57 protein-coding genes, 2 tRNA genes and 2 pseudogenes are annotated in these 55,019 nt (G+C 44.4%); 1 reads left to right on the forward strand and 60 read right to left on the reverse strand.

The window, feature by feature from the left end; translation table 11 throughout:
- Positions 1-256: 256 nt before the first annotated feature.
- The 47 genes and pseudogenes from lysS to metG all read right to left on the reverse strand — a co-directional run bounded on the left by lysS (position 257) and on the right by metG (position 44,723).
- Positions 257-1,756, reverse strand: coding sequence for a lysine--tRNA ligase (gene lysS / locus J7E26_RS14030; RefSeq protein WP_214804082.1), 1,500 nt, complete (start codon positions 1,754-1,756; stop codon positions 257-259).
- A gap of 90 nt (positions 1,757-1,846) precedes the next feature.
- On the reverse strand, positions 1,847-2,848 hold the full coding sequence (dusB, locus tag J7E26_RS14035) for a tRNA dihydrouridine synthase DusB (RefSeq protein WP_214804081.1): 1,002 nt from the start codon (positions 2,846-2,848) through the stop codon (positions 1,847-1,849).
- Complete coding sequence (locus tag J7E26_RS14040; RefSeq protein ID WP_214804080.1) at positions 2,848-3,075, reverse strand: helix-turn-helix domain-containing protein; 228 nt, start codon at positions 3,073-3,075, stop codon at positions 2,848-2,850. Before J7E26_RS14040 ends, dusB begins: the two co-directional genes overlap by 1 nt.
- On the reverse strand, positions 3,027-3,530 hold the full coding sequence (folK, locus tag J7E26_RS14045; protein ID WP_214813575.1) for a 2-amino-4-hydroxy-6-hydroxymethyldihydropteridine diphosphokinase: 504 nt from the start codon (positions 3,528-3,530) through the stop codon (positions 3,027-3,029). Before folK ends, J7E26_RS14040 begins: the two co-directional genes overlap by 49 nt.
- Positions 3,527-3,889, reverse strand: a complete 363-nt coding sequence (folB, locus tag J7E26_RS14050; RefSeq protein WP_214804078.1) for a dihydroneopterin aldolase — start codon at positions 3,887-3,889, stop codon at positions 3,527-3,529. Before folB ends, folK begins: the two co-directional genes overlap by 4 nt.
- Positions 3,882-4,739: a dihydropteroate synthase gene (folP, locus tag J7E26_RS14055; RefSeq protein WP_214804077.1), complete on the reverse strand. Its 858-nt coding sequence runs from the start codon at positions 4,737-4,739 to the stop codon at positions 3,882-3,884. The genes folB and folP overlap by 8 nt, the downstream gene beginning before the upstream one ends.
- Before the next feature lie 16 nt (positions 4,740-4,755).
- Complete coding sequence (gene pabC, locus J7E26_RS14060) at positions 4,756-5,604, reverse strand: aminodeoxychorismate lyase (protein ID WP_214804076.1); 849 nt, start codon at positions 5,602-5,604, stop codon at positions 4,756-4,758.
- Positions 5,601-6,188, reverse strand: a complete 588-nt coding sequence (gene pabA, locus J7E26_RS14065; RefSeq protein WP_214804075.1) for an aminodeoxychorismate/anthranilate synthase component II — start codon at positions 6,186-6,188, stop codon at positions 5,601-5,603. The genes pabC and pabA overlap by 4 nt, the downstream gene beginning before the upstream one ends.
- Positions 6,189-6,199: 11 nt before the next feature.
- Positions 6,200-7,615 carry an aminodeoxychorismate synthase, component I gene (gene pabB, locus J7E26_RS14070; protein ID WP_214804074.1) on the reverse strand — a complete coding sequence of 472 codons (1,416 nt, stop codon included), beginning with the start codon at positions 7,613-7,615 and terminating at the stop codon, positions 6,200-6,202.
- Positions 7,616-7,782: 167 nt separating this feature from the next.
- Positions 7,783-8,709: a cysteine synthase A gene (cysK, locus tag J7E26_RS14075; RefSeq protein WP_214804073.1), complete on the reverse strand. Its 927-nt coding sequence runs from the start codon at positions 8,707-8,709 to the stop codon at positions 7,783-7,785.
- A 75-nt stretch (positions 8,710-8,784) separates the two neighbouring features.
- Positions 8,785-9,675, reverse strand: a complete 891-nt coding sequence (locus J7E26_RS14080; RefSeq protein WP_214804072.1) for a peptidyl-prolyl cis-trans isomerase — start codon at positions 9,673-9,675, stop codon at positions 8,785-8,787.
- Positions 9,676-9,721: 46 nt separating this feature from the next.
- A complete protein-coding gene (gene hslO, locus J7E26_RS14085) occupies positions 9,722-10,597 on the reverse strand; it encodes an Hsp33 family molecular chaperone HslO (RefSeq protein WP_214804071.1) in 876 nt (291 codons plus the stop codon).
- A gap of 9 nt (positions 10,598-10,606) precedes the next feature.
- A complete protein-coding gene (locus tag J7E26_RS14090; RefSeq protein WP_214804070.1) occupies positions 10,607-11,383 on the reverse strand; it encodes a type III pantothenate kinase in 777 nt (258 codons plus the stop codon).
- A 149-nt stretch (positions 11,384-11,532) separates the two neighbouring features.
- Positions 11,533-13,452 carry an ATP-dependent zinc metalloprotease FtsH gene (gene ftsH, locus J7E26_RS14095; protein ID WP_214804069.1) on the reverse strand — a complete coding sequence of 640 codons (1,920 nt, stop codon included), beginning with the start codon at positions 13,450-13,452 and terminating at the stop codon, positions 11,533-11,535.
- Between the two features lie 97 nt (positions 13,453-13,549).
- Positions 13,550-14,089, reverse strand: a complete 540-nt coding sequence (gene hpt, locus J7E26_RS14100; protein WP_214804085.1) for a hypoxanthine phosphoribosyltransferase — start codon at positions 14,087-14,089, stop codon at positions 13,550-13,552.
- A 12-nt stretch (positions 14,090-14,101) separates the two neighbouring features.
- A pseudogene (gene tilS / locus J7E26_RS14105) lies at positions 14,102-15,505 on the reverse strand (tRNA lysidine(34) synthetase TilS); the annotation flags it as partial.
- Positions 15,506-15,609: 104 nt separating this feature from the next.
- Positions 15,610-16,611 carry a protein kinase domain-containing protein gene (locus tag J7E26_RS14110; protein ID WP_214804068.1) on the reverse strand — a complete coding sequence of 334 codons (1,002 nt, stop codon included), beginning with the start codon at positions 16,609-16,611 and terminating at the stop codon, positions 15,610-15,612.
- The gene (locus J7E26_RS14115) at positions 16,577-17,314 is read right to left on the reverse strand and encodes a vWA domain-containing protein (RefSeq protein WP_214804067.1); all 738 of its coding nucleotides are present in this window, start codon (positions 17,312-17,314) and stop codon (positions 16,577-16,579) included. Before J7E26_RS14115 ends, J7E26_RS14110 begins: the two co-directional genes overlap by 35 nt.
- Positions 17,315-17,381: 67 nt before the next feature.
- A complete protein-coding gene (spoIIE, locus tag J7E26_RS14120) occupies positions 17,382-19,871 on the reverse strand; it encodes a stage II sporulation protein E (RefSeq protein WP_214813577.1) in 2,490 nt (829 codons plus the stop codon).
- 209 nt (positions 19,872-20,080) lie between these two features.
- Positions 20,081-20,152, reverse strand: a tRNA-Glu gene (locus J7E26_RS14125).
- A 9-nt stretch (positions 20,153-20,161) separates the two neighbouring features.
- Positions 20,162-20,238, reverse strand: a tRNA-Met gene (locus J7E26_RS14130).
- A gap of 160 nt (positions 20,239-20,398) precedes the next feature.
- Entirely contained in the window at positions 20,399-20,785 is a 387-nt protein-coding gene (locus tag J7E26_RS14135) for a S1 domain-containing RNA-binding protein (RefSeq protein ID WP_004264630.1), read from the reverse strand.
- Between the two features lie 80 nt (positions 20,786-20,865).
- Positions 20,866-21,243 carry a cell division protein DivIC gene (divIC, locus tag J7E26_RS14140; protein WP_214804065.1) on the reverse strand — a complete coding sequence of 126 codons (378 nt, stop codon included), beginning with the start codon at positions 21,241-21,243 and terminating at the stop codon, positions 20,866-20,868.
- 17 nt (positions 21,244-21,260) lie between these two features.
- The gene (yabQ, locus tag J7E26_RS14145) at positions 21,261-21,896 is read right to left on the reverse strand and encodes a spore cortex biosynthesis protein YabQ (protein WP_214813580.1); all 636 of its coding nucleotides are present in this window, start codon (positions 21,894-21,896) and stop codon (positions 21,261-21,263) included.
- The gene (yabP, locus tag J7E26_RS14150; protein ID WP_004264638.1) at positions 21,893-22,195 is read right to left on the reverse strand and encodes a sporulation protein YabP; all 303 of its coding nucleotides are present in this window, start codon (positions 22,193-22,195) and stop codon (positions 21,893-21,895) included. Before yabP ends, yabQ begins: the two co-directional genes overlap by 4 nt.
- Positions 22,196-22,273: 78 nt before the next feature.
- Positions 22,274-22,534, reverse strand: a complete 261-nt coding sequence (locus J7E26_RS14155; protein ID WP_061521564.1) for an RNA-binding S4 domain-containing protein — start codon at positions 22,532-22,534, stop codon at positions 22,274-22,276.
- A 1-nt stretch (position 22,535) separates the two neighbouring features.
- On the reverse strand, positions 22,536-24,011 hold the full coding sequence (gene yabN, locus J7E26_RS14160) for a bifunctional methyltransferase/pyrophosphohydrolase YabN (RefSeq protein ID WP_214813583.1): 1,476 nt from the start codon (positions 24,009-24,011) through the stop codon (positions 22,536-22,538).
- Positions 24,001-25,581, reverse strand: a complete 1,581-nt coding sequence (locus J7E26_RS14165; RefSeq protein ID WP_214813585.1) for a putative polysaccharide biosynthesis protein — start codon at positions 25,579-25,581, stop codon at positions 24,001-24,003. Before J7E26_RS14165 ends, yabN begins: the two co-directional genes overlap by 11 nt.
- Before the next feature lie 162 nt (positions 25,582-25,743).
- Entirely contained in the window at positions 25,744-26,280 is a 537-nt protein-coding gene (spoVT, locus tag J7E26_RS14170) for a stage V sporulation protein T (protein ID WP_214804061.1), read from the reverse strand.
- A gap of 136 nt (positions 26,281-26,416) precedes the next feature.
- Positions 26,417-29,950 carry a transcription-repair coupling factor gene (gene mfd / locus J7E26_RS14175; RefSeq protein ID WP_214813587.1) on the reverse strand — a complete coding sequence of 1,178 codons (3,534 nt, stop codon included), beginning with the start codon at positions 29,948-29,950 and terminating at the stop codon, positions 26,417-26,419.
- Between the two features lie 70 nt (positions 29,951-30,020).
- Positions 30,021-30,251 (reverse strand): anti-sigma-F factor Fin, encoded by a 231-nt coding sequence (fin, locus tag J7E26_RS14180; RefSeq protein WP_214804059.1) that lies wholly within the window; start codon positions 30,249-30,251, stop codon positions 30,021-30,023.
- Positions 30,252-30,311: 60 nt separating this feature from the next.
- Positions 30,312-30,878, reverse strand: a complete 567-nt coding sequence (pth, locus tag J7E26_RS14185) for an aminoacyl-tRNA hydrolase (protein ID WP_061521558.1) — start codon at positions 30,876-30,878, stop codon at positions 30,312-30,314.
- 86 nt (positions 30,879-30,964) lie between these two features.
- Positions 30,965-31,573: a 50S ribosomal protein L25/general stress protein Ctc gene (locus J7E26_RS14190; RefSeq protein ID WP_214804058.1), complete on the reverse strand. Its 609-nt coding sequence runs from the start codon at positions 31,571-31,573 to the stop codon at positions 30,965-30,967.
- A gap of 84 nt (positions 31,574-31,657) precedes the next feature.
- The gene (locus J7E26_RS14195) at positions 31,658-32,611 is read right to left on the reverse strand and encodes a ribose-phosphate diphosphokinase (protein ID WP_214804057.1); all 954 of its coding nucleotides are present in this window, start codon (positions 32,609-32,611) and stop codon (positions 31,658-31,660) included.
- Positions 32,612-32,632: 21 nt separating this feature from the next.
- Entirely contained in the window at positions 32,633-34,003 is a 1,371-nt protein-coding gene (gene glmU, locus J7E26_RS14200) for a bifunctional UDP-N-acetylglucosamine diphosphorylase/glucosamine-1-phosphate N-acetyltransferase GlmU (RefSeq protein ID WP_214804056.1), read from the reverse strand.
- A 190-nt stretch (positions 34,004-34,193) separates the two neighbouring features.
- A complete protein-coding gene (gene spoVG, locus J7E26_RS14205; protein WP_004264660.1) occupies positions 34,194-34,487 on the reverse strand; it encodes a septation regulator SpoVG in 294 nt (97 codons plus the stop codon).
- Between the two features lie 197 nt (positions 34,488-34,684).
- The gene (ridA, locus tag J7E26_RS14210; RefSeq protein WP_214804055.1) at positions 34,685-35,062 is read right to left on the reverse strand and encodes a 2-iminobutanoate/2-iminopropanoate deaminase; all 378 of its coding nucleotides are present in this window, start codon (positions 35,060-35,062) and stop codon (positions 34,685-34,687) included.
- A complete protein-coding gene (gene purR / locus J7E26_RS14215; RefSeq protein ID WP_214804054.1) occupies positions 35,059-35,916 on the reverse strand; it encodes a pur operon repressor in 858 nt (285 codons plus the stop codon). The genes ridA and purR overlap by 4 nt, the downstream gene beginning before the upstream one ends.
- Positions 35,917-35,971: 55 nt before the next feature.
- Complete coding sequence (gene ispE / locus J7E26_RS14220) at positions 35,972-36,841, reverse strand: 4-(cytidine 5'-diphospho)-2-C-methyl-D-erythritol kinase (RefSeq protein WP_214804084.1); 870 nt, start codon at positions 36,839-36,841, stop codon at positions 35,972-35,974.
- Positions 36,842-36,985: 144 nt separating this feature from the next.
- A complete protein-coding gene (locus tag J7E26_RS14225; protein WP_011996172.1) occupies positions 36,986-37,174 on the reverse strand; it encodes a small, acid-soluble spore protein, alpha/beta type in 189 nt (62 codons plus the stop codon).
- A gap of 164 nt (positions 37,175-37,338) precedes the next feature.
- Positions 37,339-37,599: a biofilm formation stimulator Veg gene (veg, locus tag J7E26_RS14230; RefSeq protein ID WP_024123616.1), complete on the reverse strand. Its 261-nt coding sequence runs from the start codon at positions 37,597-37,599 to the stop codon at positions 37,339-37,341.
- A gap of 212 nt (positions 37,600-37,811) precedes the next feature.
- Positions 37,812-38,684 carry a sporulation peptidase YabG gene (yabG, locus tag J7E26_RS14235; RefSeq protein WP_214804053.1) on the reverse strand — a complete coding sequence of 291 codons (873 nt, stop codon included), beginning with the start codon at positions 38,682-38,684 and terminating at the stop codon, positions 37,812-37,814.
- A 173-nt stretch (positions 38,685-38,857) separates the two neighbouring features.
- The gene (gene rsmA / locus J7E26_RS14240) at positions 38,858-39,739 is read right to left on the reverse strand and encodes a 16S rRNA (adenine(1518)-N(6)/adenine(1519)-N(6))-dimethyltransferase RsmA (protein WP_214804052.1); all 882 of its coding nucleotides are present in this window, start codon (positions 39,737-39,739) and stop codon (positions 38,858-38,860) included.
- Entirely contained in the window at positions 39,729-40,292 is a 564-nt protein-coding gene (gene rnmV, locus J7E26_RS14245; protein ID WP_214804051.1) for a ribonuclease M5, read from the reverse strand. The genes rsmA and rnmV overlap by 11 nt, the downstream gene beginning before the upstream one ends.
- Positions 40,293-40,427: 135 nt before the next feature.
- A complete protein-coding gene (locus J7E26_RS14250; RefSeq protein WP_214804083.1) occupies positions 40,428-41,753 on the reverse strand; it encodes a resuscitation-promoting factor in 1,326 nt (441 codons plus the stop codon).
- Positions 41,754-41,887: 134 nt separating this feature from the next.
- Positions 41,888-42,655, reverse strand: a complete 768-nt coding sequence (locus J7E26_RS14255; RefSeq protein ID WP_214804050.1) for a TatD family hydrolase — start codon at positions 42,653-42,655, stop codon at positions 41,888-41,890.
- Between the two features lie 76 nt (positions 42,656-42,731).
- Entirely contained in the window at positions 42,732-44,723 is a 1,992-nt protein-coding gene (gene metG / locus J7E26_RS14260) for a methionine--tRNA ligase (protein WP_214804049.1), read from the reverse strand.
- Positions 44,724-45,205: 482 nt separating this feature from the next.
- Between metG and abrB the strand changes: the two genes are divergently transcribed.
- Complete coding sequence (gene abrB / locus J7E26_RS14265) at positions 45,206-45,496, forward strand: transition state genes transcriptional regulator AbrB (protein WP_169510469.1); 291 nt, start codon at positions 45,206-45,208, stop codon at positions 45,494-45,496.
- Between the two features lie 51 nt (positions 45,497-45,547).
- Here abrB and rsmI read toward each other — a convergent pair whose 3' ends face one another.
- The 13 genes and pseudogenes from rsmI to J7E26_RS14330 all read right to left on the reverse strand — a co-directional run bounded on the left by rsmI (position 45,548) and on the right by J7E26_RS14330 (position 54,784).
- Positions 45,548-46,426 carry a 16S rRNA (cytidine(1402)-2'-O)-methyltransferase gene (gene rsmI / locus J7E26_RS14270; protein WP_214804048.1) on the reverse strand — a complete coding sequence of 293 codons (879 nt, stop codon included), beginning with the start codon at positions 46,424-46,426 and terminating at the stop codon, positions 45,548-45,550.
- Positions 46,401-46,701 (reverse strand): annotated as a pseudogene (locus tag J7E26_RS14275) (GIY-YIG nuclease family protein). The gene rsmI and the pseudogene J7E26_RS14275 overlap by 26 nt, the downstream one beginning before the upstream one ends.
- A complete protein-coding gene (locus J7E26_RS14280; RefSeq protein ID WP_214804046.1) occupies positions 46,688-47,431 on the reverse strand; it encodes a tRNA1(Val) (adenine(37)-N6)-methyltransferase in 744 nt (247 codons plus the stop codon). The pseudogene J7E26_RS14275 and the gene J7E26_RS14280 overlap by 14 nt, the downstream one beginning before the upstream one ends.
- Before the next feature lie 59 nt (positions 47,432-47,490).
- The gene (gene yabA / locus J7E26_RS14285; protein WP_214804045.1) at positions 47,491-47,850 is read right to left on the reverse strand and encodes a DNA replication initiation control protein YabA; all 360 of its coding nucleotides are present in this window, start codon (positions 47,848-47,850) and stop codon (positions 47,491-47,493) included.
- 14 nt (positions 47,851-47,864) lie between these two features.
- Positions 47,865-48,692, reverse strand: a complete 828-nt coding sequence (gene ricT / locus J7E26_RS14290) for a competence/sporulation regulator complex protein RicT (protein WP_013350747.1) — start codon at positions 48,690-48,692, stop codon at positions 47,865-47,867.
- 2 nt (positions 48,693-48,694) lie between these two features.
- Positions 48,695-49,684 carry a DNA polymerase III subunit delta' gene (gene holB / locus J7E26_RS14295; protein ID WP_214804044.1) on the reverse strand — a complete coding sequence of 330 codons (990 nt, stop codon included), beginning with the start codon at positions 49,682-49,684 and terminating at the stop codon, positions 48,695-48,697.
- An 11-nt stretch (positions 49,685-49,695) separates the two neighbouring features.
- The gene (locus J7E26_RS14300) at positions 49,696-50,136 is read right to left on the reverse strand and encodes a YaaR family protein (RefSeq protein WP_214804043.1); all 441 of its coding nucleotides are present in this window, start codon (positions 50,134-50,136) and stop codon (positions 49,696-49,698) included.
- Positions 50,137-50,148: 12 nt separating this feature from the next.
- Positions 50,149-50,478 (reverse strand): cyclic di-AMP receptor DarA, encoded by a 330-nt coding sequence (darA, locus tag J7E26_RS14305; RefSeq protein ID WP_061521539.1) that lies wholly within the window; start codon positions 50,476-50,478, stop codon positions 50,149-50,151.
- Positions 50,479-50,550: 72 nt separating this feature from the next.
- Positions 50,551-51,189: a dTMP kinase gene (tmk, locus tag J7E26_RS14310; RefSeq protein WP_214804042.1), complete on the reverse strand. Its 639-nt coding sequence runs from the start codon at positions 51,187-51,189 to the stop codon at positions 50,551-50,553.
- Positions 51,186-52,619, reverse strand: coding sequence for an aminotransferase class I/II-fold pyridoxal phosphate-dependent enzyme (locus J7E26_RS14315; protein WP_214804041.1), 1,434 nt, complete (start codon positions 52,617-52,619; stop codon positions 51,186-51,188). The genes tmk and J7E26_RS14315 overlap by 4 nt, the downstream gene beginning before the upstream one ends.
- Positions 52,620-52,695: 76 nt before the next feature.
- A complete protein-coding gene (locus J7E26_RS14320; RefSeq protein WP_214804040.1) occupies positions 52,696-53,811 on the reverse strand; it encodes a toxic anion resistance protein in 1,116 nt (371 codons plus the stop codon).
- 15 nt (positions 53,812-53,826) lie between these two features.
- Positions 53,827-54,441, reverse strand: coding sequence for a 5-bromo-4-chloroindolyl phosphate hydrolysis family protein (locus J7E26_RS14325; RefSeq protein WP_214804039.1), 615 nt, complete (start codon positions 54,439-54,441; stop codon positions 53,827-53,829).
- A gap of 148 nt (positions 54,442-54,589) precedes the next feature.
- Positions 54,590-54,784, reverse strand: coding sequence for a sigma factor G inhibitor Gin (locus tag J7E26_RS14330; protein ID WP_061521534.1), 195 nt, complete (start codon positions 54,782-54,784; stop codon positions 54,590-54,592).
- Positions 54,785-55,019 lie beyond the last annotated feature (235 nt).

A 55,019-nucleotide genomic window follows, 5' to 3' on the forward strand; every position in this document is an offset into this window, starting at 1 on the left:
GTTTAGTTTTCAAAGATCATCTTGTCTTTCGTTCAAGCGACTTTATTATTATATCTTATCAATCTCTTGAAGTCAACAACTTTTTAAATTTCTTTTTTTCGTCAACGCCTTGTTCAGCGGCAACGAATAATAATATACCATCCCATAAATAATAGTGCAATAGTTTTTTTGAAAGAAAACCAAAAAACTTTTCGGGATGTAATATTTTCAAAAAAGCGCCGCACTGGAGTACGGCAGAGGCGGCGCTTCTTTTCTATTAACGATGTCTCATTTGAGGGAATAATAAAACATCTCTGATAGACGGAGCATTTGTTAAGAGCATGACAAGACGGTCTATGCCGATGCCCAATCCTCCGGTCGGCGGCATGCCGTACTCAAGAGCTTCAACGAAGTCTTCGTCCATCATATGCGCTTCGTCATTTCCTTCTTCTCTTTCTTTTAATTGCGCTTCAAACCGTTCTCTCTGATCGATAGGATCATTCAGCTCTGTAAATGCGTTGGCGTGCTCACGGCCGACGATAAACAGCTCAAAACGGTCTGTGAAACGAGGGTCCTCTGGATTTTTCTTAGCCAGAGGAGAGATTTCTACCGGATGGCCGTAAATAAATGTCGGCTGGGTAAGAGTTTCTTCAATCTTTTGTTCGAAGAATTCATTGATGATATGGCCGACTGTCATTGAGTTCGTAATTTCCACACCGTGTTCTTTTGCGTGACCGCGTGCTTCTTCCACCGTCATTTCATTCCAGAAATCCACACCTGTGGCTTCTTTCACGGCGTCAACCATATGGAGTCTTTTCCATTCCGGTTTCAGATCAATTTGCTCCTCGCCGTATTGAATAGTGGTGCTTCCAAGCACTTCTTGCGCGATATGAGCGACGAGGTTTTCTGTCAGGCTCATGATATCTTTATAATCAGCGTATGCTTCATACAGCTCGATCATAGTGAATTCAGGGTTATGACGTGTAGAGACACCCTCGTTACGGAATACGCGTCCGATTTCGTACACTTTTTCTAAACCGCCGACGATCAGGCGTTTCAGATGAAGTTCAATCGCAATACGCATATAAAGAGGCATGTCCAGCGCATTATGGTGAGTGATGAACGGGCGTGCTGATGCTCCCCCCGGTATGCTGTGCATCGTTGGCGTTTCAACTTCTAAGTATCCGTGGTCATCTAAGTATCTTCTCATCGCTTGGATGATTTTACTGCGTGTGATAAAGGTTTGTTTGCTGTCAGGGTTCACGATGAGATCAAGATAGCGCTGGCGGTAGCGCTGTTCAACGTCCTTTAATCCATGGTATTTATCAGGAAGCGGCCGCAGCGCTTTTGTCAGCAGTACAAAAGATGTTGCTTTGACGGACAGCTCACCTACATTTGTTTTGAAGACCTTCCCTGTGATTCCGACTACGTCGCCGAGATCTGAAGACTTGAAGATTTCGTATTGTTCGTCGCCGACACTGTCTTTTCTTACGTAAATCTGGATCTGCCCTTCTAGATCCTGCAGATGCGCAAAGCCGGCTTTTCCTTTTCCGCGCTTTGTCATCATGCGGCCTGCAATGGTGACTTCAATTGCTTTTTCTTCAAGCTCTTCTTTAGAAAGCTCTTGAAAAGCTTCAATGATTTGTTGAGATTGGTGTGTTCTTTCGAAACGTTCGCCGAAAGGATCAATGCCGTTTTCTCTCAATTGGTTCATTTTATCGCGTCTGACTTGCAGCTGGTCGTTCAATTCCTCATGATTTTGCTCTTCTTGACTCATTGGTATCACTCCGTTACATTTTGATTTCATGAAAAAAGCAGAAAAACTGCCAGCGGAAAGCTGGCAGTGAGCAGCAAATAGAGGTGTATATTAGCCTACTTTTGCATCTTGAAGCTCTTTTGCCTCTACTTCAGCCGTAAATGCATCTAAAAGCTGTACAAGTTCTTCACGCGTCTCACAATGGTTGATTTCGTTGCGGACCTTCGCATTGCCTCTGACGCCTTTCAGATACCAGGCAGCGTGCTTTCTCATTTCTCTGACTGCCACGTTTTCGCCTTTTAATTTAATCAGACGGTCCAGATGCAGCTTACATACTGACATTTTTTCGTGAACTTGCGGTTCATCTTTTAATTCACCTGTTTCAAGGTACTGAACCGTACGGTAAATCATCCACGGATTTCCGAGTGCCGCGCGGCCGATCATTACGCCGTCAACACCGGTTTCATCAAGCATGCGCTGGGCGTCTTGCGGCGTTTTGACATCACCGTTTCCGATAACGGGAATAGAGACGGACTGCTTCACTTCTTTAATGATATCCCAGTTCGCAGTGCCCTCGTACATTTGCACTCTTGTGCGGCCGTGCAGAGCGACCGCTTTTCCGCCTGCACGTTCAACGGCTTGAGCGTTTTTCACCGCATAGATGTGATCTTCGTCCCATCCCATTCTCATCTTCACTGTGACCGGCTTATCAACAGCATCTACTACTGCGGATACCATTTCATAAATCTTATCAGGATCGAGAAGCCATTTGGCGCCCGCATCACATTTTGTAATCTTTGGTACGGGACATCCCATGTTAATATCAATTATATCAGCCGTTGTATTTTGATCTACGAACTTAGCCGCTTCTACAAGGGTTTCTTTCTCTCCTCCGAATATCTGAAGGCTGAGGGGTTTTTCTCTTTCCTCAATATAGAGCATTCCCATTGTTTTTGCATTGTTGTACAGAATGGCTTTGTCACTGACCATTTCCGCGCATACCAGACCCGCTCCGAATTCTTTAACGGTCAGTCTGAATGCGGCGTTGCAGACTCCTGCCATCGGGGCAAGAACCACTCTGTTTTTCAATTGAATATCACCGATTTTAAACATTATTTGTCCTCCTTTCGTTTATTTTCCGGCGGAGCCAATTCCTCCGCGCTTATATTTAAAGTATCAGCCGCGTCACGAATGACCGCAGCTGACGGCAAACGGTTTCCGCGTTCAATCTCGCCGAGAATGGAAACTGATATACCTATCGCTTTTGCAAACCCTTCTTGAGTATACCCTTTCAGCTTTCTGAATGCACGAATTCGTCTACCCCAGATTTCTGCTTCCATACTCTTACACCTTCTTGGTTTGTTTCGGCGCTTATTGTTATATTAACAGCTTGCGGACAGATTTCTTTTAAAGGCGCAAGGACAAATAAGCGCTCATACATTCTCGGATGCGGAACAATCAGCTGCTCTGTTTCAATATTTTCACGATTATACAGCAAAATGTCAAGGTCTGCCGTTCGCGGTCCCCACCGGACTTCTCTCGTTCTGCCTAATTCGGCTTCGATGCTCTGTGTCAGATCCAGAAGTTCAAAAGGAGAAAGAGAGGTCTTGATTTCAACCGCCATATTGAGAAACTGATCTTGATCCTTGTACCCGACCGGGTCTGTTTCATATATTGAGGACACCTTCGTCACCGTTACACGCTGATGCTGCCCGAGCATTGCCACGGCTTGCCGCAAATAGCGTTCACGGTCGCCTATATTTGATCCGAGGCCGATATATGCCGTATTGTTCATGATTTCTTTCTCGTCATTTCAATCGCTACCGATTTATAATGGCCCGGAATCGGCGGATCGGGTTTAATGACTTTAACTGTGCATTGGCGCACCGGGTCAAACTTCTTGAGGACGGTGTCCGCAATCCGTTCCGCAAGCGTCTCCACCAGATTGACAGGTTCTCCCTCTGCGATTTCCCGGCAGACGCTGTAAAGCTCCGCATAATTAATGGTATAAGCCAAATCGTCAGTTTGTCCCGCTTTGCTCAAATCAAGCTCAGCTGTGAGATCTACCTTAAAGCGCTGCCCCAGTTTGTTTTCTTCTTCAAAAACACCGTGGTATCCGTAAAACTCCATACCTTCTACATAGACTTTATCCATGATGTACGCCTCCTTTATTCAACATAGCATCCATCATCTTCGCCATCCTTGCGATTTGTTTCACATCGTGCACTCGGACAATGTCAGAGCCTTTCTGGATGCCAAGACATACTGTCGCTCCCGTCCCCTCGGCTCGCTCCTCAGGAGGAAGGTCAAGCACACGGCCGATGAATCTTTTTCTTGAAGCAGCGAGCAGCAGCGGGTATCCCAAGTTGCTGAACAGTTCAAGTTGGTTCATGACGGCCAGGTTGTCCTCATATGTTTTCGCAAAACCAATCCCCGGATCAAGGATGATATTTTTATCTTCAACACCGGCTTCCGCCGCGATCTTTACGCTTTCCATCAAGTCGGCGAGCATATCGGGAATAAGGTCGTTATAGTTTCTCTCCTGCCGATTGTGCATTAAGATAATCGGAACGCCATGGGCTGCCGCTACTGACGCCATGTCAGGGTCGCCCTTTGCTCCCCAGATATCATTAATGATGGAGGCTCCCGCCTTTACCGCTTCATCTGCCACAGAGGCTTTGTACGTATCGATAGAAATCGGAACGTCCAGTTCATTTGTTATCCGCTCAATCACCGGAATCACCCGTGACAATTCTTCATCGACAGATACAAATGATGCGCCCGGTCTGGTCGATTCACCGCCGATATCGATAATATGAGCGCCTTCCTCGGCCATTTTCACTGCATGCATGAGAGCTGTTTCCGTACTGTCGAATTTACCGCCGTCAGAGAAGGAATCAGGCGTTACATTTAATATCCCCATAACGAGCGTCTTCTCTTTATAAGATAGAACGCCTTTTTTTGTATGAATCAATTTGGGCTGTTCAATCGTTTGCTGCGCCATTTTGCTCCTCCTTCTGTTAGATCATTTTGTTTATTTCTTGCTGATACAGCTCTTGGAGCAATTGTACTGTCTCTCCGCTCGCTCCCGAAAACCGTACTTCCTCTATTTTAGAAAACGGAATGATCTCGAGAACAGAGTTTGTCATCCACGCCTCATCCGCCTCCAGCATTGATTGAAAAGGGAATCGGCCTTCGATGACTTCCGTTCCCTGACGTCTCATTTCACCGATCACAAACTGCCTTGTCACACCGTCAAGTATGCCTGTATCCAGAGAGGGTGTATACACGGTGTTTCCTTTGCGCCAAAAGACATTGGAAACAATGCCTTCTGCGACATCCCCTTCTTCAGTCAAGAAAATCCCTTCATATTTAGGGTCATTGCCAATTTCCTGTTTGGCGTACAAGTTGTTTAAGTAGTGATGGGATTTTAACCGAAATGACCCTTCAGGTGTATTCCTCCGAATTGAGAGGAGCCTGCCTTCTTTTTGATCAGGCAGTGTTTCAGGGTTCAGCGGGTGGACAAAACAAAGGACTGTCGGTTTTTCATAGGTCTGAGCGGCAAAGCCTTTATCACTGATTCCAGCTGAAATGTTAAGCCTGACCCGTGCGCTGCCGTCCTTTATGTCATTCAAAAGCAAAAGCTTTTCCAGCATATCAAGCAGCTCCTGCCTGCTGACGTCATATGCAATCTGCACGTCACGAAGCGCCCGTTTAAGTCTGTAGATATGGCCGTCCAGCAGAAAAGGCCGGCCCCGATAAAGCCTGAACGTCTCGAACACGCCGATTCCGTACAGATAACCATGGTCAAAAGGAGAAAGCACTGCTTCTTTCTCCTCTATATATTGACCATTCAAATATATAATCACACCGTCACTTCCTTCTCGCGGTGCGTCTCAATAAAGTTTCTGAGCATTTCCTTTCCGAAGGAGGTCATGATCGATTCAGGGTGAAATTGAACGCCTTCGATAGGCAGTTCATTATGGCGGATTGCCATAATTTCTCCTTCTTTTGTCTGTGCGGATACCGTAAAACAGCTCGGTAATGTCTCCGCTTTGACGATAAGTGAATGGTAACGGGTCGCGACCAGCGGATTTTGCAGGCCTTTAAATAGCGTCTTCCCGTCATGCATGATTTCTGATGTTTTACCGTGCATAAGCCGTTCCGCTCTGATGACGTCGCCGCCAAAAACCTGGGCAATTGACTGATGCCCGAGGCAGACACCGAAAATCGGAATGCTGCCTGCGAAATGTTTGATGGCTTCAAGGCTGATCCCCGCCTCGTCAGGACTGCACGGCCCCGGTGAAATCATTAAAAAATCCGGCGACAGCTCTTCGATTTGCTCGATCGTAATCTCATCATTCCGTTTGACGATCAGCTCTTCCCCAAGCTCTCCTAAATATTGAACCAAGTTATACGTAAATGAATCATAGTTGTCAATCATTAATATCATCTCTGCTCACCTCATCTGATTTTTGTCTCTTCTGCACTCAGCTCTAACGCTTTTTTCATCGCAAAAGCTTTTTTGAACGATTCCTTATATTCATGCTTAGGAACCGAATCAATGACCACTCCTGCGCCGGACTGCATAAAAGCATGTCCTCCTGCTGCATAGATCGTCCGAATCACGATGTTAAACTGCAAATCACCGTTAAATCCAAACCATCCTATAGAACCAGTATAAAGCCCTCGTCTTGTCGGCTCAAGCTCTTCTATAATTTCCATCGTTCTAACCTTAGGCGCTCCGGTGATCGTGCCGCCGGGGAAGACCGCGTGAATGATGTCTACCGCGTCATATCCGTCTTGCAGTTCCCCCTGTACATTTGACACGATATGCATGACGTGGGAGTACTTTTCTATCGCCATAAATTCGTTCACACGAACGGAGCCGTAGCGGGATACACGCCCGAGATCATTTCGTTCCAGGTCTACAAGCATTACATGTTCCGCGCGTTCTTTTTCATTATGAATTAACTCGTCAGCCAGCGCCTTGTCTTCAGCGTCATCTTTTCCTCTGGAACGCGTCCCTGCGATCGGCCTCGTTTCAAGCTTCTTCCCTTTTTTCGTTACCAATAGCTCAGGCGAGCCGCATATCACTTGAAAGCCTGGTGTTTCCAGGTACGCCATATAAGGTGACGGATTGACGTCTCTTAAGTGCTTATACACCTCATAAGGATGGGCTGAGAGGGGCTGAGATTGCCGAGTGGACAAATTAACCTGAAATACATCCCCGCTCGCGATGTATTGCTTTATTTTTTCTACCGCTTGTGAGAAGCCTTCTTCAGTAAACGGAGAAGCATAAGATCCGTCTCCGTCTTGCTTCAGCGTCTGGCTAGGCACATTTTTCGTCTGGCGGGACTGCCACATTTGCTCTAACTCGGTAAGCTTTGCTTCGGCCAGCTCCTCATCTCCATCATCGGTATGAGTAATGAGCCATAACGCTTCCTCCATGTGGTCGTAAACAGCCACATCATCAAATACGAGAAAGTAAATATCGGGCGTTTCCAGATCATCTAAGGAAAGCATTTTAAAATGCTCAATATACCGGGCGTAGTCGTAGCTTATAAAACCGATCGCTCCGCCTTGAAAGTCCGGGAGTTCTTCTTTTGTTTCAGTTCCCAGCGTCTGAAACCAGCTGTGAAAGGCACGCAGCGGGTCACCTTCTTTAAACAGCGTTTCCCCTTTATGCTTAATCGTTGTAATCCCGTCTTTCCCTTTTACGGACGCAATCGGATCTAGACCGGCTATGCTGAATCTTCCCCCTCTCGCACTCTCAAGCAAAACATGCCGCTTTCTCAATTTCGCAAGGTTTTCATATTGTTGTAAGAAGTCTTGTTTTTTAAAAGGTACTTTTCTTCCTGCCGGTCTGCGTTGTGCCATCGTATCAATCCTCTGCTTCGTTTTCTCTTAGTTTTATTTTAAAGCAATCACGTGAGTGAAAAAAGTGAATTTCTCTTCCAACCATAAGATTCGAAGTGATTTTTGGATTTAAGATACTTCGGGCACAAAAAAACTCCCGGAATAACCGGGAGCCGCGTGTGTTTTTTCTATTCAAACTGATAAAGCGGCGTGCTTAAGTAACGTTCTCCGTTACTCGGGATGATGGCAAGCACTTTTTTGCCTTTCCCCAGTTTTTTCGCAATTTCCAGAGCGGCGTAAATCGCTGCCCCTGAAGAAATACCGCCAAGGATTCCTTCTTCTTTTGCCGTTCTGCGGGCATATTCAAATGCATCCTCGTTTTGTACGGGAATGATTTGATCATAGATTTCTGTATTTAATGTTTCCGGCACAAAGCCTGCTCCGATCCCCTGAATTTTGTGAGGGCCCGGTTTTCCGCCGGAAAGCACCGGTGAATCAGCCGGCTCTACAGCATAGATCTTGATGGAAGGATATGCTTTTTTCAGAACTTCGCCTGCCCCAGTGATGGTTCCGCCTGTACCGATCCCGGCAACGAACGCATCAAGCTGGTCTTCTCCAAACTGTTCTACAATTTCTTTCCCTGTCGTTTGACGGTGGATTTCAGGATTTGCCGCATTGTTAAACTGCTGAGGCACGAAATAACCGTGCTCCTTCGCAAGCTCTTCTGCTTTCTTAATGGCACCCTTCATTCCTTCTGCTCCAGGGGTGAGCACAAGCTCCGCTCCGTATGCACGGAGAAGATTGCGGCGTTCTATACTCATAGTGTCAGGCATTACGAGGATCGCTTTTAAGCCTTTTGCCGCTGCAACCATCGCAAGCCCGATTCCTGTATTTCCGCTTGTCGGCTCAATAATCGTGTCTCCCGCTTTTAATTTGCCTTCTTTTTCAGCGGCTTCGATCATTGCAATTCCGATACGGTCTTTTACGCTGCTGCCCGGATTCATATATTCAAGCTTCAGATATACGTCTGCACTGTTTTCGTCCGTCAGACGATTTAATTTTACAATTGGAGTATTTCCGATTAATTCAGTAATAGAATTTGCAATACGCACCATCTTGGACACCTCAATTTCCGACTAATTTTATTGGTATTATGTATATAACTTATCAATTTCAAAATTTTTTGTCAATCATTTAGTTCTTTTATCCTCATAAAACCAGGAGACTCCAGCCTCTTTCCACAACGTTTTAACTGTCGCCTTGTCACCTAATTGATCCATAGCGATTTGTCTTCTGATTTGGCTCTTTACTTCATCGTATGAGAAAGTTCGCGCTTTGAGCTTTTCTTTCAGCTGAATGACGGCATAACCGGCAGAAACTTTGATCGGTTCAGAGGACCATTCGTTTTCCTTAAGATTTTTCGCTTCTGTAATATAAGCAGGCGGGATATTGTCCTGGTTTTCTGTTATAAAACCGAGGTCTCCTCCGTATTGGGATGTATATCTGTCTGTTGAGCGTTCTGCGGCAACGGCTTCAAAACTTGAACCGCCCTTCAAATCAGCCAGCACCCGTTCAGCCTCTTTCTCGCTTTTCACAACGATATGCCTGATTCTGTAGGAATCATCAAATTGGTACAGTTCTTTATTTTTATTATAGAATGATTGCATTTCTTTATCCGAGATATCGATGTCCCTCGTTAACAGCTCTTCCAGCAGAATATTGTAGCGAATCTGGTCTTTCCATTCTTTTTCCGTTACATGGTCATCTTCGTAAAATGAATTATTGACGGCTTTAATTAAAAGGAATTCGCGTTCAAGTTCGCTGTTTGATACTGTGAGTTTGTTCTTTTTTGCAAGCTCTTCTACCACTTCGGCGTTAATCATGTCTTCCAGCGTTGATTTTCCGTATTGGTCCTCCATTTTTTTCATCCACTCTTGTCTGGTGATATTTTTATCATCGATAGAGGCGATGGATTCTTCAGATGATCCTGCGGCTTGGGATTTCGTTAACTTATACGCGATCCCCACGCTGCATACTAACAGCGCTCCTACAATAAGCGTCAAAAATGTCCTTGATTTCAAATTCTACCCCGTCCCTTTTTTAAATTAAAAACAACCCGCTAAAGAGCTAGCGGGTTGTTTCGTCACGAAGCTCTTTCAGTTCTTCTTTTGTAAATAAATAATTCTCATTACAAAAATGGCAAACCGCTTCGGCTTTTCCGTCTTCTTCTATCATATCTTGAATTTCTTTTTTGCCTAGTCCTAAAATGGCTGTTTGGAAACGTTCTTTGGAACAAGAACAGTGAAATTTGACCGGCATTGATTCAAGAACTTCCGGTTTTTGTCCTAATACTTCTTCTAAAATTTCTTCCGGTGTCAGGCCTTTTTGAATTAATTTCGAGATCGGTTCGACCTGCGACAAGCGCTGTTCGATTGTTGAAATGGTCTCCTCATCGGTTCCCGGCAGAAGCTGAAGAATGAATCCGCCCGCCGCCAGAATGGTGTTGTCAGGGTTCACTAGCACCCCTACACCGACAGAGGATGGCACTTGCTCTGATGACACGAGGTAGTAAGTAAAGTCGTCACCAAGTTCACCTGACACAATTTCTACTTGGCCCGTAAAGAATTCCCGCAATCCTAAGTCTTTTACCACGCTCAGCGTCCCATTTGTTCCGACGGCGCGTCTGACATCCAGCTTGCCTTGTTCATTAAGATCAAAATGAACGTGCGGATTTGATACGTATGCTCTGACTTCGCCCTTTGCATTTGCATCAGCGACAATGGCTCCGATCGGTCCGCCGCCTTCTACCTTTACTGTCAGTTTGTCTTCTCCTTTTAACATGGCTCCGAGCATAAGAGACGCCGTCATCGTCCGCCCTAAAGCCGCTGAAGCGGTCGGCCATGTGTCATGCCTTCTTTGCGCTTCGTTTACCATATCCGTTGTTCTGGCAGCATAAGCCCGTACTTTACCGTCAAATGCGATTGCTTTAATTAAATAATCCATAGTTACCTCCTATACATGACCCACACGATTGCGTTCATAAATAATTTCTAATCCTTTCAGAGTGAGAAACGGGTCAACAATGTCTATACAATCTGATTCGTTTGCGATTAATGGCGCAAGACCCCCGGTGGCGATGACTTTCGGCTCTTGTTCGGCCTGCCATTTCATCCGTTTCACGATGCCTTCAACTTGTCCGACATAGCCGTATAAAATGCCGGATTGCATCGCGCTTACCGTATTTTTCCCAATAATATTGTCAGGCCGCGCTATTTCGATTCTCGGAAGCTTGGCCGCGCGCGAGTACAGCGCTTCAGTCGAAATCGTAATGCCCGGCGCAATAGCTCCGCCCATGTATTGTTTGTTTTCATCAATGTAGCAATACGTTGTCGCAGTTCCAAAATCGACCACAATAAGAGGACTTCCGTACAGCTGAATCGCCGCAACTGCGTTAACGATCCGGTCTGCTCCTACTTCTTTAGGATTGTCATATTTTATATTTAAACCTGTTTTCATACCGGGACCGACAATTTGCGGATCGATATGAAAGTATTTTCTGCACATTCTCTCTAAAGAAAACATAATCGGCGGAACAACGGATGAGATAATAATCCCTTCGATCTGTTCAAACATCAGGCCGACATGTTCGAATAAGGAGCGAAGCAGCATCCCGAACTCGTCCTCTGTTTTATGCCTGCTCGTCTCTATACGCCAATGATATTCTAATTCCCCATCATGATATACACCAATTACGGTGTTGGTGTTCCCCACATCTATAACCAGTAACAACCTCTATCACCACTTTTGAATAGTTTCTTATCATTACTTTTTCAAACTTTCTACAATACCATACACGATCACCGGCTCTTTTGTAAACAAAACGGGACCAGTAAAAAAACCGCCGGTGTATGCCGGCGGTTTTCATATCAGAAAGCGATCTATTCTTTCGAGTCGTCCTTCTTTTCATCTTCTGTTTTAGACAGAATATTAACTTTCACATCATCTTTTTTGAGATGGTCATCTGAGAAATTGCGCTCAGGGAGTTTTCCGTGATCGATGAGATGCTTGATTTGTTCCGCATCTAACGTTTCAACTTCAAGCAATGTTTGGGCGATCAATTCAAGCTTATCGCGGTTTTCAGTCAGGATCGTTTTCGCGCGCTCATAACATTCTTTAATGATGCGCTGAATTTCCTGATCGATTTCGTAAGCGATTTGATCACTGTAGTTTTGCTCATTATTGAAATCCCGGCCGAGGAATACTTGACCGCCTTGAGATTGACCGAATTGAAGCGGTCCGAGTTTTTCAGACATACCGAACTCCGTCACCATTCTTCTGGCAATACTCGTTGCCCGCTGGAAGTCATTGTGAGCTCCCGTGCTGACCTCGCCGAAGATAATTTCCTCGGCAACGCGTCCGCCTAAGAGACCGACAATTTTATCAAGAAGTTCAGGTTTTGTCTGGAAGTAACGGTCTTCTCTAGGAAGCATAACCGCGTATCCTCCTGCTTGACCCCTCGGAACGATCGTTACTTTGTGAACCATATCGGCTTCGTCTAATACAAGTCCGATAACGGTATGGCCGCCTTCGTGGTAAGCCACGATATTGCGTTCTTTTTTCGAAATGACGCGGCTCTTCTTCGCAGGCCCCGCAATGACGCGGTCCGTCGCTTCATCAATGTCGCGCATATCGATTTTTTTCTTGTTTTGACGGGCAGCAACGAGCGCTGCTTCGTTAAGCAGGTTTTCTAAATCGGCGCCTGAGAAGCCCGGTGTTCTTGAAGCGATTGCTTTTAAGTTCACCGTTTCATCAAGCGGTTTGTTTCTCGCATGGACCTGCAATACGGCTTCACGGCCGATGACATCCGGACGGTCTACCGTAATCTGACGGTCAAAACGTCCCGGACGGAGCAATGCAGGGTCCAGAATATCCGCACGGTTTGTCGCAGCGATAATAATGATTCCTTCGTTCGCACTGAAACCATCCATCTCTACAAGCAGCTGGTTCAGCGTCTGTTCACGTTCATCGTGTCCGCCGCCAAGACCCGCTCCCCGCTGACGGCCCACTGCGTCGATCTCATCGATGAAGATCAAACAAGGCGCGTTCTTTTTCGCATTCTCAAATAAATCACGCACACGGGAAGCACCGACACCGACAAACATTTCAACGAAATCAGATCCGCTGATGCTGAAGAAAGGAACGCCCGCTTCACCGGCAGATGCTCTCGCAAGCAATGTCTTACCGGTACCCGGAGGTCCTACTAAGAGAACACCTTTAGGGATTCTTGCGCCAAGCTCGGCAAATTTTCGCGGATCTTTCAGAAACTCAACAACTTCTACAAGCTCTTGCTTCTCCTCATCCGCTCCGGCTACATCCTTAAACTTCACGCGTTTCTTCTCTTCCGTGTACAGCTTCGCTTTGCTCTTGCCAAAGTTCATGACACGGCTTCCGCCGCCCTGAGCTTGATTGAGCAGGAAGAAAAACAGAATAAAGATGATGACAAATGGAATGATGGTCGTTAAAAACGTCACCCATCCGCTTGTTTCTTGTGCGGGATCAACCTTTACGTCCGTCTTTTTAATCGCATTAAATATCTGGTCTGCTCCCTTTCCTTCAGGAACATGTGTTAAAAAGTACTGATCTTTGTCGTATTTTTTCAGCTGCCCTTTAACCTCATAAACACCTCTGACAGGCTGAACCGATACGCTTTCAACTTTACCTTCATCGAGGTTCTTGATAAACGTACTGTACGACATATTTTCTGTTTTCGGGTTTGAGGTCTGGAAGTAACTCACAACCCCGATTACTACTAATAAAATAAGTAAATAAAAAATGGTATTACGGAAGACCCGATTCATTCCTTACCTCCTCCCACAGTAAGCACAACTATGTTCAATAGTACCATAGAAAATCATTCCAATACAACCGATAACCATCTCGGAAGCAGGCAGCCAATCAGCTTTCATAAATCGCCGGTTTTAACACTCCGATGTAAGGCAGATTGCGATAGCGTTCGGCATAATCAAGCCCGTAACCCACAACAAACGCGTCAGGAACTTCAAAGCCCACAAAGTCGGCTTTAATATCCGCTTTTCTTCCGCTTGGTTTATCCAAAAGGGTAACAATCTTAATTGATTTCGCTTTACGATATCGGAAGAGTTCTACGAGATAGCTCAAGGTTAACCCACTGTCGATAATATCTTCAATGATTAAGATGTCACGGCCTTCTACAGATGTATCCAAATCTTTTATGATTTTTACTTCTCCGGAAGAAACCGTGGAATTTCCGTAGCTTGATACATCCATGAAGTCCATTTCCAAATATGTATCAATATGTTTTAAAAGATCCGCCATAAAAGGAAGAGCTCCCTTTAACACGCCGATCGCTAACGGAAACTTGTCGCTGTACTCGCTTGTTAATTGCTCTCCAAGCGCTTTTACTTTCCGCTGGATCTCTTCTTCTGAGATCAGCACTGTTTCAATATCTTGTTTCATGTTAATGCTTGCCCCCCTACACTTTTCATGCTGTCTATATTGTAATACAATGCGGTCACTGTTTGGAATCACAAGATCTTCAAAGATGGATTTTTTCAAGCCAGGCAGCCAGATAATTTCACCGCTTGCATCCGTTACAATCGGCCATTCGTTCCGATCTTGCAGAGGCAATTTTTTATCAATAAATATATCCTTTACCTTTTTTGAGCCATTCATCCCTTTAAGTTTCATCCGGTCTCCAGTTCTTCTCGTCCGGACAGTTAAAGGAAATTGCACCTTATTCCTGCTTGTCATAAAAACAGCATTCCCATTTTCGAGATGAGGATCGGCGTAATCTGCGACCTCAATCGTAAAGCCGTTGGGGAGAACAGCCGTCTCTCCTTCAGCTCCGTGCAGCTGCAGCTCAAAGGGAACTTTGTCACATTGCCATTGTTCAAATGTAAACAAACATGTCTGATATGATTTGACCACCCTCAGCCCTTTCGGAAAGTCAAGCACTCCCGAAGCGCTGCCGTTTTCAGCCCATTCGAGAAACTGGTGAATATGGCGGGCGGAAAACGTTGATGGAACGTTTTCATAAAGATAGTTTAATATTAGTTGAACTCCTCTTCTTTGTAAAGGTATCGGAAGGGCAAGCAATAGAGAGGAATTGATTTCAACTGATATGTCAGACTTGCTTGTAATAACCTTATTCATTCGTTCTTTCGTTAATGACTGCAAGTATTGCTCATCTTCTGTCAGAGCTTCACTTACCTTTTGAAACATTTTGTGAACGTCAGGCGATTCTTGCTTTAAAAAAGGGAGCACGGTCTTTCTGAATCTGTTTCTTGTATAATCATCTTTTGTGTTGCTCTCATCCGTTCTGTAGCCCAGCCCTTCTTGACGGCAATATTCGAGAATATCATCCTTTGTCACAGAAAGAAAAGGCCTGATCAGAAAGCCGGATTCAAATGCGCGGACGGGCTGCATTCCCAGAAGGCCGGCCCCAAGCGTCCCTTTTGCAAGCCTCATGAGCATGGTTTCGATTTGGTCGTCACCATGATGGGCCAGCGCTAAAAACTTCGCTTGATGCTTAACCATCAGATCTTTGAAAAACTGATATCTGCATTCACGCGCGGCAGCCTGCTTATTCAGCTTGTTCTTCTTTGCATATGCAGAGACATCAATCTGTATCGTTTCGCAGATGACGTCTTCCGCTTCGCAATATGCCTGCACAAACCTCATATCTTCTTCAGAATCAGCTCCTCTGAACTGATGGTCAACATGCGCCGCAATGATAACAGAAGAACGCCCGAAGTGCTTGTTCAGCAAACTGAGAAGCGCCATTGAATCAGGGCCTCCGGAGACGCCTGCAATGATGGTTTCTCCCTCTGCCTGAAGATGATATGTTTCAAAAAAATCTTTCACGCTTTTCACAATATCCTCCTCACGGTGAGCAGGTTTTTTAAAGATATACATATCCTATCACTTTAAACCCCTTCAAGCAAAGAAGAAGCATGGCTGTTCACGCCTGACCCGGCTTAGATCAGAAAAAAGACGATATAAGCAAAATAAAGGGCAAGAACGCTGATCAAAATAAGCAGTGTTTCAAACAAACCATTCGATTTTGCCGATTTCTGTTTGGGCTTATATCGTGTCTGTGTGACTGACCCTTGGCGCGGTTTAACCCGCTGCTGCTTTGGCGGCCGGGCGGCTTTTTTTCTGCTCCCGGAGTTTTGTCCCGCCGTCAGTATGTCACGCTTCATTGCTTCGGCAGACGGATATTGACCGTTTAAAGCAGAAAACAAAACCTTTTTATACTTATTCAAAAACGGATGGCCTTCAATAATAGAACGGAGCTGTTCTTTTGGCTGACTTGTCTTTTTGTATTCCTTTTTTTGTACACAGTGAATCATGATCATCGCAACGGCAAACAGGTCATAGGATGGTTCTGCTTTTCTTGTACCATACCCCCAATACCCCCTGTCGTAAAACTCTGTATACTCTTTAATGGCTCTTCCCTGTTTTGTCGTCCCTCCCACATCTATGCAGCGAATAGCAGCCGGAGGGCCGGTTACAATGAGGTTTTCCGGTTTGAGGTCGCCAAAGACCCATCCTTGCTGATGAAGAACCGATAAGCTTGAAAGAAGCTGCACCATCAGCACCGGAATCCACTCCATGCCCCTACTGCTGATATATTGCGGAAGAAGCGGGCCTTCTATGTATTCCATCACGTAAAAAGATACACTTTTTTTCAATTGCGGTATGAATGCGTCGTCTGCATCAAAAAAAGAAGGCCCCATCGTTTGCGACCGGGCCTTTGAAAAGGATTTTAAGACATTCACTTCAGAGGTAACAGACATGCTGTCGTCACTTACTTTTAAAGCGACATGTCCGTCTGATGCTTCTGCCAAATATACAATTCCGTTAGCCCCTTTACCAAGCTGTTTGAGTAATCTGTAGGATCTGCCGTTCCATTTTCCCTGAATCGCCATTCCCGGTGTCAGACTACATGCCAAACTCGTTAAAGCGTCGTTCATCATCTGCCAACATGCTCCTTCTTGAGCGGATTTTCTCAAATTGATGCGTTGCTTCTCGAATAGCAGGCCCGGTAGGCGTAATACCGCCGGTCGACAGCTTCGCAAAGAGTGCGGAAAGCGATTCAAGCTTTGGCGTCCAATTCAGCACAAGCTCAACCTCTTGGCTTTTCCCGGGAAATATACACATAGCAAATTCATTATGCCCCGCCCGGGAATTGAGACTGATGGAAAGATCGATCAGCGCTTCCTTCACTGTCGGCAGCTTCGGCGCCATGCTCGCACTCGTATCAACCAGCACAAGCACTTGTAAATGAACCGTTTCTCCGAGTTCATCGACCACTTCCATTACTTCACCGCGTTTTTCCGGAGAAAGCTCCTCCATCTCAACGTTTTTTCCTAAGATTTGTTTTAGCTCTTGATTGACAACACCTTGGAGCGTTTGGGTCATCGCTTTTTTAGTAACCATTTGGACCGTCTGAGACAATTGAGATGCATAAACAACTTGATGCACGCCGCCTCCGGCCATCGCGATGCCTTCGACTTCCTTCATTGCCTCTTGGTCAATCGCGTTTTCTTCCATAATTCCAATAACATTCACCGTAATTCCCTGCTCCTTGGCAAAAGCCGCCATTGCGATCGGGTCTTCGCCGTGGTTGGAGCAGCCATCTGTAATCAGCAGAACTTGATTTAAATGTCCCTTATTCACATACATTCCTCCCGGTGATACGATTAATCACATCTTCGCCAGAAGGGAAATGATTTATACGAAGGGATTATGAAATCTCCTTTTTATTTTGGAAAACAGCCGGCACCGGAATGGATGCCCATTTCGGCGTATTGTGATCAATCCGAATCACCACGACTGTCATATCATCCTCGATTTGGCCCGCGCGCGTTCTGATGACTTCCTCCATCATTAAATCGGCGATTTCCTGCGGGTCCTCAGTTTTTAACCCTTTCATTTTCCTTTTCATCCACAGATCATGATTCTCGACATGCTTTGGCCCTTCGAAAATTCCGTCACTCATCATCACGAGCAGATCACCCGCTTTTAACTGTTCACTCACGACCTCCACATCAAACTCATTAATAATGCCTATCGGCAGATTGCTGGCCTGCACTTTAATGACCTGATCTCCCCGCTTAATAAAGCTTGGCGTTGAGCCGACCTTCAGAAACTTACAGCTTGCATCCTGAAGGTCAATAATAGAGAGATCAAGAGTCGAGTAAATTTCGTCTGTCGTCCGCAAAGACAAAATACTGTTGATGGTTTTAATCGCTATTTTTTCATCTATACCTGATTCAAGGATCTTTTCGAGCAGTTTAATCGTCTCATTGCTCTCATAATGAGCCCTCGCTCCATTTCCCATGCCGTCGCTGATCGCGGCTGCGTACTTTCTCGCCCCCAGCTCCATCATGCTGTAACTGTCGCCGGAGACAAGGCCGCCGCCTTTTGCCGCGTGGGCCGCGCCTGTCGACACCCGGTAAGACTTGGTCGAACCGAACGCGACATGACTGTAGCCATTCGGATGATTTGAGTGCTGTTCGCTTTTCACGAGAATCTGTTCCTCGAGAATATCAGACAGCATAGGGGCGATAATCTTCTCACTCTCGCCATGGCCTCCGCTGAACGGAATGGTCATTTCAATATCGATATTCCCCTGCTCCAAGCTGTATATCTCCACATGCTGTATCTCAATTCCGAAATGCTGGAGCGCCTCAATCATTTGCTCTTCCTGAATAAAATGCTGTTCCCTTTCCCGCTTTATTTCCCGAGAAAAGTCCGCCATTACCTCAGAAACGCCTAATAGCTGTTCTGCAACAAGCCTTCTGCTGTCCTGAACTTTTCTCTTCAGGGTCAGATGGGCATGATGATGGGCAAGCTCGTCCTCAATCAGCTCTTCAACTTGTTTCGATTTCGAACAATGCTGACTAAACTCCTTTTTCAGCCTGCGGTTCGATGTGTATTGTCTTTCCTCTGTTTCGTGCATAACTTGTTTCATTAAATCATATGTTTTATCAAAGTTCTGAACCCAGCACTTGTTTTTTTTATAGCAAGATTGACAGGAATGCTCCGTAATTTTGCTTAAAAAGAGATCAATTTCTCCATCTTCAGCCTGTTCATCAGAAGACGTCTGATGAAATGTAGCGAAGCTCTCCGACAAGGCGTGAAACACATTGGAGAATTGATCCACTTTCTGGGCGGTGACATCTCTGATTTTTCTCGCGTACTGCTGCTGCTCCTGAATGTGCTCAGCAGTGCCCGGTATGTATCGCGCCACCTTTTTCGTTATGGACTGCGGCGTCAGTAAAAACAGTGCAACGGCAATCAGAGATTCGTAGAGGGTGGTCATTAATCCGGCCGACCCTTCTCCATATAAAGAAATGAGCAGCGAACCGATCACCAATCCGACGGCTGCACCGGCTTTTTTGCCTTCCTTCAGCAGCCCGCCGAGAAGACCGGAAAACGCAAGCAGACTCATTTGATAAAGATTTCCGATATTGGCAAGCCCGAGGATCAGCCCCGTCACGACCCCTACGGTACAGCCGATGCTTGCCCCTCCGACAAAAGAGAAACTCAGCACGACATAGCGGGCCAGGATATGTTCCGCCTGCATTCCTTGAAACGAGACACCTGCAAGCCCCGTTAGTACAGAGGCGATTAAGATCATGAAACAAATGATTTCTTCTATTTTTAAAGATTGTTTGACTTTTTTTATCGTAAAAATCGGAAGGCTTTGCAGAAAGATTAACGTCAAAATAAAGGCCAAGCCCGCTTCGACTACAGCCATCACGTAATCATAGGTTGTAAAGGCTCCGTTTTCTACATACACAAATCCGATTCTGGCAGCTGTCATAGAGAAAAACACAACGATCGGCAGCATTTTCACCCGATCCTGAATAATGAAGGTGCCGATTTTTGAAAAAAGAGAGAAGACGATCAAAGCTGTCAGGATCATTAAAGAATGTTTCGGCGAAATGGTCAGTGCGCCCGCCAGTAAAGCAAGACAAGCATAGAAAGCTTTATCTCTTCTGATCAAAAGCATCGCCCCGAAGAACGGCAGTGCAAAAGGAAGAACCTCAGATAATATGAAAGCCCGTCCGAGTAAAAAGCCGATCACGACATAAATGAAACCCTTATAGAAAAAAAGTGAATGCGCTTGATGGACTGTGAGCTTAGCCGCCTTTTCAAAAAACGATTGAAGTTTTTCCAAAGCTTGTCCGGCCATCGGCCCGTTCACTCTTCTTTCTGCTTTTTCCATTGCTCTCATCCCCCACCTGTTTTATTCGTTGCTAGTCATTATAAATGAAAGCACAGATAGGATTTTGTCAAAAGAAGGTAACGATTCCAAAGAACTCTTCGACGCTTTCTCCCTTGTTCCCCTTTCCTCTCTTATTTCCACCGACATTTCTCAAAAAGTTGTCTAAATATGAAAAAATCGGCTTCTGTAGCAGAAGCTGATTCGCTTGATGACCCGTACGGGATTCGAACCCGTGTTACCGCCGTGAAAGGGCGGTGTCTTAACCGCTTGACCAACGGGCCTAACAAATATGGTAGCGGCGGAGGGGATCGAACCCCCGACCTCACGGGTATGAACCGTACGCTCTAGCCAGCTGAGCTACACCGCCATATAGGTGCTTATAAGCACAAGTTATATAATACAAAGGTTTCTTAATTCCGTCAACAGAAAGTTTAAAGTTTTAATTTTCTGACTACAAAAAGAAGCATACAAAAAAAAGCACCCGCTGGGATAGACGGATGCCCCATGTATTTATAGAAAGCAGCAAGTTATCCTCTTCTTGCTCCGCGCCCTCCACGTTTTGATTCCGTGTTTCGTTTTAAAGATGATAAGCGGTCTTCGCTATCTTTAAGAAACTTGTTCATTTTCTGTTCAAAAGATTCTTTCGGACGGAAATCATTTCTAGGTCTGGCTTGCGGACGGTCTTTAGCTTTTTTAATTGATAAACCAATTTTCCCGTCTTTTTCAACGTTGATGACTTTCACTTCAACTTGATCGCCGACTTTTAAATGTTCGTTAATGTCTTTGACATAATTATCGGCTACCTCACTGATATGAACGAGACCGGTTGAGCCTCCAGGCAATTCAACAAACGCTCCGAAATTTGTAATACCTGTTATTTTCCCTTGCAACTTGCTGCCAACTTCAATCGACATAAAAAAAGTGCTCCTCCTTAGGCTTATAAAAAGATCGTTTGTTTAATTATACCTAAATAAAAATTTAAGTGTCAACAAGGCTACTTGCTCTTCTTCTCTACATTGAAGAGAATTTCACCATTTCCTGACATAAACAAGTCTCTTCTGGCAAGCTCTGTGACGTAATCCTCATCCTTTAATTTGGTAATTTCATCTTTTAAATCTGCTTGTTTTGTATTCAAACCTTTGATTTCTTTTTCAAGCTGTGCTTTCTTTTCTTCGTTTGCGCTAAGGGAAGAGGTTTGTGACCACAGAGAACCCGCTAACACAATAGCCGTTAACAACACAAGGGCACCAAATACAATCAACCGTCTGAAAAGCCCTTTTCGCCTTCTTTTCATGAGCTGAGATTGCCGCTCTACCTGCTCTTTATAGTCATTTTGAATTTCAGTTATTGTTCGTTCCCTAGATAGATTCAAACCAGACGGTCCTCCTTTCACCTTTTCAAAATACGTATAATGGTCGATCTGATTGTTATGAATAGTTTCTTGCTCTGTTTTAAAAATCCTGCACCCTTTTGAAAATATCGTTTGAAAGTAAGACGCCACTTTTCAGGAAGAAGTTTCAATATTTGTTTTAACAGAAAATACAGCGGATACAGCAAGAACTTCATGATCCTATAAAGACATAATACGAAAAAAGCAATCATTCGGTAAGAGTATAAAGAAATAAACACAACCAGTCCGATCACCAGCTTGAACAGCCCGACGACCGGACGAAACAGCACATGCTGAATGAGCTTTTTGACAAATTGATAAAAAGAAACCACAAGATGAATGGTGAATTTCAGTATTTTTATATACATTCGTTTACAAAGGCTTTGGTACGTCGCAACGCCCAATAATACAGCTAAGAAAATGTATATCCGGAGTTCTCCCTCATTTACATTGAGCAGCACGTAGAAAAACAGCAGCCCTTGTACAATCCAAAAAAGAATATCGTGGATGAATAACAGCCATCTGGCTGTTTTGGCGCGAATGACAAAAAGCCTGTATGTATCAAGTGACGCTCCGAGCCAGGCGCCCATACCGGCCATTGCCAGCATTGTATAAAATTGTGTCGTCAGCGTCATTTAAACAACTTGCTAAAAAATCCTTTAGCTTTATCCCCTTGCTGCTCGTCTAAATATACAAGGTCAAACACCCTGCCTTTTATGGACACAATTCCCTTTTCCACATCAAGATTTTTCATTTGCAGATTCTCGCCTCTGACCGAAAGCATCCCCATAACCGTTTCCAGCAAAAACTCTTCGTTATCAAAACTTTCCACATGCTTGACGCCCGAAATGTCTAAATGCTTTCTGCCTTTCATTGTCACGTCATGCTGTTCCGGAACAGAAGAAGAACCTTTTTGCTCATAATATGAATTCATCTATTCAGCCCCCATATCCTCGATACTTTTAGCATTATTACTGCATTGTATGAGGCTGGGGCTTGGTTTAGAACAAGCCTATTCGCCGAGTTTTTCTTCTTTGACGATCGTGTACATGCCTGCGGCTTCCTCTTTTTTCGTCGTTTCTTTCAGCTCGTTCACTTTTACAGTGACAAGCTTTTGACCGAAACGGACCTTCAGTTCGTCTCCCGCTTTTACGTCAGAGCTGGCTTTCGCCTGATTTCCATTAATGGTGATTCTCCCCTGATCGGCAACTTCTTTTGCCAATGTGCGGCGTTTAATTAATCTGGATACTTTTAAAAATTTATCGAGTCTCATACTAGGATCTCCTCTCCGTTTCTTTTGCCTCATTCCACAGTTTGTCCATATCCTCAAGTGACATATCTGTCAGTTCCAGCCCCTTTGATGCGGCTGTGTTTTCAATATAAGCAAACCGCCTGCGGAATTTGCCGTTTGTCATCGCAAGCGCTTCTTCTGGTTCAATTTTATAGTATCGGCCGACATTGACCAATGCAAATAAAACATCACCGAATTCAGCTTTCAGGCTCAGTCCGTCCGAAGTTTCATCGGAAGCCTCAGCAGAAAATTCCTTGATCTCTTCATTCACTTTGTCCCACATTTCTTGAACCTGATCCCAGTCAAATCCGACTTTTGCCGCCTTTTTCTGAAGCTTGGCGGCTTTTGAGAGAGCAGGCAGGGTTTTCGGTACGGAATCCAGCAATGACGCGGAAGTTGTTTGTTTTTCTGCCTTTTTGATTTCTTCCCAATTGGCGACGACATCATGTTCATCCCGAACCTTAACATCTTTAAACACGTGCGGGTGCCTTCTGACCATTTTCTCGCTGATGTCTCTGAGGACATCATCAATTGAAAAATATCCCTCGTCTTCTCCGATTTGGGCGTGCAGCATGACCTGAAGCAATACGTCCCCAAGTTCTTCTATGATATGATCCGTGTCTTCTTCGTCAATGGCCTCAAGCAGCTCGTAGCATTCCTCGATCATATATTGTTTTAAAGACTGATGTGTCTGCTTTTGATCCCACGGGCAGCCGTTCGGCCCGCGAAGCTCTCGGATAATTCTTCGGAATGCAGAGAATTCTTGGTAAAGGAGTTCCTCTTTTTTAATCGGCGGAACGTACACACTTGTTAAATTATTTATGCCGACACTGCGGTCAAGCTCATATAAAGGAACCTTTCTTATATCCTCTTCCTTGCTTCCCGCCGCGGTCACGATCACCACTTCATAGTCATCTGGCAGCTTCTCCATCAGCGTCAGCTTCACATCTGAGGCGGTCATTTGGTCATATACCTGACAAATAATCAGATGATGACGCAGCTCAAGCTCATCTGGACTCATCGTTGCCGCATCTGCAAATTGAAGCCCCTCAATCGGGTCAATACGCAACGCGTTAAATGTCGCATCCAGAAAGCTTTGTCCTCCGGCGGTGTGTACGGTTATCTGTTTTTCTTCTTGCCGTTCAAATAACAGCTGAACTGTTTTCTCCGCAACGAACGGATGGCCCGGGACTGCGTAGACGACATCTTCATGCTTCACTTTTTCAAAAAGAATGTCCGTGATCTCTTCGTAAACGGCTTCGAATTGATCGTGTTTTTCATAAATCTCATCAAAGAAATAGATTTGGGCCTCGGTCTCTCGCTCTAATTCTTTTACTAAAGGGTGGTCTTTCGTTCTCAGATAAAGAGCCTCCGCCTGAGTCAGCAGCTTATGTACGCCAACTGTTAACTGGTCCATGTCTCCGGCGCCAAGACCGACGACTGTAATGTTACCTGCCATGTTTTTCTCTCCTCGTTTTCAATTTGCTTAATGTATTGCCAAAAGGAACGCTGCTCAGCTCTTCGTCCGTAAAGATCTTCATTCTTATCATACAATAGATAAACAAAAGCCCCCCGATTGCTGATGCCGATAGGCTTTCACAGACCGCTCCACCCCTGCTGACGGAAACAATACTCTGCCAGAGTTTCAAATAGACGAGCAGTAAGACTATCATCAACAGACCGCACCACAGCAGCCTGGCAATAACGCCGCCTATTTTGGTCAGCCAGCCTTTTTTCCAAATCCGATGCAGATTGAGGCCCGCAACGGCGGCAAATGCCAGAACGGTCGCAAGCGCCGCTCCTGCAATACCCCAGCTTGGGACAAATAAAACATTCAGCAGCCATTTCAGCACCCCTCCTGCACAGACTGATACCGCAGGAAAAATGGTATGTCCCGCCCCTTGAAGAATAGCGGCGGCTGTCAGCGCGATTGATGCAAAAAAGATGGACAAGCTGAAAATTTGTAAGGCCGCCGTTCCCTCGCTGTTCTGAAACAGCATAATATTAACCGGTTCTAGAATACAAAAGAGACCAGCTGAAGCCCCGATTCCCACTGCAAGGCAGAACTTGACGGCCGATGTTGCTTTTTCTGTTATGATAAACGGTTTCTTTTCATTTACCGCTTTTGATATGGATGGAACCAAAGAAGCAGCGATGCTGACGGCAAACACGGTTCCCAGCTGAAGAAGCGGCTGTCCCCGGTCATAAATGCCTTTCAGCCGTTTCGCGCCGCGGCTCTCTGTGCCATCTGACAGCAGTGAATATAAGTTCAGAGCGTCAACAAGCTGAATCAAAAGCAATAATACACTGCTGACGCAAATGGTGATGGAATACAGCAGCAGCTTTTTTACAATGACGCCTGTTCCGATGTCGCCGCTGTCCCTCTTTGTGTTTTTTCTTTTGCACCAAAAAATACCCAATACACATAGCGCTGCGAAGCCTCCGGCAATTGATCCCGAGGCTGCTCCCGCTCCCGCCGCGTACAGTGAGTGACCTTTTTTCAGCAGCCAGAAGGACAAGCCGAGAAGCACCGCAACACGCAGCAGCTGTTCTGTAATCTGTGATAAGGCTGACGGCAGCATATCGTGCACACCTTGGAAATAGCCCCGCAAAAGCGCAGTAAACGGAAACAGCAAAAAAGCAAATGATGCGACGCGTATCAGCATCACAAGACGGGCGTCACCCATAAAATCGGCTAACGGCGCCGCCCCCGCATACATCAATGTAAAAAGAATGATTCCCGCTCCCAAGACATACAGAGCAGAAATTTTCAGTATTTTTTGTCTATGATCGCTATAGTCATTCATTAATTTTGATATGATCACCGGAAAACCGGATGTTGAAAGCATGACTGCGATACCCAAAAACGGGTATACCTGCTGATAAATGTAAAATCCGACGTCACCGACAATATTTTGAAAAGGGACTCTGTACACGGCGCTCAATATTTTTGTAACGATGCCCGCAATGACCAGTACAAAAGCACCCTGCCATGCCCATTGCCGTTTGGCTCCAACTGAATCGTTCATCCAAAAGCTCCTTCCAGCCGCAAAAAAATACGAACTATAAAAACGAGCTTATTATATCACAATCTAACGGCGGAACCGATTTCAGATCACATATGAAAAAGAACAGCACATGTTCCTGAGCTGTTCTTTCCCCGTTGCTTATTTCAATAATGGTAATAAGGCCTACTGTTCCATCTGTCTGGCCAAAAAACTGGCTGCCGTTTCAACCGCTTTATGCTCGACTTCGCCTAAGGCTTGTTCTTTTGAAAAAATGACTACCGCTCCGATGGGATCGCCATTTGCTACGATAGGAGCTATGGTATAAGAGCTCATGTCTTCATCAATGTCATTCACAAGCTGCGCCGATTTCACGTCGCTCTCTATTACGGAGCTGCGCTGATCCATCGTTTTCTCCAGCAGGTCACTGACTGCTTTGTTTAAAAATTCTTTTTTCGAGCTGCCTGAGACGGCAATATATGCGTCACGGTCGCAAATCAAAACGGAATGGCCGAGACTGTCATAAAGCGCGTCTGCATATTCCTTCGCAAAATCACCCAGCTCACTGATTGGAGAATACTTTTTCAGAATAACTTCTCCGTCGCGGTCAACAAATATCTCAAGCGGGTCTCCTTCCCTGATTCGCAATGTTCTCCGAATTTCTTTAGGGATGACGACCCGTCCCAGATCATCAATACGACGTACGATACCTGTAGCTTTCATCTCTCTGGTGCCTCTCTTTCATGTGATGATATTTAAGGGAAAGTACTAAAGCTTTCTACTTTATGTAGCTTCCGCCACTCGCTTGAAATTAGTATCCGTCACATCAAATGTAATATACACCAGAGAGTAACAATTTTTATGAAGATGCGATTGTTTGTTTTTTCACGTCTTGCAGGCCTTTCAGCATGCCGAGCACGGTATCCAGCCACTCTTCCGTTTTGCGGCCTTTTGTCTGCACTGAGATTTTCAGTTTTTTCCCTTCCATTCCCAGTCCGATTTGTCTGCCGTATTTATTGCCGAGCTCGAATAGTTTTTGTCCGTCAATTTCTGCACTGGCTTCTTCAGAAATGGTAAATCTGACTGCGTCTTTATCCTGCTTAATGAGTTCGACGCGTTCATACTTTCCGTACACCTTCATCTCAGCGACTGTAAACAGGAGTTCCACTTCTTTCGGATAGCTGCCGAACCGGTCGATCATTTCGTCTTGAAGCTCGTTTTTCTCCTCAATTGTCGCGATTGATCTAAAGCGCTTATACATATCGATCTTCTGTTTGCCGTCTTGGATATAGTTCTCGGGAATGTAAGCGTCAAGTTCGATGTCGATTTCCGTTTCGAACTGCTCGCTTCTCGGCGTATCGCCTTTTCGCTCTTCAATTGCTTCTTTCAGCATTTGGGAATACAAGTCAAATCCGACTGAATCGATAAAGCCGTGCTGCTGGGCGCCGAGAAGATTCCCCGCTCCCCTGATCGTCAAGTCGCGCATGGCAATTTTGAATCCTGAGCCAAGCTCCGTAAATTCTTTAATCGCTTGAAGCCGTTTTTCCGCCACTTCAGTAAGCACTTTGTCTCTGCGGTACGTGAAATACGCATAAGCGACCCGATTAGAGCGTCCGACCCGTCCTCTGAGCTGATACAGCTGAGAGAGCCCCATTTTATCGCCGTCAAACACAATCAAAGTATTGACGTTTGGAATATCTACGCCTGTTTCAATGATGGTCGTGCTGACCAAAACATCCGATTCCCCTTCGAGAAAATTAAGCATGACGCTTTCCAATTCATTTTCGGTCATTTTCCCGTGGGCATATGCCACCTTCGCATCAGGAACAAGCATGGAAATCTCATCAGCTTTCCGCTCAATATCATCAACACGGTTGTACAAGAAATAAACTTGCCCTCCGCGCGCCAGCTCCCTCTCAATCGCTTCCCTTACAAGCGCGCCGTTGTATTCAACCACATACGTCTGTACAGGGAAACGGTTTTCAGGCGGTGTCTCAATGACAGATAAGTCCCTTACCCCCAGCATGGACATATGAAGTGTACGCGGGATAGGTGTCGCTGTAAGTGTTAATACATCGACATTGGCTTTGATCTGTTTGATTTTTTCCTTATGTGTGACACCGAATCGCTGCTCCTCATCAATAATGAGCAGACCGAGATCCTTGTAGACAACATCCTTTGATAAGAGCCTGTGGGTTCCGATGACGATATCAACCGTTCCGTTTTTCAGACCCTTGATCGTTTCATTCGCTTCTTTTCTCGTTCTGAATCTGCTGAGAAGGCCGATATTGATCGGGTAGTCCTGAAATCTTTCCATAATGGTTTCGTAATGCTGTTGAGCCAGTATGGTTGTCGGCACGAGCAGTGCTACCTGCTTCCCGTCGGCAATCGCTTTAAATGCGGCACGGATGGCTACCTCTGTTTTCCCGTAACCGACGTCGCCGCAAAGCAAGCGATCCATCGGGCGCTCTCTTTCCATATCCTTTTTGATTTCCTGAATGGAGCGGAGCTGATCTTCCGTTTCCTGATAAGAGAAAGCAGACTCGAACTGCCGCTGCATTTCGTGATCAGGAGAGAAAGCGTAGCCTTTGCTTGCTTCCCGTTCCGCATATAGCTTAATTAAATCGTCGGCAATGTCCTGAACGGATGTTTCGACTTTTTTCTTCACCCGTTTCCATTCGCTGCCGCCGAGCTTATAGAGCTTCGGTTCTTTGCCTTCTGATCCGACATATTTCTGAACCTGGTCAATCTGTTCTACCGGCACATACAGCTTATCGCTGCCCTGGTAATGGATGTTCAGATAATCTTTATGAATCCCTTTGATTTCAAGCGTTTCAATGCCTAAATACTTACCGATTCCGTGGTTGATGTGGACGACGTAGTCTCCAACCTGCAGTTCAGAATAGCTTTTGATCCGCTCTGCATTTGTCAGCTTCTGTTTTCTCGGTTTCTTTTTAATCCGGTTTTTGAACAGTTCTTCCTCCGTGATGACGGCAAGCTTCATCAGCGGCAATTCAAAGCCTGATTGCAGCTCGCCCTCCATCACATAAACCTGTCCTTGGACAAGTGCTTTAGTACTGTCCGTTTTAGCCGCTTCAATTTCATAATCAGCCAGCACGGAAGCCAATCTGTCTGTTCTGTCTTTATTTGCTCCTAAAAAGACGACAGTAAAGCCCGATTTCTTAAAGCGTTCTATTTCACCGGCGAGCACGTTCATCTGCCCGTGGAAATTCTGCATCTGCCTGCTTGTCACATTCACGATATTCTGCGGGCTTGTATGCTGTACATGACGTAAAAATAACGAAAAGTATAACGTCGGGCGCCGTTTTTCGGACATCAGGTGCTGGAAGCTGAAGGATAAATTGATGTCATGCAGAATTTTCCCTTCCTCCAGCAGATTTGTCATGAACTCGGCCTCTTCTTTTTGCAGCTGCTCCTCCATCTCATGTATGCGGCTGACCTCGTCTAACACTATAAGCGTGTCTGACGGCGTATAATCTAGCAAACTAGCAGGCTTTTCGTAAAAATAAGAGAGATACTTGACCAGCTCTTGATCAGTCTGTCCTGTTGATAATCGCTCTTTATCATGAGAGATATTCATGTGCAGCATCTCTTTTTGTTTGTCCTGCTTCAGCTTTTTCAGACTTTCGGCCAGACCTTGATCCAATTTCTCCATCGCACGGGCTTTTTCTTCCGCTCTGATGATCAGTTCCTTAGCGGGACCGATTGTGACGGTTTTAAGCGTCTCAATTGATCGTTGGTCATCGGAGTTAAAGCTTCTGATGGAGTCAACCTCTGTATCAAACAATTCAATTCTCACCGGGTGCTCAGACGTCAGCGGATAAATGTCGATAATTCCGCCGCGAATACTGAATTCACCGGGTGCAGAAACCATATCGGACCGCTCATACCCCACCTGTACAAGGCGTGCAGAAAGCTGATCCGGCTCTATATCATCTCCGAGGGTAATAACCAATTGACTGTTTTTCCAAAGCTCTTTTGGCGGAAGCATTCTTCTTACGGCAGCGACAGGCGCCACGACAATAGGCGCTCCCCCATTTGTTAATCTATTAATGACATCGAGCCGCTGAGCCCGCAGTTCCGGACTCGCCACCGCGATTTCTGAAGAAATCAGTTCGTTAACGGGGTATAAAAAAACAGACTGGTCCCCGAGAAGCGCCGTCAGGTCTTCCGTCACTTTTTGGGCCTGGTATAAATTATGGGTGATAAAAAAGATCGGCTTTTTCGTTTCCTGGGCCAGGGCGGAGGTAAAAACAGAACGTGCGGAACCTGACAGACCCGCAAGCAGCTGTTCCTTCAGCCCCTCGTGTAAACCGTTAACAATGGAGTTAAAATCATCGCTTTCTTTTATAAAGGTTTGAATATTGTCCATATGGGCCCCTCCTCTCTGTTTTCTGCAAGAACAGAAAAACGCTTTGGTCTAGAATCTACACCAAAGCTTTTTATTGAATAAATGTATGGTGTTCATGATACTGCGGATTACGCTCCAGCGCCTCTTGGCAGTCTTCACAAATTGTAAGAACATGGACATCTCCATTGTCTTTATATGAAATCATATCGTTTCTTTCCTCATTTGTTAAGTGCTGAAATCCAAGTGACTGTGTCGGCACCATCGAATATTCCAGGCTTCCTACTTTATAACCGCAGTGGCGGCAGAAATAATGCAAAGCCATACATTGGACCTCCTGATGTAAAAAATCATTTTTCCCTAGTATGGTCTCCCATTATGTATCTTATACATTTGCATTAAATTCGTTCATGACTTCTAAAAACGGTTTCGTTAAGGACGCATCACAGGCTTTAACTGATTTTGAAATGGCTTCATTGATAAACGGCGCTTCTTCTTTCGAAAAGGCTCCTAACACGTAGTCAACCACTTTCATTCCATTGACGGGACGGCCGATTCCGATTCTGATGCGGTCAAATTCGGGGGTTCCGAGGTGCTGTATCAGGGATTTTATGCCGTTGTGGCCGCCTGCGCTTCCTTTCGTCCGCAGCCGGATTTTACCCGTAGGCAGATCGAGATCATCATAAATGACCTTCAGATCTTCATTCTCCGCTTCATAATAATCCATTAACGGCCGCAAACATTCCCCTGATAAATTCATATATGTAAGCGGTTTAACGAGTAGAACTTTTTTTCCGGAAACAAAGCCCGTTCCGTAAAGCCCGTTGAATTTCGTTTTGTTCAGTTCAATATTCCATTCCTTTGCAAGCTGGTCAATGGCCATAAAGCCGACATTATGTCGTGTATTTTCATAGTTCTTTCCCGGATTTCCCAGACCGGCTATCACAAGCATCGCAAATCCTCCCTTAAAACATGGCTGTAATTCTTCTCATTCTAGCACAAAAGACGTAACCGCGGGCGGGTTACGTCTTAAAGCACTTATTGTTTTTCTCCTTCGGAATCATCCTCAGGCGCTGGTTCTGCATCCTCTTCGAAGGCTTCTTGCTTCGGAGGAAGGATGGACGCCACGACCTCTTCCGGTTCGTTCATGAACGTATAGCTGCCGTCAGCAGTTAGGTCCGCAATTGTCAAAACGTCATTCATCTCAAGTCCCGAAATATCAATATTGATTGTCTGAGGGATGTCTTTCGGCTTAGCCTTAATCGAAAGTTCATGCAGCGGCTGCTGGATGATGCCTCCGTCTTTGACTCCTTTTGCCTCTCCCGTCAGCTGAATCGGCACTTCAGCCTCAAGTTCCTCACTCATATTTACGACTTGAAAATCGGCGTGCGTCAACTCGTTTTTGAGCGGGTCTATCTGAAGATCAGTCACCATGACTGATTGCTGATTTCCGTTGACATCAATTGTAATAATCGCGTTTTTTCCTTCGTCCCGCAATGTTTTACGCAATTCAATACTGTCTAAGGAGACAGGTGTATTCGTTGTTTCTTTACCGTATATAATCCCCGGAACATGTCCTGAATGACGGATTTTCCGAAGCGTCGAACGTTTAAAATCTGTTCTTTCGTTTGCTTTTAAAGTTGCCATATTCAGCACCATCCTATTTATCGTTTTATCGTCCTATTAGAACAATACCCACAATATCCAGGATTTAAACCTTAAAAGATCGGTTTAGCTGAATAAATAGCTTACAGATTGCTTCTCGTGAACTCGGACGATAGCTTCTGCCAACAGAGGTCCGACAGAAAGCTGCTTGAAGCGCTCGATTTTTTTCTCATCAGGAAGCTTAATGCTGTTCGTCACGACAAGCTCCTTGATTTTAGAGTTGTTGATCCGTTCAACGGCAGGGCCTGACAATACAGGATGCGTACAGCAAGCATAAACTTCCGCAGCTCCGTTTTCAACCAGTGCATTTGCGGCAAGTGTAATTGTGCCGGCCGTATCAATGATGTCATCAATCAGAATCGCTGTTTTTCCTTCTACGTTACCGACGATATTCATCACTTCTACCTCGTTCGGTCTAGGACGGCGTTTATCGATAATCGCGATCGGCGCTTTCAGACGGTCCGCAAGTTTACGGGCGCGCGTCACACCGCCGTGGTCAGGAGAAACAATGACGATATCTTTAAGGTCTTTGCCTTCAAAGTAATGGCCTAAAATCGGAACACCCATTAAGTGGTCAATCGGGATATCAAAGAAACCTTGAATTTGCGGCGCGTGTAAATCAAGCGCGATCACACGTGTCGCACCCGCTGTTTCAAGCAGGTTTGCAAAAAGTTTTGCCGTGATCGGTTCACGTGATCTTGCTTTTCTGTCCTGACGTGCATAGCCGTAGTATGGAATGACAATGTTAATCGTTTTTGCAGAAGCGCGTTTCAAAGCGTCAACCATGATTAACAGTTCCATAATGTGCTCGTTGACCGGCGCACTTGTCGACTGAATGATATAGCAATCACAGCCGCGAATGCTTTCTTCTATATTGATTTGGACCTCTCCGTCACTAAATCTTGTAACAGAGCACTTTCCTAATTGAACTCCTACATTATCCGCGATTTCTTTTGCAAGCTCTGGATTTGAATTCAAAGAAAAAATCTTTAAATTCTTATCTCCGTATTGGTTAGACATGGTAAACCTCCGATTTTAGGATTATTTTTTATGAATATTTTTCACATAATCTTCTTTGTTGACTTGTCTCGCTCTGGCGATAGCAAGCGCTTCGCCCGGTACATCTTCTGTTACGGTTGAGCCCGCAGCGACGTACGCGCCTTCTCCTACAGTAACAGGAGCAACCAAATTGGAGTTGCAGCCTATAAAAGCGCTGTCTTCAATTTTCGTTAAATACTTCTTCTTCCCATCATAATTGACCGTGATGGAGCCGCAGCCGAGATTTACATCCTCGCCTACTTCAGCATCACCGACGTAGCTTAAATGGGACGCCTTGCTTCGGTCGCCGAATTGTGTTTTCTTGATTTCCACAAAGTTTCCGATCTTCACTTCATTACCAATTGCCGAATCAGGTCTGATGTGAGCAAATGGTCCGATGTTGACATCATTCCCAACTTTGCTTCGATTGACAACGGACTGTTTAATCAATGTGCGGCTGCCGATTGAGCTGTCCTCTACCTCAGTATGAGGGCCGATGACACATTCTTCACCGATTTCAACTTGTCCATTCAAAACAGTTCCGGGATATATAACTGTATCTTGTCCGATGATGGCTTCAGCTGAGATGTAAGTATTCATCGGATCAATTAAAGTGACTCCGTTTTGCATATGCCGTTTGTTGATCCGCTCTTTCATATACATTTCAGCCTGAGAAAGAGCGACTCTATCATTCACTCCGAGCGTCTCTTGGAAGTTACCAGTCTGGTAAGCGGCAACAGTTTCGCCTTCGTTTTTCAGGATTTCGATGACATCCGGCAGATAATACTCGCCTTGGGCGTTTTCATTCGAAACCTGCTCAATAACACGAAAAAGAGCCTCGTTATCAAAACAGTACGTTCCCGTGTTGATTTCTTTCACAAGACGTTCTTGCTCCGAAGCATCTTTATGCTCCACGATTTTTTGAACGGCGCCGTTTTCATTGCGAATGATTCTGCCGTATCCGGCCGGGTCATCGGCAACGGCTGTCAAGACCGTGGCTTTTGCACCTTTTTTTGTATGTTCCTTCAGCATGGCTTCCATTGTCTCCGCCGTCAGAAGAGGAGTATCGCCGCAAATGACGATCGTGACGCCTTTTTCACCATGAAGAAATGACTTTGCCTGTTTTACAGCGTGAGCCGTTCCGAGCTGTTCTGCTTGGAGGGCATAATCGCTTTTGTGTCCGAGCTGCTTTTTCACATCTTCGGCGCCGTGTCCTACAATGGTGACAAGCTTCGCTAAAGATAATTTCAGAGCTTCGTCAGCAACGTGCTCTACCATAGGCTTTCCGCATACCGGATGAAGGACTTTGTAAAGTTTCGATTTCATTCTCGTTCCTTGTCCGGCAGCTAAAATGACTGCAAACCGCTTATCCATTTAATGGCCTCCAATATCCCTTTTATCCATAGAAAAATATATCCTAAATAGCTGTTGATTTCAAGGAGACATCATAAAGTGCAAGAATTTTCTATGTAATCGCTTTATATTTGAAAAATCAGATATAAAAAAGGACTGCCGGAAAAGGCCGTTTGTCAGCCTTTATCAGCAGTCCTGCATTTTGTTATTTTTAAGAAGCTCCAGCTTCTTCATATTCTAATGCTTCAGAGTCACCCAAACGATGGTACTCATTTAAAACAGCATCCTGGATCTTGCCCCGCGTGCTGGAATTAATAGGATGAGCAATATCGCGGAATTCTCCATCAGGGGTGCGTTTACTCGGCATCGCAACGAAAAGACCATTGTTTCCATCAATCACACGAATATCATGTACGACAAATTCGTGATCCAGCGTGATGGATGCAATCGCTCTCATGCGACCATCGGTATTCACGCGGCGTAATCTTACGTCAGTAACTTCCACAGTAGTTCACCACCTTTTCCCTATATAAAAGCATTAGTCTAACAATTCCACGATTCTTTTTAAAATCCTGCATGTTCCGAAAAGTTTTTTTGAAAATATAGGATATACATACACAAATAGGTGATAAAACATTTTTGGAAATCATATACTGCATAAAAAAAATGATTCCGGAACCCGGAACCACTTTCTAACAATAATTATTTCACTAACGCGATGACTTCGATTTCAACGAGAGCGTCTTTCGGCAGTCTTGCAACTTCCACACAAGACCTTGCCGGCTTATGTACATCAAAATATTGTCCGTACACTTCATTCACATCCGCAAACTGCTCCATATCAGCAATAAACACCGTTGCTTTTACAACCGTCTCAAGAGAAGCGCCTGCTTCTTTCAAAACAGCCTTTAAATTGCTGAACACTTGACGCGTTTGCTCTTTGATATCACCGTTTACCATTTCTCCCTCCGCAGTAAGAGGAATTTGGCCTGAACTGTAAAACATGTTATTTACGATTATTCCTTGTGAATATGGCCCGATTGCCGCCGGCGCGTATTTCGTGTGGATCGCTTTTGTCATTTTTCTGTCTCCCCATTCTTTAAATGCTGTTCTTTAAAAAATCGCAGAAAATTGCCGTTTTGAATCTCAATTGTTTTGTCTTTCATGTTAATGGTTGAAAGAGTGAGCAGTGACATATATTCGTCGACAAGCCGTTCGTTCACTCCCTCAGCTTCAACTAAGACGCCTATCCCCGCCACGTTCGCATTAAATTCATCGAGCAGGTTAATCATGCCGGTAATCGTTCCGCCGGCTTTCATAAAGTCATCGATGATTAATACATTTGAACCCGTTTTCAAACTTCTTTTCGCCAATGACATCGTCTGAATGCGGTTAGACGACCCTGACACATAATTGATGCTCACTGTAGAGCCTTCCGTCACTTTATTATCTTTTCGCACAATCACTACGGGTACATTAAGATAACTGGCCGCTGCGTAAGCAAGAGGGATACCTTTTGTCGCAACGGTCATCACCACATCAATTTCCCGGTCCGCAAAGACGGAAGCAAACAGCTTGCCTACATTCGACAGGACAGAAGGTTTGCCTAAGATATCCGTTAAATATACATAACCGCCCGGAAGGATACGCTCAGGATTCACTAATGACTGTCCCAGCTCCTGTATAAACTCTTCAGCTTCAGCCTGCTTCACTTTCGGGATGTATTTGACGCCTCCGGCAGCTCCCGGCACTGTAAGCAACGTCCCAATGCCTTGCTGTTCAAAGGTTTGTTTAATAATCGTTAAATCTTCACTGATTGATGACTTTGCTGATTGATACCGTTCTGAGAAAAACGTCAACGGTATTAATTCATGCGGATGGGTTAACAAATAATTTGTTAAGTCCACCAATCTGCCGCTGCGACGAAACTTCATGAACTTACCCCCAAAATCCGAATAATTTAAAAATAATATAACTTAATATACGGATTTAATCAAGAGCATTCTGTTCGCCGATCATCCTCACTGCGTAAACCTGATCACAGAAACCTCTTAACCCGTTATAAATCCGCTGCACCTTTGATTCGTATTGAACCAATCCGAATACAGTCGGTCCGCTGCCGCTCATTAACACTGCATCAGCGCCGAAGCGTTTCATTTGATTTTTAATCATGGCGACCTCGGGATGCAGGTTGAGCGTAACAGACTCCAATACGTTTCCTAACTGCCCGCATACCTTTTGGTAGCTTTTTTCTTCAATTGCATCGATCATGGCCTGCACATCGGGATGACGAACCTGTTGTAAGTTTAACCGCCGGTAAACTTCAGCTGTCGATACTCCGATCGTAGGCTTTGCCAGAACGACCCAGCAATGAGGCGGCGCGCTGATATGTTTAATCTTCTCTCCGCGTCCTGTTGCGAGTGCTGTGCCTCCGTACACGCAAAAGGATACGTCTGAACCGATTTCAGCTCCGAGCTCCGCAAGCTCTTCGACGGAAAGCTTTAAATCCCAAAGCTTGTTCAGTCCTCTGAGCGTGGCCGCCGCATCGCTGCTTCCTCCGGCAAGTCCTGCCGCTACCGGAATCACCTTCGTGATCATAATGGAAACGCCCTTTTTGACTTTGTATCTTTCTTTAAGCAGTTTTGCTGCCTGATAAGCCAAATTTCTTTGATCATCGGGAACAAAGCGGTTGTGTGATGCAACCTTTATTGTGTTTTCAGGCAGTTCTGTCAGTTCAATCCGATCTGCCAAATCAATTGTCGTCATGATCATTTCCACTTCATGATAACCATCCGGGCGTTTGTTCGTAACATCGAGGGACAGATTGATTTTGGCCGGCGCTTTTTCTAAAATACGCATAGCTTTCACCTACTTCTCCATCTAAACATAAGTATGAACATTGTATCACATTTGGAGATCAGGAGGTACTTATCCGAAAATGACGCAATTCCCTGACAGTCATATATAAAAACCGGGGAACGGATCGTCCCCCGGGCCACTGCATTATCGGTTATTTTGGTTCTGAGCCGCCATCTGCTGTTCGGCAATTTCGATTGCGCGCTTTACCATATTACCGGCATCACGTGCACGAATGCCTCCCCATCCTTCATTTTTTACCGTATCGTAAAAACCAAGATCTTTAGCCAGCTCATATTTGAACTCATCTGACATAACTCCACGACGTCTGCCCAAACGAAACAACCCCTTTTATAGAAATTGGTTACCATTCGTGCACGCCACGATAAAACATGTGACATCTATAGCTTCCGTTTTAATCGGCAGAAACTTTCGAGGGAATAATTAGAAGAGCAGATTGAAGGCAAAACAAAAAGCAGTAAACAAAAGTTCACTGCCCATTAAAATGCTACTGAGCTTGCCGCATCATCATTAAATGTTAATTCAACAGTCTCAGTCAGAATATCAGCATAACTGTATGAAACTCTTTCAAACGAATTCTCGTCTTGATCTAGTTGTATCACAAAAACAGCAGGGTACGTCTCAGCTAAAATGCCCGAACGCTCAATCGTTTTTCGGCGGCCACCGTTTGCTTTTAACGTAAGCCGTTTACCTAAATTTCCATCAAGCGATCTTTTTATGTCGGACAACGTCTTCGCCATTGCATCCACCTCACTACATTTATTGTACAACAAGAGCCCAATTTTGTCAAATAAAATTTAAATTATATCAACGTTAATAAGCTATTGTCAACAAAATTATTTTGACAAAATTCTATTGATTCTACGTTATTTTTCACAAGTTCCGGTAATTTATGTATCAATATGTAAAATAATTAACCCGCATATCGAACCATATGCGGGTTTTTCTCTTGTTAATTTGATTTATACGGCATACCGACTCTCAGTACGCCCTTCGTTTCAATCCCTCCCATTCCTTTTTCCCTTGTGAGTGTATTTCTCAGGACATCCCAAACATTGATCCGTTCCATAAACGGAGTAAAGCTGATTTTTGCGACAATGTACACCGGATCAAGCGCATGGATATTCACGCGCGACGGCGAGCTTGCAAAATTCGCGCCCGCTCTGATCAAAGATTCGAAATGGGATTGGCAGGCGCCCGCAAAAATCACCAGCTGATCCAAATGAGGCACCTTTTTTCTCGCTTTATGAACGGTGTCGACAAAGTGCTTTGAGTGTCTGTACGCACTTAAATCGTTAATACCGCCTTTATGCTTAGAATAAGCGTCATGACCCGTAATAACTAAAATGTCAGGTCGGTATTTGTCGAGCAATTCATCAATCGATGCCGACATTTTTTTCTCATGGCAATGAATCCCGTAGACCGGCACCCCGATTTTTTTATAAACATTCAGGCACTTTTTCAAATATGCTTCATCGCCATCCAGATGCAATACCTTGCCCGGCATATGAAAGTAGTGCTCCTGATGCTGGTATTGGTTCGTCGCGTAATATTCCTGCTTTTCCCGAAGCAGCTTATAATCCTGGCGGAGCAGCTCGAGAGATTCATTCATCCTGCTTTCATCTTTCTGTTTTCTCATCACCTGTTCGTCTTTTCTCACAGGCTCCAAATCAGAAAAATCAGCATCCGCAATCAATCTGACTTCGTCACCATGCAGGATAGCAATTGAATTTCCTTTGCTTGTTTGCTCTATACCAATAATGCGAAATAAAACATCCATTCGATAGGATTTTCTGGCTACCATATCCCCTATTTGAAATTGCACGTTACCCACTCCACAAATAGACTAAGCCTCATCATGAAAGAAAGCTTTATGAAAAGCACCTCTCTCCGCTGCGGCGCTTGAAGCTTCAAGCTTTTCTTGCAGTTGAATGAATAAGGTTCTTCTCTAGCCTATGTGGCGGCAGTCCAAGTGGTGACGCAAAACAAAAAGCCCTCTTAGAAAAGGGCTTTATACAATCCGTTGGACAGCGCTGCAAACTCTTCAATAGATAAGGCTTCGCCGCGGCGTTTTCCGTCAATGTTTGTTTCTTGAAGGACTTCTTCAATTTGTGATTTTTTCTCTTTTCCGCTAGGAAGATTATTTACAAGGTTGTTCAGCAGTGTTTTACGGCGCTGGGCAAAGCTTGCTTTAATCAGCTGAAAGAAAAACGCTTCATTCTCGACATCAACGGCCGGGCCGTCACGAAGCAGCAGCCTGATGACTGCGGAATCGACATTAGGCTGAGGCACAAACACCGTTTTCGGCACCGTCATTACGGTTTTAGCCTCCGTATAAAACTGAACCGCGATTGAAAGCGATCCGTATTCCTTAGAAGACGGATCAGCGGCCATACGCTCTGCCACCTCTTTTTGAAGCATCACGACAATCCCTTTCAGAGGGAGATGTTCCTCTAAGAGCTTCATAATGATCGGTGTGGTGACGTAATACGGAAGATTTGCCGTCACCATGATTTCATCGCAGTCTTGGAATTGCTCTTCAATGACGGACTTGACGTCCGCCTTCAGAACATCCTGATGAATGATCGTTACGTTATCATACGGAGACAAAGTATCATTAAGAATGGGCAGGAGGCGCTGATCAATTTCAAAAGCGACGACCTTTTTCGCCCGTTTGGCAAGCTGCTCTGTCAGCGCGCCGATACCCGGGCCTATTTCAATGACTCCGGTCCGATCAGTAATTTCGGCATGATCCACGATTCTGTCCAATATATTTGTATCAATTAAGAAATTCTGTCCCAGGCTCTTTTTAAAAGAGAAACCGTACTTTTTCAGGATTTCCTTCGTTCTGATAGGTGTCGCTATATCTTTATTGTTCATTCTGTTCCTCCTGCATCATAGCATCGAGCGCGTCTATAAAATCACTTCTTTTAATTTGAAACATTTGCAGCCGCTTTTGAAGCTGTTTGCCGTTTGTATAGCCGATCTTCAGCATATCGCCCAAACGTTCGCGGCGTTTTTTTGCCGCCGCGCCGCCGATAAGCCCGGCCTGTATTAAATCTTCAGCAGAAATCTCACTCGGCTTTGCCTCCATCTCTTCGTGCACGTTTTCCAGACACGCTCTGATACTCTCTATGGATGCATGCTCAACGCCAATGCCGCGCTTATTTTTGGGCTTGGCAAGATGTTTGGGCAGAAATGCGTGTTTACAGCCGGGCACCGCTTCCGAGATCGTTTTGCGGATTTTTTCACCCGGAAAATCCGGATCCGTCAAAATAATGACGCCTCTTGTCTCCTGCGCTAACCGAATCTGCTTGATGACTTGGTCTCCGATTGCTGATCCGTTCGTCTCGATCGTGTCCGCATCAACGGCAAGTTTAATGCGCGCAGTGTCATCACGTCCCTCGACTACAATTATTTCTTTAATTTTCATTACTTCCTCCAAAGAAAACTTTTTATATCCAAGACGAAACTATTCCTTATGTTTGTCGTCTAATTTACTGAAAATACACTTTATCTATTATAACGAAAAAAACAGAGGGCGCAAAACCCTCTGAATGAATCGTCATCAATTTAAAATTTTAATGGTGACTTGTTTCTTTCCCCAACGGTAAGCTGAAGACTTTTCCGGGAAAAAGACATCAATCCGTTTACCTTTAATGGCTGACCCTGTATCAGCGGCCACTGCATCCCCGTATCCGTCTACGTGGACTTTAGTGCCGAGCGGAATAACGCTTGGGTCTACCGCGATGACTTTGGCATTCGGATTGCTCGTCAGGTTAACGCCTGTAGCCGTATGGCCGGAACAGCCGCTGCAGCTTGCGGTATAAGCAGTGGAAGACACGGTAAGCACTTTACCGGATGATTCATTTTGGCTTGAATCCGCCCTGCTTGGTGCACTTAGCTGCTCAATCTTGGGACTGTGCTGTTTTGTGCCGACAGCGATGATTTGATCTTTGCTTTTTGCAGATGTTTCTTCTTTGACGAGCTTTCTCGATACTTCTTTTCCATTTTCTTTCACAACATGAAAATGTTTTTTGAGCTTGCCTTCTTTTCCTTTTTGAACGATCTTTTCTTTCCCTCTCTCGAGAGACGCGTCTTCTTTTTCTTTCACATGATACGCTATTTTTTCTTCAACTACATCGGTGACTTTTTCGATACGAGTAATCTGTATGCCAGCTTTATCTTTCGTCAATTTTTGATCTAACGCCGGCTTTACTTTATCTTCGTCTTTCGTGTTCATCTTATGCTGTTTTAAAAAGTCAGCGACCGTAGTCGAAGTCGTCCATATTTTCTTCTTCTTGCCTGCATCATTTACAGTGACCTGAAAAGCCGGATCTATCGTGACTTTCATGCCGTTTTCGACTGCTGTATTTGCGGCTGGATCTATTCTATCGTGTTGATTCACAGGTGTATGTTGTTCGTTTAAAAATGCGCCGACTGTTTTTGCCGTTGACCATAAAGTCTTTTCCTCTCCGCCTCTTGTAAGCCGGATCTGTTTTGCAGCTTCATACACGACATTCATGTTGTCTGTCAGTTTCGTTTGCTTAGACGGGGTGACTTGATCTTCATCTCTTGTCTTTATATCCAAAGTTTCCAGAAGTTCCCCGACGGTTCTCGCATGTGTGCGTATATGTTGTTTCTTGCCATTAATCGAAATTGAGACTGATTGTTTTGAGAGCTCATGAGCTCCGTACGCAGTCCCGGTTCCTGTCAACAGCAGAAAAGCAGCGATGAGAATGACCTTACTTTTTCCAAGCTTTACGGAAAACAGTTTTTTCATTTTTTGTGTGATGAAAAACGCCTCCTTCTCCTCGGAGAGATTATATAGAGTATCGAAAATGCTGTCAACCCTCCCATCTTGAAGATCAAAAACCTTCAGCGTATTCCTCATTATGCAAAAACGCAGCAAAAAAAGAAAGAGAGACATATCGACAACCTATCCTATGAGAAGAAGGAAGCTTGTAGAACTGTTTGACATATCCTCTGAATCGGACAAGCCTTTACAGATTACGACAGCACATCCTGTCAGTTCATGCGGAAAAGTCTTTTTGCATTTTCCGTTGTAATGGAAGCAATTTCTTCATACGTCATCCCTTTTAATTCCGCGAGCTGCTCTGCGACATATTTCACATAGCTCGGCTCATTTCGTTTGCCTCGGAAAGGATGCGGCGTTAAGAAAGGACAATCCGTTTCAATCAGCAAACGATCATTCGGAATTTCCTTTGCCACCTCTTTCGGCTTCTTCGCGTTTTTAAAGGTAACCGGACCGCCGAATGAAATATAGAAATTCATATCCATACATTGCTGTGCAACTTCTGCACTTCCCGTAAAGCAGTGCATAATTCCGCCGACCTGTTCAGCACCTTCCTCCTTCAGAATCGTTACGACATCCTCAGTCGCATCGCGGTTATGAATGATGATGGGAAGATCCACTTCCTTCGCAAGGGCAATTTGCTTTTTGAACACTTCTTTTTGAATATCTTTCGGTGATTTATCCCAGTGATAATCGAGTCCCATTTCTCCGATTGCCACCACTTTTTCATGAGAAGACAGTTCTTTTATCCAAGCTAAATCTTCATCTGTCATATCAATAGCATCTACAGGGTGCCAGCCGACAGCGGCATAAATAAAGTCGTATTCCTCAATCAGTTCCATTGCCCGAGTGATTGTCGGTCTGTCGAATCCGACTACTACTATCCGTTCAACCTGTTCAGACTTTGCACGTTCGATTACCTCTTCCAGATCTGTGTCGAATTGCTCGGCGTTTAAGTGTGCATGGGTATCAAATAGCATCAAAAAAACTCCTTTCTTGTTGAAAAACAAAAGGTGTTCGACGGAATGTTACACGTGAAACACCTTTTGTACCTGTTTATTTAATTCTTGTGCCTTTTGGTAATGACTGGTCAACCGATACGACTTTGAGAACACCATCCGATTCTCCAGCAAGTATCATTCCTTGAGAAAGCTCACCTCTCAGTTTTACCGGTTTTAAATTAGTTACACAAATGATCTTCATTCCGACAAGCTGCTCCGGTGTATAATGTTTTGCGATTCCAGATACAACCTGGCGCTTTTCAAAACCGAGATCAATTTGCAATTTCAGCAACCGATCTGCTTTTTTCACCGGTTCTGCGGACAAGACTTCTGCCACTCGAAGCTCTGTGTCCATAAATTGATCAATTGTTATTTCAGGAAGACGGTCAACCTCCTGCGGCTCTTCTGTCTTTTCTTCTTTCGCAGGAGCTGTCCCTTGCATTTTTTGTTTGATGTAAGCCACTTCTTCTTCTGCTTCAAGACGAGGGAACAACGGCTCACCTTTTTGCACTTTCGTATTCTTTAATTGGCCAAATGCTGTAATGCTCTCCCATGCTTTAAGAGACTGATCTTCTATACCGAGCTGGGCAAACATTTTTTCAGGCGTTTTCGTCAAGAAAGGCTGAAGCAGCACTGCTGAAATACGCAATGACTCAGCTAAGTGGTACATCACGGATTGCAATTCTTTTTCTTTTTCCTGATCTTTTGCAAGAACCCACGGAGCTGTTTCATCAATGTATTTATTTGTCCGGCTGATTAACTGCCATAATGTTGACAATGCTACTGAAAACTCCATGTTTTCCATTGCACTTTCATAAGATTTCACTGTTTCTTCTGCTACTGCAGAAAGCTCCCGGTCGAAATCGGTGACGTTTCCATCATAAGATCCGATCTGGCCGTCAAAATATTTATTAATCATTGCGACTGTACGATTTAAGAGGTTTCCTAAGTCATTTGCCAAGTCATAATTGATCCGCTCTACGAAGCCTTCCGGAGTAAAGACGCCGTCTGAACCGAACGGCACTTCACGAAGAAGGTAATAGCGCAGCTCATCTAAGCCGTATCGTTCGATTAACGTCACGGGATCAACGACATTACCTTTTGATTTCGACATTTTACCGTCTTTCATCAGCAGCCAGCCGTGCGCGAAAACTTGCTTAGGCAGCGGCAGATCCAATGCCATCAGCATAATCGGCCAGTAAATTGTATGGAAGCGGACAATTTCCTTACCAACAAGATGAACGTCAGCCGGCCAGTATTTTTTGTACAGCTCATCATTTTTCGTATCGTATCCGAGCGCTGTAATATAGTTGAACAGCGCGTCAATCCATACATATACGACATGCTTCGGATTTCCAGGAACTTTTACGCCCCAGTCAAACGTTGTTCTGGAAACGGCTAAATCCTCAAGACCCGGCTTAATGAAGTTGTTAATCATTTCATTTTTACGTGATTCCGGCTGGATAAAGGAAGGATTCTCCTCATAAAACTTAAGCAGACGATCTGCATATTTGCCCATGCGGAAGAAATATGATTCCTCTTTGATTAATTCTACAGGGTGGCCGCTGTCCGGGCTTTTGCCGCCGATAACCTCGCCCTTGTCATTTCGTTCCACATCTACAAGCTGTGTTTCTGTATAAAACGTTTCATCCGGAATACTGTACCAACCCTCATATTCATCCAGGTAAATATCGCCATTATCAAGAAGCTGTTGAAACACTTTTTCAATAATCTCTTTATGCCGGCTTTCCGTTGTCCGGATAAAATCATCGTGAGAAATGTCGAGCTGCTTCCATAGTTTTTGTATCTCAGCAGCCGCACGGTCTACATATGCCTGAGGAGTGATGTTCTCCTCCTCTGCTTTCTGCTGAATTTTTTGCCCGTGTTCATCCGTTCCGGTTAAATAGCGCACATCGAAGCCCTTCAAACGCTTGTATCGCGCCATTGCATCACCGGCAACAGTGGTATACGCATGTCCGATATGTAATTTTCCGCTCGGATAATAAATCGGAGTCGTAATATAAAAAGTATTATTTTCTTGCGGCATGTTGCAACCTCCCAATCAGAATGTCGAAAAGCTCACGCCCAAAGGACGAGAGCGGTTTTTATTTAATATACAATATTGATATTTGTCCTCTATCTATGATACCATCTTAGCCTTTAAGATCAAGGATATATACGTGCGGGGTTTAAAAGAATAAATAAAATTAAAAATTTTTATTGAAATTAAAAAAAGTCTTAACATGTCGAATTTTGTCGTATATAATCTACTAAGATAAAACACCTTGGTTCGAAAGTCTTGATTTAAAAGGAATTTTAGTAGGATAATAGGTTGGTTAAAGCGGTTAAAAAGCCCGTTATTTCAAGATTTCCAAGGCTTTACTTACTATAAGAACTAATTCTTACAAACAATAGCAAACAAAATGATTGACGATTATTGGAAACCTTGATATGCTAGGAATGTAAGGAATTTGTCGAATAATGACGAAGAAAATTATAATTTACAAATAATTATCTCTCGGGAGGAGACTGTTAATGAAATCTACTGGTATCGTACGTAAAGTTGATGAACTTGGACGCGTAGTTATTCCTATCGAACTTCGCCGTACACTTGGCATCGCAGAAAAAGACGCTCTTGAAATTTATGTTGATGATGAAAAAATCATCCTTAAAAAATATAAACCAAACATGACTTGCCAAGTAACTGGTGAAGTTTCTGATGATAACCTTAAACTTGCCGGCGGTAAGTTGGTGCTTAGCAAAGAAGGCGCTGAGCAAATCATCTCTGAAATTCAAAACCAGCTTCAAAACCAAAAATAAGCTCTTTATACAAAAACCGTTCTTGTTACGACACAAGAACGGTTTTTTTCGTTATTTAATGTGATACGCATCATAGATCTCCCGCTTCGGCACGTTCCGATCAACTGCGGTTTGTTTAATGGCCTCTTTAGAAGAAGCTCCTTCATTCATGTAATGTTCCACATGTTCCTTTTCAGAAAGATCTTCCCACCACGGCTTCTCTTCCTCATCCGGTTCAGCCGCTTGATTGCCTTCGACAACGAGACAGAATTCGCCGCGAATTTGATCTTCATTCGCCCATTTAATGACCTCCGCGATCGTCCCTCTTATAAATTCCTCGTATTTTTTCGTTAATTCCCTTGTTACGGCGATTTCTCTATTTCCCAGAACGGCATGCATCGCAGTTAATGTTTCTTTCAATCTATGCGGCGCTTCATAGAAAATCATCGTTTCCTGCCGCTTTTTAAGGATTTCGAGCTCTTTCTTCTTTTCTTTTTTCTGTCTGTTTAAGAATCCGTAAAAGAAAAAAGGCTGCGGCATAATGCCCGATGCTGTGAGCGCAGTTAACGCTGCATTGGCTCCCGGAAGCGGAACGACATATCCGCCGATCCGGGTAAAATCTCTTACGATCTCAGCCCCCGGGTCAGATATTGTGGGCATTCCCGCATCGCTGACAAGCGCGACATTCTTACCGGATTTCAGCCATTCCATGATTTTATGGCCGCTGCTTTCTTTATTATGTTCGTGATAACTGACGAGAGAAGTCTCTATCTCATAGACATGACACAGTTTTTTCGTCTGTCTCGTATCTTCGGCAGCAATGACATCGACCGATTTCAGAGTGTCCACCGCACGAAATGTCATGTCTTCCAAGTTTCCTATCGGTGTAGGAACAAGGTAAAGAATCCCCATATCAGACTTTCCGTTAAAACTCATCTGGCGTCGTAACATATACAGCCTCCTTGCTGCTTTTGTTTTTCTTCTATATATTGTTCTTTTTTCTTTCGGGTCAGTCTCTTAAAGCGATACTCCGCCTGCATCGCTTCCCGTTTTGTTTCAAATGATTCCGAATGGAATAATGTCACCGGCCTTCTTGCTCTCGTGTACTTTGCGCCCTTCCCGTCGTTGTGCGTTTTCAGGCGTTTTTGCAAGTCATTTGTATAGCCGGCATACAGACTGTTGTCATTACACAGCAGCACATAAAAGAAATGATTATTTGTCTCCATACAAAATCGTGCGGATCTCTTTCGTATATTCATTATTTTCATCATACACAAACAGCGGAGGAAGAATTTTCAAATCGGGACGCCCGCCTTTAATGCCTTCTACCAAAATGGTATTCGCTTCTTTTCCTTGTTTCGGATAAATAAACTGGACCCGCTTCGGTTCAATATGATAAGTTTTCATCAGTTCGAAAATTTCCAATAACCTTCCAGGCCGATGAACAAGAGCCGCTTTGCCGCCCTGCTTCAAGAGCTTGCTGCTGACAGAAATCACATCTTCGAGCGTACAATGAATTTCATGCCTTGCGATTCTAAGATGTTCGTTCAAGTTTTGCTCAGCCTGTTTCGGTGTTTTAAAATAGGGCGGATTGCAAGTGACTACATCATATTTATTATGCCCGAGTCTTTCCGGCATATTTTTCAGATCATCATGAATGAGGCTGATCTGATTTTCCAATCCGTTGTATCCCACGCTTCGGAGTGCCATATCATATAGACGCTCCTGAATTTCCACCCCGATGATATCTGCCTTTGATCTCGTACTGAGCAAAAGCGGCACAATTCCGTTCCCCGTACATAGATCAACCATTTTTCCTTTTTGTATCGGAACGTATGCAAATTTCGATAACAGCACGGCATCTAATGAAAAAGCAAATACAGTCGGGCTTTGCACAATTTTCATATCTTCAGCTAATAAATAATCCAATCTTTCATCATCACGTAATGAAACCATAATCTTATCCTTTCGGCGCTCTTTGAAAAAGGCTTCCGACATCAGCGGAAGCCTTTTCCTTATTTTTTATTTAAGAATGACAGACAAAAAAGACAATCTCCCTTGCGGACGCTTCCATAGTGGACGTTGCAAATATGAAAGCCTTCTTGATACAGCCGGGCCAGATTATCGTACCCTTCTCCTATATCCGTTTGCTCTGTCTTCTGTGTTTTTGTTTCTTTCTGATCGGCTTTGAATTTCTCTATTTGCTCTGTCGTGTCGTCAAGCCGTTTGCGCAAATGTTTGTTCTCAAGCTGCAAATGGTGATTCTCTTCAATCATTTCGCCGATATGCTGCTTTAAGTCACCCAGCTGACGGTACAGCGAACCGATTTGTTCCTCCAGGTTAATGACTGTATCAAATAACTCTTTTTTATCCAAGGTTCCACACCTCGTTAATCTGTGGTTTGTGCGGATACGACGCCCTCTTCCAGGAGCTCTTCCCAAGTATATTCTATCACTTTTTCACGGTTCTTCAGTTCCACCTGAAGCACCCGTTCCAGAATATTAAGACCGACAACCTTTGCAGGGCCGTTTGCCGTCGTAATCATTTCGCCTAAATCCGGCAGCTGTTCTTTTGCTGTCTCATACTCATCATTCTCGTATTTTAAACAGCACATCAGACGTCCGCAGAGACCGGAAATTTTCGTTGGGTTCAGTGATAAGTTTTGATCCTTCGCCATCTTGATGGATACCGGTTCAAAATCACCGAGGAACGTAGAGCAGCAAAGCATTCTCCCGCACGGACCGATGCCGCCGAGCATTTTCGCCTCATCTCTTACCCCGATCTGGCGCAATTCTATTCTTGTTTTAAAGATAGATGCCAAGTCTTTTACGAGTTCCCTGAAATCGACCCGGCCGTCAGCCGTAAAGTAAAAAATCACTTTATTGCGGTCAAATGTGAACTCTACATCAACCAATTTCATATCTAAGCCGTGGTCGGCCACTTTCTTCTGGCAGATTTCAAAAGCGGATAACGCCTCTTGTTTGTTTTCTTCTACAATGAGAAGATCGCGCTCATCTGCGACGCGTATGACTTTCCGAAGCGGGAGCACAACATCATGCTCGTCCACTTGTTTATTTGCGATGACAACCTGTCCATACTCGACACCTCGGACGGTTTCGACAATGACGCAGCTGTCTTGTTCTATATCAAATCCGTTCGGATCAAAATAATAAATTTTCCCCGCTTTTTTAAAGCGGACGCCAATTACGTTGTACAAGCTTATCCCTCCTGCAACGTTAACACCAAGTGCTCCATTAATCCCTGCACATTCACATTGGAATGAAGCCGTTTTTTTGCTTCTAAAACAGCGAGAATTTGGTTCGTAACGCTTTGTTGTGTAGATTGCAGCGCATGCTGTTTTATTGATTGGAATAAGTCTTGATAAATCAGTTTATCTTCATTTCCAATTTGGATGGATAGTACATCACGGTAAATCAATAAGAGCATATCAAGACCCATTTCTTGATGGGTTTTTTCTTTGAAAAAGGGCACCCACTGATCCTGAATGAAGAAAAAGGCATGTCCTTTCCGCTGATGTAAGACTTCATACAATTTTATCACTTTCGCTCTGGACTCTGCAAACTCATCATTTCGACTTAATTCGACTGCTTCTGCTATATTATTCGTCATATTCGCTAAAAGTCTTGCCATATGAGGCGCCACTTCCTGCTGAGCGAGTCTTTCTTCTATTGCTTTCGGCTGCAGCGGCTGAAACGGAAGAACCTGGCATCTCGAAACGATCGTATCCAGCATTCTGTGCAGCTGCTCAGTGATAAGAATTGCGATGGTGTCTTGATTAGGCTCCTCTAAAAATTTCAACAGACTGTTGGCTGCGTTTGTTGTCATTTGATCCGCATGGGATACAATGTACAGTTTTTTGTGCGATTCCAGCCCTGTTTTAGAGAACTCCTCCTGAAGCGATTGGATTTGAGCCTTTTTGATGGATAACCCGTCGGGCTGAACCAGATGCAGATCAGGATGGTTTCCGGAATCAATACGCTTACAGTTCCGGCACTCCCCGCAAGGCTCAGTCCCGTCTTCAAGGCAAAAAAAGCTTTTTGCTAGAAGCAATGCGGCATCCAGTTTGCCCGTTCCTTTTTTTCCTTCAAACAGATAAGCATGAGAAAGCCTTTTCTTTTCTATGCTATTGTGCAAAAGCCTCATCACTCTTGGCTGCTGCTCGGTCATTTCCTTCCATGATATTTCCATTGTATCACTCTCTATGTGTAAAGGTTAATCAATAAACCTTTTATTTCTCCAATTCGATCCAGCAAATCAATTGCCGGTTTTCCCTGATCTAACATCTCTTCAGTCAGCTGAAGCAGTTTTTCATCTATTTCTTTCACAAGCCCCAGCGTTCTGCTGTTTCCGTAAAGGTCAAAGCTTTTCGCCGTTTCGTGCGATAAACCGCTGTCAACGGCCTCTTTTACAAAGCGTTTTACCAATCCTTTAAATTTCGCTAAGTCTTTGAAGTTCCTCGACTTCGTCAATCTTTTACCGAATGTTTCTATATCCGTTAAGAACCTGCTCAGCTGGTCAAATTTCAGCTTGCTGTTTTGGCTGTCCATTGAGCTTTTGAACGTTCCGGACAGCTCTGCAGATTTGAAGGCAGGCTGCTGCTTTTTCTCTATAAATGTACGTAAGTCAGAATTTATTTTCACAGCTTCATATCCTTAAAATTGATGAAATTCATCGACCGGAAGGACAAATACCGTCGCTCCGCCGACTTCCACTTCGACAGGATAAGGGACGTAGGAATCTGCATTCCCGCCCATCGGGGATACCGGAGCAATCATCTGGTCGCGTTTACAGCCATTCTCTTTAATGAGGCTAAGCGCTTTATTGACACGGATATCTTCCACCCCAATCATAAACGTTGTATTGCCTGATTTAAGAAAGCCGCCTGTCGTCGCAAGCTTCGTCACCCTGAAATTGTGGTCCGTTAATACTTTCAAAAGTCTGTTGCTGTCCTGATCCTGTACCACTGCCACTATTAATTTCATCTTAAAGGCCCCCTTTAGGTTGGAAACAACATTGTGTAGTTACATTTATTATATCAACTAATGAGAATCAGGTCACAACTGAATTTTTTTCAGTGCTTCATTTATCACATTCAGTACGTCCTGGATGACGCGATCCTTTGTCTGAGAAGCATCAATTGAATGGAATCTTTCCGGAAAACGCTCCATCACCTTTTGGTATCCTTCTCTTACTTGAGTGTGAAAGTGTAAAGCCTCAAGGTCAAGACGGTTCTTTTCCCGTGACTGATTTGCCTTAATCCGTTTCAGTCCTTCCTCCGGCTCAATGGAAAAATAGATGGTGATGTCCGGCATGGTACCGCCGATTGCAAATTGATTGATGGAAAGGACCTCATCAATGCCAAGCCCTCTGGCATAGCCTTGATAAGCCAGCGAGCTGTCTATGAAGCGATCGCACAGAACAATACGGCCCTCTTCCAAAGCGGGCTGAACTTTTTCGACTAAATGCTGTCTTCTTGCAGCCGCATAGAGCAAAGCCTCCGTCTTAGAATCCATTAACGTGTTGTTTTTATTTAAAATGACTTCCCGGATTTGTTCGGCAATTTCGATACCCCCCGGTTCTCTTGTCGCCGTTACGGGCAGCCCCTTTGTTGATAGGAGTTCTTTTATTGCCTGAAGCACTGTCGTTTTTCCCGCTCCTTCAGGTCCTTCGAATGTAATAAATAAACCGCTCATGATTTCTCCTCTTCTATATAAACAAGTAATTGTTTCTCCTTCGACCAGCCTTGAATATGCGCATTCATGCCGATTAAACGAGATAGCTTCTGTATGCTTTTTTCTGTTATTCTTTCTCCGTCCATGATAAGCGGAATCCCCGGCGGATATGGAATGATATCCGCTGCATGTAAGCGTCCGGCTGCCTTATCCATTTCAACAAATTCTTTTTTGAATCGGCTGATCTCGCTTTTTGGATAATCGAGTGTAGTGATGGATGGAAATGTCCATTTAACAGCTTCCTGCCGTTTATCAGGCAGTGTATTCTCCAGCTTTTGATGTATGTTTCTTACGGTTTCCGGTTCTACCTCTCTCCGGCCGCCTAGCGGCAATACGAGCAAAATCTGATATTCATCAGCCAGTTCAACAAAAACCCCGGAGCTTTCCAATATCCTTTGCAACGAATAGCCCGAATGTCCGAGCTTCGAGCGAAGCGTCAGCTTTAAAGGGTCCGGCCGCAGCCCATTTCCTGATGGATGGATCACTTCAATATAAGGAATTGAAGCAAACGTTTGTTTAATTTGGTCAATGTGCTGTAAATGAGCAGGCAGTGTCCCGTTCTCAGCGATGTCCTGCACATAAGCGCGGGCCGTATCTAAAGTCGCCATAATCGGATATGAGGGGCTGCTGCTTTGCAAACTGCTTAAATAATATACCAGTCTGTCTCTGTCAACCCGGCCGCTGTTCAAATGAAAGTAAGACCCCATCGTCATGGCCGGAAGAGTTTTGTGAGCGGACTGAACGACGGCATCAGCTCCCATTGCCAATGACGATGGCGGAAACGGTTCACCTAACACAAAGTGAGCGCCATGCGCCTCATCAACAAGAACAGGAATCCCATATGAATGGGCTTTTTTGATTGCTGCCGTCAGATCGGCAGAATGCCCATAATAAGTGGGATTGGTAAGGACAAGCCCTTTCGCATTCGGGTAGTCCGCTAACGCTTCTTCAATTACTGAAAGAGGCACATGAGCCGGCACGTGCATGCCCTCATCAACCTCCGGCGCTATATATACCGGCTTAGCCCCAGCCATTGCCACCGCATGAAATACGGACTTATGACAATTCCGCTGGATCAGGATAGGCTTTCCCGGCTCACAAACCGCTAAAATCATAGCTAAATTGCCTGCTGTCGACCCATTGACGAGAAAGAAACTTTCCTGTGAGCCATAGAGCCGGCTCACCAAATCCTGTGCTTCCTTTATCACTCCCGTCGGATGGTGAAGATCATCAAGCCCCGTGATCTCAGTCATATCTATCGATAAAAGAGATTGATAAACAGATTTAGCTTCATCAAAAAAGACATCTCCATTGTGATGTCCCGGAACATGAAAAGAATACGTATTTCTGTGCGCATGCTCAATCAGCGCTGTATATAAAGGTGTCTCCATTTCAAACAAATCCTTTGACTATCATACTTATTATATCGTGCCTGTGATACAACTTAAAGCTAAGACTTTTTGCCAGCTAGCTGTTGTCCCGGCCGGATTTCATATTCAGCAATTTTTCCTTTAAATCGCCTTCCATGACTACCAGCTCTTCCTCAGCCCGCCTGCGTTTGATTCTTCCTTCTTCCTGAATGGATATCGTTTCTTCCAGTGTACTGATTAAGCTTTCCTGCACCTTTTTGAGTGTGTCTACCTCGACGAGGCCGCGTTCATTGGCTTTTGCTGTTTCAATCGTATTGGTCTTGAGAAGCTCGGCGTTTTTCAGCAGCAATTCATTCGTTGTATCTGAAACCTTCTTCTGTGCATCTGCCGCACTGCGCTGCTTTAAAAGCGTTAACGCGATGGCGACTTGGTTTTTCCATAGCGGAATCGCCGTTACGATTGAGGATTGGATTTTCTCTGCCAGCGCTTGATTGGTGTTTTGAATCAAACGGATTTGCGGCGCGCTCTGAATCGTAATCTGCCTGCTCAGCAGCAGATCATGAATTCTCTTATCTAACCGCTCAGTAAATTGAATAAGATCATTTACTTCCTGCACAGCCATTTGATTGTGTTCGTTTGATTCCGCTTTTCTTGTTAAATCAGGAATCATCTTTGTTTTTAGCTCTTCTAATTTCAACTCTCCCGCAGCTATATACATATTTAGTGCGGAAAAGTATTCTTTATTTTGTTTATACAGCTGCTCTAACAGCTTATTATCACTCATCAGCGTGTTTTTAGAGTGCTCCAGTTTTTTGCTGATTCGGTCAATCTGCACACTTGTCTTTTGGTATTTTGAAAGCACTTCCTGCACAGAGCTTGATACCCTTCCGAACATACGGGCGAGAAACCCTTTTTTCTTCTCTTGCAGGTCGTCAGGGTTTACTTGATCAAGCTTTTTCATCAGATCGCCTAATATGCGGCCAATCTCTCCGATATCTTTTCTTTGCACATGCTCTATCATAGTGTGAGAAAAATCAAGGAGATTTGATTGTGCTTGTGAACCAAATAAAACAATGCTTTGCATATTCTTGGGATCTAATTTCTCTGCCAGCTGAAGTGCTGCTTCTCTGTTCCCATCATGCATTGTAGCTGCAAGCCTAATATTCGCCTGACCATTCTCACCGTTGACTTCATCTGAACGGTCTTTGCCCATTTTCTTCCCCCTTTCTTATTTTCTCAGCGAATGCTTTGCTATATCTAATTCAAAGTGTAATTCATCTATGTCTTCTTTCATGATTTCATAAAGGTCCTCTTCCAGCCGCCTGGTCAGCTCTGCAAGGGTGATTCTCGTTTCGCTCAAGGACATGGACAAATCTTTATTTTTCCTAGGCTGTGATGATAGCAAGCCATATTTTTCTGTTAATTCAACCACAGAATCGAGCGTCTGATAATAGAAACGTTCTGCCTGATAAAAACGCTTCGGTTCTTGTTTGGTAAGTATATATATCCGCCTGACAATCCTCAGTATCTCGGCATTTTGCTTCAGCATTTGAATACTCTTAGACCGAAATAATGCTTTACGCAAACGAACGATTTTATCTTTTGCTTCTTCAAGATTTCCCTTGATGAAAGCATATTCTTTTCTTGTCAGCTGATGTTTTCTTAAAAAGAGGCGCTTTGTATTCCACAGGCCGCCTGCACAAACGACCGCCCCGCCAGCCGTTCCGTATAAAAACGAATGCAGAAAAGGCTGATGCCATATGAAAAAGCTTGATGTCCCAACGATAACAAACGCAGCACTGCCGCCCAGGGTCCATTTTATAAATTGAATAAACGGTTTCATACATGATCGACTCCTATTTATTCACTTCTATCAGTATTATCTATTACATTCCATTTCTAAACAAGTTCCTCTTCTTATCGTATCAGTTCCTTTATAAAAAGTGAAAGAAACCCTTTAAATTTATGCAAAAAAAAGACCCTTTTCAGGGTTAGGAATATAAAGTCGGTGTATGAAGGCTTTTCAGTTTCCTGACGTAAAATTCATAATCCGGGTCAGAGGTTGAAGTGGAAACTACTTTTTTCTCACACTCTAAACATATAAATTTCGTATAAATATGGATGCCTCTGCTTTTTTTGGTTTCACACACAATACATGTTTCTCCATGGCTGGACGTCTCATTCATCATGCCCACCTCCGTATGAATAGCCTTCCCCTAAGCTAATGGTTGTATACACAATTTAGACCTTTTTGAAGTTTACAATTAGTATATGGGGTCTGCGGCATTTCGGTGTTTGTATTGTTTTTTGATCAAAAAATAAAAACCCAGCTCATTCTGAGCTGGGTCAAAGATTGCTTGGCGGCGTCCTACTCTCACAGGGGGAAACCCCCGACTACCATCGGCGCTGAAGAGCTTAACT

Source organism: Bacillus sp. ISL-51 (genome assembly GCF_018613535.1).
Taxonomy (GTDB): Bacteria; Bacillota; Bacilli; order Bacillales; family Bacillaceae; genus Bacillus.

Excerpts from the sequence above, each read along its gene's own strand:
- lysS (WP_214804082.1), bottom strand. The coding sequence starts at position 1,756 with ATGAGTCAAGAAGAGCAAAATCATGAGGAATTGAACGACCAGCTGCAA.
- dusB (WP_214804081.1), bottom strand. The coding sequence starts at position 2,848 with ATGTTTAAAATCGGTGATATTCAATTGAAAAACAGAGTGGTTCTTGCC.
- J7E26_RS14040 (WP_214804080.1), bottom strand. The coding sequence starts at position 3,075 with ATGGAAGCAGAAATCTGGGGTAGACGAATTCGTGCATTCAGAAAGCTG.
- folK (WP_214813575.1), bottom strand. The coding sequence starts at position 3,530 with ATGAACAATACGGCATATATCGGCCTCGGATCAAATATAGGCGACCGT.
- folB (WP_214804078.1), bottom strand. The coding sequence starts at position 3,889 with ATGGATAAAGTCTATGTAGAAGGTATGGAGTTTTACGGATACCACGGT.
- folP (WP_214804077.1), bottom strand. The coding sequence starts at position 4,739 with ATGGCGCAGCAAACGATTGAACAGCCCAAATTGATTCATACAAAAAAA.
- pabA (WP_214804075.1), bottom strand. The coding sequence starts at position 6,188 with ATGATATTAATGATTGACAACTATGATTCATTTACGTATAACTTGGTT.
- pabB (WP_214804074.1), bottom strand. The coding sequence starts at position 7,615 with ATGGCACAACGCAGACCGGCAGGAAGAAAAGTACCTTTTAAAAAACAA.
- cysK (WP_214804073.1), bottom strand. The coding sequence starts at position 8,709 with ATGGTGCGTATTGCAAATTCTATTACTGAATTAATCGGAAATACTCCA.
- hslO (WP_214804071.1), bottom strand. The coding sequence starts at position 10,597 with ATGGATTATTTAATTAAAGCAATCGCATTTGACGGTAAAGTACGGGCT.
- ftsH (WP_214804069.1), bottom strand. The coding sequence starts at position 13,452 with ATGAATCGGGTCTTCCGTAATACCATTTTTTATTTACTTATTTTATTA.
- hpt (WP_214804085.1), bottom strand. The coding sequence starts at position 14,089 with ATGAAACAAGATATTGAAACAGTGCTGATCTCAGAAGAAGAGATCCAG.
- J7E26_RS14110 (WP_214804068.1), bottom strand. The coding sequence starts at position 16,611 with ATGATGAACGACGCTTTAACGAGTTTGGCATGTAGTCTGACACCGGGA.
- spoIIE (WP_214813577.1), bottom strand. The coding sequence starts at position 19,871 with ATGGAAAAAGCAGAAAGAAGAGTGAACGGGCCGATGGCCGGACAAGCT.
- J7E26_RS14135 (WP_004264630.1), bottom strand. The coding sequence starts at position 20,785 with ATGTCGATTGAAGTTGGCAGCAAGTTGCAAGGGAAAATAACAGGTATT.
- yabQ (WP_214813580.1), bottom strand. The coding sequence starts at position 21,896 with ATGACGCTGACGACACAATTTTATACAATGCTGGCAATGGCCGGTATG.
- yabP (WP_004264638.1), bottom strand. The coding sequence starts at position 22,195 with ATGAATTCATATTATGAGCAAAAAGGTTCTTCTTCTGTTCCGGAACAG.
- J7E26_RS14155 (WP_061521564.1), bottom strand. The coding sequence starts at position 22,534 with ATGAGACTCGATAAATTTTTAAAAGTATCCAGATTAATTAAACGCCGC.
- yabN (WP_214813583.1), bottom strand. The coding sequence starts at position 24,011 with ATGGCAGGTAACATTACAGTCGTCGGTCTTGGCGCCGGAGACATGGAC.
- J7E26_RS14165 (WP_214813585.1), bottom strand. The coding sequence starts at position 25,581 with ATGAACGATTCAGTTGGAGCCAAACGGCAATGGGCATGGCAGGGTGCT.
- spoVT (WP_214804061.1), bottom strand. The coding sequence starts at position 26,280 with ATGAAAGCTACAGGTATCGTACGTCGTATTGATGATCTGGGACGGGTC.
- mfd (WP_214813587.1), bottom strand. The coding sequence starts at position 29,950 with ATGGACAATATTCAAACCTTTATAAAAGAAAGCGATGATTTTAACTCC.
- fin (WP_214804059.1), bottom strand. The coding sequence starts at position 30,251 with ATGGCTTTGCATTATTTCTGCCGCCACTGCGGTTATAAAGTAGGAAGC.
- pth (WP_061521558.1), bottom strand. The coding sequence starts at position 30,878 with ATGCTTGTGATAGCCGGTCTGGGAAATCCGGGAAAGAACTATGAAAAT.
- J7E26_RS14190 (WP_214804058.1), bottom strand. The coding sequence starts at position 31,573 with ATGGCAACTTTAAAAGCAAACGAAAGAACAGATTTTAAACGTTCGACG.
- J7E26_RS14195 (WP_214804057.1), bottom strand. The coding sequence starts at position 32,611 with ATGTCTAACCAATACGGAGATAAGAATTTAAAGATTTTTTCTTTGAAT.
- glmU (WP_214804056.1), bottom strand. The coding sequence starts at position 34,003 with ATGGATAAGCGGTTTGCAGTCATTTTAGCTGCCGGACAAGGAACGAGA.
- ridA (WP_214804055.1), bottom strand. The coding sequence starts at position 35,062 with ATGACAAAAGCGATCCACACGAAATACGCGCCGGCGGCAATCGGGCCA.
- purR (WP_214804054.1), bottom strand. The coding sequence starts at position 35,916 with ATGAAGTTTCGTCGCAGCGGCAGATTGGTGGACTTAACAAATTATTTG.
- ispE (WP_214804084.1), bottom strand. The coding sequence starts at position 36,841 with ATGCGTATTTTAGAAAAAGCGCCGGCCAAAATCAATCTGTCCCTCGAT.
- veg (WP_024123616.1), bottom strand. The coding sequence starts at position 37,599 with ATGGCGAAGACGTTGTCCGACATAAAAAGATCGCTTGATGGAAATTTA.
- rsmA (WP_214804052.1), bottom strand. The coding sequence starts at position 39,739 with ATGAACAATAAAGATATAGCGACACCTATCAGAACGAAGGAAATCCTG.
- rnmV (WP_214804051.1), bottom strand. The coding sequence starts at position 40,292 with ATGAAAATTAAAGAAATAATTGTAGTCGAGGGACGTGATGACACTGCG.
- J7E26_RS14250 (WP_214804083.1), bottom strand. The coding sequence starts at position 41,753 with ATGAGGAATACGCTGAAGGTTTTTGATCTTCAAGATGGGAGGGTTGAC.
- J7E26_RS14255 (WP_214804050.1), bottom strand. The coding sequence starts at position 42,655 with ATGCTATTTGATACCCATGCACACTTAAACGCCGAGCAATTCGACACA.
- metG (WP_214804049.1), bottom strand. The coding sequence starts at position 44,723 with ATGCCGCAAGAAAATAATACTTTTTATATTACGACTCCGATTTATTAT.
- rsmI (WP_214804048.1), bottom strand. The coding sequence starts at position 46,426 with ATGTTACGACGCCAGATGAGTTTTAACGGAAAGTCTGATATGGGGATT.
- J7E26_RS14280 (WP_214804046.1), bottom strand. The coding sequence starts at position 47,431 with ATGGTTTCATTACGTGATGATGAAAGATTGGATTATTTATTAGCTGAA.
- holB (WP_214804044.1), bottom strand. The coding sequence starts at position 49,684 with ATGGAAATATCATGGAAGGAAATGACCGAGCAGCAGCCAAGAGTGATG.
- darA (WP_061521539.1), bottom strand. The coding sequence starts at position 50,478 with ATGAAATTAATAGTGGCAGTGGTACAGGATCAGGACAGCAACAGACTT.
- tmk (WP_214804042.1), bottom strand. The coding sequence starts at position 51,189 with ATGAGCGGTTTATTTATTACATTCGAAGGACCTGAAGGAGCGGGAAAA.
- J7E26_RS14315 (WP_214804041.1), bottom strand. The coding sequence starts at position 52,619 with ATGGAGACACCTTTATATACAGCGCTGATTGAGCATGCGCACAGAAAT.
- J7E26_RS14320 (WP_214804040.1), bottom strand. The coding sequence starts at position 53,811 with ATGGGCAAAGACCGTTCAGATGAAGTCAACGGTGAGAATGGTCAGGCG.
- J7E26_RS14325 (WP_214804039.1), bottom strand. The coding sequence starts at position 54,441 with ATGAAACCGTTTATTCAATTTATAAAATGGACCCTGGGCGGCAGTGCT.
- J7E26_RS14330 (WP_061521534.1), bottom strand. The coding sequence starts at position 54,784 with ATGAATGAGACGTCCAGCCATGGAGAAACATGTATTGTGTGTGAAACC.